General features: G+C 59.1%; 41 protein-coding genes, 2 tRNA genes and 1 riboswitch. Of the genes, 32 read left to right on the top strand and 11 right to left on the bottom strand.

Features of this window, described 5'->3' with window-relative positions; translation table 11 throughout:
- Positions 1 to 92: 92 nt before the first annotated feature.
- The 4 genes from VSX42_RS06370 to VSX42_RS06355 all read right to left on the bottom strand — a co-directional run bounded on the left by VSX42_RS06370 (position 93) and on the right by VSX42_RS06355 (position 4,342).
- The gene (locus VSX42_RS06370) at positions 93 to 1,796 is read right to left on the bottom strand and encodes a DUF885 domain-containing protein (protein ID WP_326503486.1); all 1,704 of its coding nucleotides are present in this window, start codon (positions 1,794 to 1,796) and stop codon (positions 93 to 95) included.
- Positions 1,797 to 1,850: 54 nt separating this feature from the next.
- Positions 1,851 to 2,165, bottom strand: coding sequence for an acyl-CoA carboxylase subunit epsilon (locus VSX42_RS06365; RefSeq protein ID WP_326503485.1), 315 nt, complete (start codon positions 2,163 to 2,165; stop codon positions 1,851 to 1,853).
- A 14-nt stretch (positions 2,166 to 2,179) separates the two neighbouring features.
- Complete coding sequence (locus VSX42_RS06360; RefSeq protein ID WP_237235957.1) at positions 2,180 to 3,784, bottom strand: acyl-CoA carboxylase subunit beta; 1,605 nt, start codon at positions 3,782 to 3,784, stop codon at positions 2,180 to 2,182.
- Positions 3,785 to 4,057: 273 nt separating this feature from the next.
- Entirely contained in the window at positions 4,058 to 4,342 is a 285-nt protein-coding gene (locus tag VSX42_RS06355; protein WP_326503484.1) for a YciI family protein, read from the bottom strand.
- Positions 4,343 to 4,460: 118 nt separating this feature from the next.
- Here VSX42_RS06355 and VSX42_RS06350 point away from each other — a divergent pair, with 118 nt between their 5' ends.
- The 9 genes from VSX42_RS06350 (at position 4,461) to gatB (ending at position 15,308) form a co-directional block, all read left to right on the top strand.
- Positions 4,461 to 5,309, top strand: a complete 849-nt coding sequence (locus VSX42_RS06350) for a biotin--[acetyl-CoA-carboxylase] ligase (protein ID WP_326503483.1) — start codon at positions 4,461 to 4,463, stop codon at positions 5,307 to 5,309.
- Between the two features lie 58 nt (positions 5,310 to 5,367).
- Positions 5,368 to 5,862, top strand: coding sequence for a PH domain-containing protein (locus tag VSX42_RS06345; protein WP_326503665.1), 495 nt, complete (start codon positions 5,368 to 5,370; stop codon positions 5,860 to 5,862).
- 221 nt (positions 5,863 to 6,083) lie between these two features.
- Positions 6,084 to 7,211, top strand: coding sequence for an adenylate/guanylate cyclase domain-containing protein (locus VSX42_RS06340; protein ID WP_418950781.1), 1,128 nt, complete (start codon positions 6,084 to 6,086; stop codon positions 7,209 to 7,211).
- Positions 7,208 to 8,284: a PP2C family protein-serine/threonine phosphatase gene (locus VSX42_RS06335; protein ID WP_326503482.1), complete on the top strand. Its 1,077-nt coding sequence runs from the start codon at positions 7,208 to 7,210 to the stop codon at positions 8,282 to 8,284. Before VSX42_RS06340 ends, VSX42_RS06335 begins: the two co-directional genes overlap by 4 nt.
- A 100-nt stretch (positions 8,285 to 8,384) precedes the next feature.
- Complete coding sequence (gene ligA, locus VSX42_RS06330; protein WP_326503663.1) at positions 8,385 to 10,541, top strand: NAD-dependent DNA ligase LigA; 2,157 nt, start codon at positions 8,385 to 8,387, stop codon at positions 10,539 to 10,541.
- Positions 10,542 to 11,080: 539 nt separating this feature from the next.
- The gene (locus tag VSX42_RS06325; RefSeq protein ID WP_326503481.1) at positions 11,081 to 11,749 is read left to right on the top strand and encodes a transglycosylase family protein; all 669 of its coding nucleotides are present in this window, start codon (positions 11,081 to 11,083) and stop codon (positions 11,747 to 11,749) included.
- 157 nt (positions 11,750 to 11,906) lie between these two features.
- Positions 11,907 to 12,203, top strand: a complete 297-nt coding sequence (gene gatC / locus VSX42_RS06320) for an Asp-tRNA(Asn)/Glu-tRNA(Gln) amidotransferase subunit GatC (protein ID WP_326503480.1) — start codon at positions 11,907 to 11,909, stop codon at positions 12,201 to 12,203.
- 9 nt (positions 12,204 to 12,212) lie between these two features.
- A complete protein-coding gene (gene gatA, locus VSX42_RS06315; RefSeq protein WP_326503479.1) occupies positions 12,213 to 13,802 on the top strand; it encodes an Asp-tRNA(Asn)/Glu-tRNA(Gln) amidotransferase subunit GatA in 1,590 nt (529 codons plus the stop codon).
- The gene (gatB, locus tag VSX42_RS06310) at positions 13,803 to 15,308 is read left to right on the top strand and encodes an Asp-tRNA(Asn)/Glu-tRNA(Gln) amidotransferase subunit GatB (RefSeq protein WP_237187310.1); all 1,506 of its coding nucleotides are present in this window, start codon (positions 13,803 to 13,805) and stop codon (positions 15,306 to 15,308) included.
- 497 nt (positions 15,309 to 15,805) lie between these two features.
- Here gatB and VSX42_RS06305 read toward each other — a convergent pair whose 3' ends face one another.
- The 3 genes from VSX42_RS06305 to VSX42_RS06295 are packed head-to-tail and all read right to left on the bottom strand — an operon-like array spanning position 15,806 to position 19,936.
- Positions 15,806 to 16,702, bottom strand: coding sequence for a hypothetical protein (locus VSX42_RS06305; protein ID WP_326503478.1), 897 nt, complete (start codon positions 16,700 to 16,702; stop codon positions 15,806 to 15,808).
- A gap of 1 nt (position 16,703) precedes the next feature.
- The gene (locus VSX42_RS06300) at positions 16,704 to 17,744 is read right to left on the bottom strand and encodes a hypothetical protein (protein ID WP_326503477.1); all 1,041 of its coding nucleotides are present in this window, start codon (positions 17,742 to 17,744) and stop codon (positions 16,704 to 16,706) included.
- An 8-nt stretch (positions 17,745 to 17,752) separates the two neighbouring features.
- On the bottom strand, positions 17,753 to 19,936 hold the full coding sequence (locus VSX42_RS06295; RefSeq protein WP_326503476.1) for a S9 family peptidase: 2,184 nt from the start codon (positions 19,934 to 19,936) through the stop codon (positions 17,753 to 17,755).
- A gap of 138 nt (positions 19,937 to 20,074) precedes the next feature.
- A riboswitch (SAM riboswitch) is annotated at positions 20,075 to 20,192 on the top strand.
- Between the two features lie 121 nt (positions 20,193 to 20,313).
- Between VSX42_RS06295 and VSX42_RS06290 the strand changes: the two genes are divergently transcribed.
- Genes VSX42_RS06290 through VSX42_RS06280 form a run of 3 tightly spaced genes read left to right on the top strand, consistent with a single transcriptional unit; the run spans position 20,314 to position 23,619 of the window.
- Complete coding sequence (locus tag VSX42_RS06290; protein WP_326503475.1) at positions 20,314 to 21,660, top strand: O-acetylhomoserine aminocarboxypropyltransferase/cysteine synthase family protein; 1,347 nt, start codon at positions 20,314 to 20,316, stop codon at positions 21,658 to 21,660.
- 14 nt (positions 21,661 to 21,674) lie between these two features.
- Positions 21,675 to 22,901 carry a homoserine O-acetyltransferase MetX gene (gene metX, locus VSX42_RS06285; protein WP_326503474.1) on the top strand — a complete coding sequence of 409 codons (1,227 nt, stop codon included), beginning with the start codon at positions 21,675 to 21,677 and terminating at the stop codon, positions 22,899 to 22,901.
- Positions 22,902 to 22,932: 31 nt separating this feature from the next.
- Entirely contained in the window at positions 22,933 to 23,619 is a 687-nt protein-coding gene (locus tag VSX42_RS06280) for a phospholipase (protein ID WP_326503473.1), read from the top strand.
- A 20-nt stretch (positions 23,620 to 23,639) separates the two neighbouring features.
- Here the strand turns inward: VSX42_RS06280 and VSX42_RS06275 are convergent, their stop codons facing one another.
- On the bottom strand, positions 23,640 to 23,858 hold the full coding sequence (locus tag VSX42_RS06275; RefSeq protein WP_326503472.1) for an RNA-binding S4 domain-containing protein: 219 nt from the start codon (positions 23,856 to 23,858) through the stop codon (positions 23,640 to 23,642).
- Between the two features lie 140 nt (positions 23,859 to 23,998).
- Here VSX42_RS06275 and VSX42_RS06270 point away from each other — a divergent pair, with 140 nt between their 5' ends.
- Complete coding sequence (locus VSX42_RS06270; RefSeq protein WP_237236387.1) at positions 23,999 to 25,381, top strand: glycine--tRNA ligase; 1,383 nt, start codon at positions 23,999 to 24,001, stop codon at positions 25,379 to 25,381.
- A 140-nt stretch (positions 25,382 to 25,521) separates the two neighbouring features.
- Here VSX42_RS06270 and VSX42_RS06265 read toward each other — a convergent pair whose 3' ends face one another.
- Entirely contained in the window at positions 25,522 to 26,142 is a 621-nt protein-coding gene (locus VSX42_RS06265) for a GNAT family protein (protein WP_326503471.1), read from the bottom strand.
- Positions 26,143 to 26,338: 196 nt separating this feature from the next.
- On the opposite strand from VSX42_RS06265, the gene VSX42_RS06260 reads away from it, so the two are divergent.
- Together VSX42_RS06260 and VSX42_RS06255 are read left to right on the top strand one after the other, a co-directional pair.
- Entirely contained in the window at positions 26,339 to 27,313 is a 975-nt protein-coding gene (locus tag VSX42_RS06260; RefSeq protein WP_326503470.1) for a GNAT family N-acetyltransferase, read from the top strand.
- 6 nt (positions 27,314 to 27,319) lie between these two features.
- Positions 27,320 to 27,655, top strand: a complete 336-nt coding sequence (locus VSX42_RS06255; RefSeq protein ID WP_326503469.1) for an MGMT family protein — start codon at positions 27,320 to 27,322, stop codon at positions 27,653 to 27,655.
- Between the two features lie 369 nt (positions 27,656 to 28,024).
- On the opposite strand, the gene VSX42_RS06250 is transcribed toward VSX42_RS06255, so the two are convergent.
- Positions 28,025 to 28,564: a hypothetical protein gene (locus VSX42_RS06250; RefSeq protein ID WP_326503468.1), complete on the bottom strand. Its 540-nt coding sequence runs from the start codon at positions 28,562 to 28,564 to the stop codon at positions 28,025 to 28,027.
- Positions 28,565 to 28,983: 419 nt separating this feature from the next.
- Here VSX42_RS06250 and VSX42_RS06245 point away from each other — a divergent pair, with 419 nt between their 5' ends.
- On the top strand, positions 28,984 to 29,766 hold the full coding sequence (locus tag VSX42_RS06245; RefSeq protein ID WP_326503467.1) for a PRC and DUF2382 domain-containing protein: 783 nt from the start codon (positions 28,984 to 28,986) through the stop codon (positions 29,764 to 29,766).
- A 179-nt stretch (positions 29,767 to 29,945) separates the two neighbouring features.
- Entirely contained in the window at positions 29,946 to 31,142 is a 1,197-nt protein-coding gene (gene dusB, locus VSX42_RS06240) for a tRNA dihydrouridine synthase DusB (protein ID WP_326503466.1), read from the top strand.
- Between the two features lie 22 nt (positions 31,143 to 31,164).
- Here the strand turns inward: dusB and VSX42_RS06235 are convergent, their stop codons facing one another.
- Positions 31,165 to 31,584: a hypothetical protein gene (locus tag VSX42_RS06235; protein ID WP_326503465.1), complete on the bottom strand. Its 420-nt coding sequence runs from the start codon at positions 31,582 to 31,584 to the stop codon at positions 31,165 to 31,167.
- A gap of 177 nt (positions 31,585 to 31,761) precedes the next feature.
- On the opposite strand from VSX42_RS06235, the gene solA reads away from it, so the two are divergent.
- The 15 genes from solA to VSX42_RS06160 all read left to right on the top strand — a co-directional run.
- Positions 31,762 to 32,892 (top strand): N-methyl-L-tryptophan oxidase, encoded by a 1,131-nt coding sequence (solA, locus tag VSX42_RS06230; RefSeq protein ID WP_326503464.1) that lies wholly within the window; start codon positions 31,762 to 31,764, stop codon positions 32,890 to 32,892.
- Positions 32,893 to 32,964: 72 nt separating this feature from the next.
- A complete protein-coding gene (locus VSX42_RS06225) occupies positions 32,965 to 34,311 on the top strand; it encodes a sodium:glutamate symporter (protein ID WP_326503463.1) in 1,347 nt (448 codons plus the stop codon).
- A 36-nt stretch (positions 34,312 to 34,347) separates the two neighbouring features.
- On the top strand, positions 34,348 to 34,710 hold the full coding sequence (locus VSX42_RS06220) for a DUF6176 family protein (RefSeq protein ID WP_326503462.1): 363 nt from the start codon (positions 34,348 to 34,350) through the stop codon (positions 34,708 to 34,710).
- Between the two features lie 210 nt (positions 34,711 to 34,920).
- Positions 34,921 to 35,961 (top strand): YeeE/YedE family protein, encoded by a 1,041-nt coding sequence (locus tag VSX42_RS06215; protein ID WP_326503461.1) that lies wholly within the window; start codon positions 34,921 to 34,923, stop codon positions 35,959 to 35,961.
- Between the two features lie 9 nt (positions 35,962 to 35,970).
- The gene (locus VSX42_RS06210; protein WP_237197321.1) at positions 35,971 to 36,198 is read left to right on the top strand and encodes a sulfurtransferase TusA family protein; all 228 of its coding nucleotides are present in this window, start codon (positions 35,971 to 35,973) and stop codon (positions 36,196 to 36,198) included.
- Positions 36,199 to 36,370: 172 nt separating this feature from the next.
- Complete coding sequence (locus VSX42_RS06205) at positions 36,371 to 36,931, top strand: N-acetyltransferase (RefSeq protein ID WP_326503460.1); 561 nt, start codon at positions 36,371 to 36,373, stop codon at positions 36,929 to 36,931.
- 48 nt (positions 36,932 to 36,979) lie between these two features.
- Positions 36,980 to 38,317 (top strand): deoxyguanosinetriphosphate triphosphohydrolase, encoded by a 1,338-nt coding sequence (locus VSX42_RS06200; RefSeq protein WP_326503459.1) that lies wholly within the window; start codon positions 36,980 to 36,982, stop codon positions 38,315 to 38,317.
- Between the two features lie 43 nt (positions 38,318 to 38,360).
- Positions 38,361 to 40,256: a DNA primase gene (gene dnaG, locus VSX42_RS06195; protein WP_326503458.1), complete on the top strand. Its 1,896-nt coding sequence runs from the start codon at positions 38,361 to 38,363 to the stop codon at positions 40,254 to 40,256.
- Between the two features lie 96 nt (positions 40,257 to 40,352).
- A tRNA-Asn gene (locus VSX42_RS06190) sits at positions 40,353 to 40,425 on the top strand.
- 181 nt (positions 40,426 to 40,606) lie between these two features.
- On the top strand, positions 40,607 to 41,476 hold the full coding sequence (locus tag VSX42_RS06185) for a phage holin family protein (RefSeq protein WP_326503457.1): 870 nt from the start codon (positions 40,607 to 40,609) through the stop codon (positions 41,474 to 41,476).
- A 208-nt stretch (positions 41,477 to 41,684) separates the two neighbouring features.
- Positions 41,685 to 42,893, top strand: coding sequence for a glycosyltransferase (locus tag VSX42_RS06180; RefSeq protein WP_326503456.1), 1,209 nt, complete (start codon positions 41,685 to 41,687; stop codon positions 42,891 to 42,893).
- Positions 42,894 to 43,153: 260 nt separating this feature from the next.
- Complete coding sequence (locus VSX42_RS06175; protein ID WP_326503455.1) at positions 43,154 to 44,641, top strand: hypothetical protein; 1,488 nt, start codon at positions 43,154 to 43,156, stop codon at positions 44,639 to 44,641.
- Between the two features lie 92 nt (positions 44,642 to 44,733).
- Positions 44,734 to 44,807 (top strand) — tRNA-Ile (locus VSX42_RS06170).
- Between the two features lie 258 nt (positions 44,808 to 45,065).
- Complete coding sequence (locus VSX42_RS06165; RefSeq protein WP_326503454.1) at positions 45,066 to 46,076, top strand: hypothetical protein; 1,011 nt, start codon at positions 45,066 to 45,068, stop codon at positions 46,074 to 46,076.
- A 67-nt stretch (positions 46,077 to 46,143) separates the two neighbouring features.
- Positions 46,144 to 48,449: S8 family serine peptidase (locus VSX42_RS06160; RefSeq protein WP_326503453.1), on the top strand; the 2,306-nt coding region annotated here is incomplete at its 3' end.

The following is a 48,449-nucleotide window of genomic DNA, read 5'->3' as shown; positions in this document are numbered from 1 at the left end:
CGCGGATGCGCCCTACCCCCTACCCCTCCCCCTTTTAGACGGGGGCCCTGCGCACCTATCGGTGTGCAGGGCCCGCTTCATGTTTACGCGACTTAGGCAGCTAGTGCCCGGCGTAGGGTATCAAGCCCGACTGAGCCCAGCTTGAGGGCCCGAGTGTGGAAGTCGCGGTCAGAGATTCCGGCGGCGCGGGCGTCCTCACGCAGCTGTAACCAGACTCGCTCGCCCACCTTGTAGGAGGGGGCCTGGCCCGGCCAGCCCAGGTAGCGCAGGAACTCGAAGCGGCGCTGGCCCTCAGAGATATCGAGGTTGGCTTCCAGGAACTTATAGCCCTTATCTGCGTCCCAGATGCCAGGCTCTACACCCAGTTCGGTCACCCAGCGTTCGGGGATTTCAAAACCACAGTGCAGGCCGATGTCGAAGACCACGCGGGCTGCGCGTAGGCGCTGGGCATCGAGCATGCCCATGCGGTCGCCGGGGTCAGAGAGATAACCCAGCTCGTCCATGAGGCGCTCAGCGTACAGGGCCCAGCCCTCGCCATGGCCCGAAACCCACACGGCGTTAGCACGCCACTGGTTTAGGGCCTCGGCCATAGCGGTTGCGTAGGCAACCTGCAGGTGGTGGCCGGGTACGCCCTCGTGGTAGACGGTTGAGGTTTCGCGCCAGGTGCCAAAGGTATCTTCACCTTCGGGCACTGACCACCACATGCGACCGGCGCGCTCAAAATCAGCGGACGGGCCGGTGTAGTAGATACCGCCCTCCTGGGTGGGGGCAATCATGCACTCGAGCTTGCGCAGCGGGCCCTCGATGGTGAAGTGCTCTTTGGCCAGGTAGTCAACGGCGGCGTCGGACAGCTTCTGCATCCAGGCCTGAAGCTCGTCGGTGCCGTTGAGGGTGCGTTCAGGGTCGGCATCGAGCAGGGCCTTTGCCTCGTCAATAGTGGCACCGGGCTTGATGGCTTCGGCGACCTCCTGCTGGGCCGCGATGATGCGGTCGAGCTCCTCGATACCCCAGGCATAGGTCTCTTCCAGGTCAAGGGTGGTTCCCACGAACTGACGGGAGTAAAGGGAGTAGCGCTCGCGGCCCACAGCATCGGCCTCGGGCGCGTCGGGGCGCAGGGTCTCTTTGAGGTAGGTAAGAAGTTCGCGGTAGCCTTCCTTGGCGGATGCCGCCCCCTGGGTAGCTCGGTCGGCATGCTCGGGGGCTGCTTCGGCTACCTCGCTTGCCAGAGCGTCGAAGAAGCCACCGTCAGCCACGTAGGCGGCTACCTGCTCGATAACGATATCGACCTGGCGCACCGCTGCCACTTTACCTGCGGCGCGGGCGGCTTCTAGGGTCTCGATATAACCGCGAACCGCTTCCGCAACGTTACCCAGGCGGCCAGCAATGTGCCCCCAGTCCTCGGCTGTTTCACGGTTCATCAGGTCAAAGATGGCGCGAATGCCCTGAACGGGGGAGGCAATATTGTTGAGTTCCCAGTCGCCCAGGCCCGCCTCATGCAGTTCTAGCTTGAGTCCTAGACGCTCGCGCATGGCATCGACAGTAACCCTGTCGATGTCGTCGGCCGGTTCAACGGCTTCAAGGGCTGCCAGAGTAGCGCGGGCTAGGTCAATCTCTGCCTGGGTGCCGGCGGGGGAGTAGTCGGGGTACTCGGTTTCCCGCCCCTTGCGGCCCTCGATGGTGGCCGCTGCCGGGTCTAGTTCCAGGGTCTTCTCGTAGTAGTCGTTGGCAATGCGGTCGACCTCGGTCTGGGTGCGGTCGGCCTTAAAAATTTCGGGTAAATCTGGGTGTAGTGTCATACACCCCATTCTAGGTTACTGTGACCCAGAAAACAGGAATGTGGGTAGGGGGAACTACTGGGGGCGGGCCCGCTTCCAGGAACCCGGCCCGGGGCGCAGCCGCATACCCAGGCGCTGGGTGTGGTTAAGGCGGCGCTGCCACATTTCCAGTGCGGTCTCCTGCTGGGAATCAGCCTGAGCCTGCAGAGCCACCACGACGCTGGTCAGCGCAGCCAGTTCTTCTTCCGTGGGGTTGCCCCGCACCACCGAAAGCACAGGGGCGGGCACCTGCTGTTCACCGGCGTCCTGCCCCTGGTTTTCAAGGGACGCGGACGCAGGTGCCGGCTTCTTGCCGAAGCCCAGCAGGGATAGCGGGTTGGGTGTCGCCATGTTCTACCTACCCCTTACAGCGGAATGTTGCCGTGCTTTTTGGCGGGGGAGGCTGCGCGCTTATCGCGCAGAGCCCGCAGGGAAGAAATGATGCGCACGCGAGTCTCGGAGGGGGCAATAACCTCGTCAATGTAGCCCAACTCAGCAGCCTGGTAGGGGTTGAGCAGCTCCTCTTCGTACTTAGCAATGAGTTCAGCGCGCTTAGCCTCAACATCGCCGCCTTCTTCAGCCACAGCGGCCAGTTCGCGGCGGTAGAGAATATTGACCGCGCCCTGCGCCCCCATCACACCAATCTGGGCGGTGGGCCAGGCCAGGTTAATATCGGCACCCAGCTTCTTCGAACCCATCACAATGTAGGCCCCGCCGTAGGCCTTACGGGTAATTACGGTAACCAGCGGAACGGTCGCCTCGGCGTAGGCATACAGCAGCTTGGCGCCGCGGCGAATAATGCCGTTGAACTCCTGGTCAGTGCCAGGTAGGAAGCCGGGCACATCAACAAAGGTCAGAATCGGAATGTTGAATGCATCGCAGTTGCGCACGAAGCGGGCGGCCTTTTCAGAGGCATTGATGTCGAGGGTGCCAGCGAACTGCATGGGCTGGTTGGCCACAATACCCACGGTCTTACCCTCAACCCGGGCATAACCAATCATCACATTCGGGGCGTAGAGGGCCTGCATCTCAAAGAAATGGCCATCATCAACCACCGACTCAATCACAGCCCGCATATCGTAGGGCTGGTTAGCCGAATCAGGAATCAGCAGGTCAAGGTCAAGATCATCGACGGTGACCTCGGGATCCTGATCATGATCCAGGGGGAAAGTCTCGGTGAGGTTGTTGGAGGGCAGGAACTCGACGAGCTCGCGGACGAAATCAAAGGCGTCCTCTTCGTCCTCAGCCAGGTAGGTCGACGTACCCGTCACCGCGTTGTGCTGGCGGGCACCGCCCAGGGTCTCCATATCGACCTCTTCACCGGTCACAGTCTTAATGACATCGGGGCCGGTAATAAACATGTGGCTGGTCTTATCAACCATCACAATGTAGTCGGTCAGGGCGGGGGAGTAGGCGGCACCACCGGCGCAGGGGCCCATAATCACCGAAATCTGCGGAATCACACCCGAGGCCCGCACATTCATGCGGAAAATATCGGCAAACATAGCCAGGGAAGCCACGCCCTCCTGAATACGGGCGCCACCACCGTCATTAATACCGATAATGGGGCAGCCGTTCTTCAACGCGAACTTCTGCACTTTCACAATCTTTTCGCCATTGACCTGCGAAAGAGAACCACCGTAGACAGTGAAATCCTGGGAATAAACCGCAACCAAGCGGCCATCGATAGTACCGTAGCCCGACACCAGGCCATCACCCAGAGGCTTTTTCTTCTCCATACCAAAAGCCGTAGTGCGGTGCTTGGCCAGGGCGTCAAACTCCACAAAAGACCCCTCGTCCAGCAGCATCTCGATACGCTCGCGGGCAGTCTGCTTGCCGCGCTCATGCTGGCGGTCGATGGGACCCTGACCGGTGGGGGCAAGGGTCTGCTCGCGGCGGGCATAGAAGTCAGCGATTTTACCGGCGGTAGTGGTCAAATCGGGGGCATCGGTGGTGGGGTTCTCGCTCATGCTGTGCCTGCCTCGTGCGCTGTGGGTCATTGGTGTGGGGTGACCTGGGATAAGGGTCATTCTTTTCAACTATAGACCTGCCACCCCGCCCCACCCAATTATTCTTGGGATTTTTGAGCGATTTTTCTAAATAAGAGTGTTTCGGGGGAGCTGGAGCAGGCTCACGCTTGCTGTCGACCCTCTCGCTGGTTCGCTAGCGCTCACAAGCGATTCATGCCAGCCCCAAGCCAACAGCTTCGCTGTGAGCCTGCTCCAGCTTTGTACAGCCCTTGCTTACTTGCCGACCCTGCCGATCACAGCGTTCCATTCGCGCGCGGTGTAGCCGGTAAGTACACCGCCGGTGCTCATGGGGTCAGCTGCAATAATGCGGTCGAGGGCGTCGCGGTCTTCGGCAACGAAGATGAGCAGGGCACCTGCGGGCTCGCCGTCGAGGAAGGCCCCGGCTGCGTGCAGCTTGCCTTCTTCGTGGAGCTGGGCCAGATATTCGCGGTGGGCGGGGCGGTGCTCAGCCTGCAGGTCGGCGGGGCCGTAGGAGTACTGCACAGCGTAGACGGTCATGGTAGAACCTTTCGTAGGGGTTAGACAGTTCCAGTATTGCACCGCTAGGCCACTCAGGCTGGGTGTGACCCCGTAGAATAGCGGTCGAAACTTAGTATGTGAGATAAGGAGTGCGCGCATGGGGCATCTTCAGGCTGACCTGGTTGATGCGAGCGGCTTTGAGCGGGTGGAGCTTCTGCCCTCGGTGGGATCAACTAACGAGTATGCCCGGCAGATTCTGGTGGGTGATGCCCTGGTGCGCCGCAGCTATGGGGAGCTCTCGCTGGTTTCGACCGCCGACCAGAATGCTGGGAAAGGACGCCTGGACCGGGTCTGGGTGGCCCCGGCCGGTACCGCTTTGGCAACCAGCTTTATCGTGCGTCCTTACGTCAACCCGGCTAATAGGGTTGCGCCTGACCAGTATCACTGGTTTACCTCTTTAGCTGCCTTGGCTGCCTGCGATGTTTTTGAGCAGCTCTCAGGGCTGCACCCCTCTATTAAATGGCCTAACGATGTGCTGCTGGGCAACCGTAAGGCCTGCGGTATTCTGGCCCAGCTCGTGATTGAACCCGAAGGGCAGATTTCGGTTGTGGTGGGTATTGGGCTCAATCTGAACCTGGTGCAGGAAGACCTGCCCGTCCCTACCGCCACCAGTGCCCTGCTGGAATCTGGGCAGCCGGTTGACTTGAATCGGGCGCTGGCGGTCTTAGCTACCGGCTTCGCCCGCTACTACCGGGAGTTTGCAGCCACCGGCTTCGATGCGGGCGCGGCTACCGACGGGGACTCCCTCTTAGGCCGCCTGCGGGGGCGCATGAGCACCCTGGGAGCTACCCTTACCATTCACCTGCCCGGGGATGAGACCTTTAGGGGCACCGGGGTTGAATTGACCGCAGAAGGGGAGCTGGTCGTCCGCTCCGATAGCGGTGAGGAGCGAAGCTTCACTGTGGGAGACGTGGTGCACGTACGCCCCCAGGGGTACGGGCGCTAGCCGCCCAACCCGGAAGATATCGGGGAATCTTCAGGAAGTATCGATAGACTCACCAGTGATGAAACTACGAGGCGACCTCTACCCCGCAGAACACACCCTTGCCGCAACGCGCGCCCACGAGGTGCTGTTGGTGCGCCCTCTGACCTACTTTTTTCTTGCTATGACGGCCTGGAGCTTCGCCTCTGCCCTGGGGGTTGGTGCCCCTGTCTGGCGCTACCTTGCTCTGACTCTTGCGCTGTGGCTGGTCTGGTTGGGCATGCAAGGGGTAGTGCGCTGGGCGAATACCAGCTACCTGCTCACTAACGGCCGGCTGGTGATTAGGCGGGGCTGGGGCCCCGGTCAGGACGTCAGTGTTCCGCTCACTGAAATTGAAGGGGTGAGCGTGGGGCACCGGCACCTCATGGGGCTGGCCAATGCCGCCGCTCTGACCATCCATGCCCGCGGGATGCAGCACGTGCTGCGGGCCGTGCCCGACCCTGAACGTTTTAGTCGGGAGATTCAAGAGGCCCAGCGAGCTCTGCTAGGCGGGTCTACCTCCCGCTATCGAGTGTAAACCCGCAATATCTGTCTGATAAGCTTAAACAGGTTGCTTGGGCTCGAAAAAAGGTGACGGCGGGCATAGAATAGGCGGTGGCACTTAGCGGGTGGTGAACATTTCGTAGCCTGGCTCACAGCAACTGGGTATTCTTGAAGTAGGTAACTACTCGCCGTGCCAGCCCTAGACCTTACTACCTCTAGAGCCACGCAGCACTAACCAAGAGAAGGAAGACTCCAGTGGAGAAGTCAGCACCCGGTAGCGACCCCGCCGAACAGGCCGGAACCGCACCCAGCCGGAGCAGGCACCACCATAACCGCGTGCAAAGCCAGCTCTATCGTAGCGACGAAGCTCGGCAGGGCGTGCTGGAACTTGAACGCGCTCTTCTGGGGGAAAACCGCAACATGAAACGCGGTGAGGTGGCCGACGATGCCGGAGTGCCTCTGCTCACCGCTCGTAAAATCTGGCGCTCCCTGGGGCTACCCAACCTCACCGACGACGATGCCTACTTCACCCACGCCGACAGCAAGGCCCTGACCACGGTTACCTCCCTTATTAAAGAGGGCAAACTGACCGAAGAAGCTGCCCTGTCCCTCACCCGCTCGGTGGGGCAAATGATGGACCGTATGGTGGTCTGGCAAGTCGAGGCCCTGGTAGAAGATATGGTCATCAACGGCGGGCTGACCGATACCGAAGCCCGCGGTGAGCTTCTGAGCCTCCTCCCGCGCCTTATTGAAGATCTAGAAGACATCACCGTTTACGGCTACCGCCGCATGCTCAACTCAGCCATCTTGCGTCTGGCCCTGCGCGACGAAGAGGACGGCACCGACCTGGCAGACAGCGATCTGCCACTGGCCCGTGGCGTAGGTTTCGTTGACCTGGTTTCCTACACCTCACTCTCACGCGAAATGAATGAGCAGAATCTAGCTCGCCTGGTCAAGAACTTTGAGCAGCGCTGCGCTGAAGTCATTGCGGTAGGCGGCGGGCGTATCATCAAAACGGTAGGGGACGAGGTCATGTACCTGGTCGAATCTCCCGAAGACGGTGCCCGTATTGCCCTGACCCTCTCAAAACTTATCAGCGAAGACCCCCAGCTCCCCGAAGCCCGCGTATCCTTCGTCTGGGGCAGGGTGCTACCGCGTCTAGGTGACATCTACGGCCCCACCGTCAACCTGGCCTCCCGCCTGGTCGCGCTGACCGAACCCGGGGTCGTCCTCACCGACGCCTCTACTGCTGAAGCCCTAGAAGACGACAAGCGTTTTGTGCTCATCCCCCAAGGCGTGCGCAATGTGCGCGGCTTTGGCAACGTTAGGCCCGTGGCAATTACCCCGGGCATCGGTAATGAACTGGAGATCGATTTCGAATGACCACCGCCCCCAACCTCACTATCTACGCGGGTAAGTCAACCGACGTAGGCCAGTACCGCGACAACAACGAAGATTCCATGGTCGTTGCAGGCACCCTCTGCGTGGTTGCCGATGGCATGGGTGGGCACGAAAAGGGTGAAGTTGCCTCGCGCCTGTGCACCCGCACTCTGGCCTACGCCCAGATGTTCACTCGCCCCGGTGGCATGACCGAAGAAGAAGAGGCAGCTTTCCGACAGGAGGTCACCATCGAAGCGCTCGGCGACGAACCGGGCGGACGCCGCCTGCGCAAGCGCCGCAAAGAAACCTCCGCCCTCAACCGCCAGATCCTCAAAACCCTCGATAAGATCAAGGAAATCATTGGTGAAGCCGATGAGGCCATCAAAAACGCCCTTGACCTACGAGCAGGAACAACCGTTACCGGTGCCTGGCTCACCCATATCGGGGAGCAGCAGATGTGGTTTATCTTCAATGTGGGCGATTCCCGCACCTACCGCCTGGTGCGAGCCGAAGAGGCCCAGGCCGAAGAGGCCCTCTCTATCTCTAATGGGCCGGTTGAGGGCCTAGAACTGGAACAGATTACCGTAGACCACTCTGAGGTGCAGTATCTGGTCGACACCGGCCAGATTACCGCTATGGAGGCCCTGACCCACCCCCGTCGCAACGTCATTACCCGAGCCCTGGGTACCGGTAACTATTGGGAACCCGATTTCTGGGTTATCCCCGCCCGCGAGGGCGACCGCCTGATGATGTGCTCCGACGGTCTTTCTGGCGAACTCTCCCACAACTACATGGCCCGGGTACTTGCTACCGTAGAGCACCCCCAGGATGCGGCAGACGTGCTCCAGATGGCTGCCCTGCGGGCAGGTGGACGGGACAACATCACCGTAATCGTGGCAGACGCTATTACCGTAGAGGACGCCGAAGCCCGTGCAGCCGAGCTCAAAGCCCTGACCGAGACCGATGCCCACGAGATTGTAGCCAACATTGACGGCTACGACTACCCCCACACCGCCACTACCGAAGAAGAACAGTTCCACTCTGAAAAAGAACTGCACCGGGGTATCAACGGCTAGAGTTCAGACAATAAAGATATAGGGCAAAATAGATAGGGTGAGTGAAAACAAAGACCTTCCCGGTGTAGAAGAAGAAACCGTCCACGGTGTTGACCGCGACCTGGTCGAAGGCCAGGGCGTAGCCGCTGCTATCAAGGAGCGCTACGCCCAGCTCGTTGATCAAGTTCGGGCCGCCCGCCAGAGCTACTATGTCAAGGACGCCCCCACCATCTCGGACGCCGAGTACGACGCCCTCTACCGTGAGCTCGAAAAGCTAGAAGCCCAGCACCCCGAACTGGTCGCTAACGACTCACCCACCCAGGAAGTCGGCGGTGAAGCCTCCGCGGCTTTTGCCCCGGTTACCCACCTGGCCCGCATGTACTCGCTGGAAGACGTCTTCTCCCTCGAAGAGCTTGGCGCCTGGCTAGACCGCGCCGAAACCAATGCCCAGGAGATGACGGGCGCTCGCCCCGCCTGGCTCACCGAACTCAAGATTGACGGCCTAGCGGTCAACCTGCTCTACCGCAAGGGCAAGCTGGTACGCGCCGCCACCCGCGGCGACGGAACCACCGGCGAAGACGTGACCCACAACGTCCTGACCATCGCCTCAATCCCTACCCAGCTCGCCGGTAGCAACCACCCCGAAGAAATCGAAATTCGCGGTGAAGTCTTTATATCATCGGCTGACTTCAAGGCCCTCAACGAGCAAATGGTTGAGCAGGGCAAGGCCCCCTTCGCCAACCCGCGAAATGCGGCAGCAGGCTCCCTGCGGCAGAAGGACGCCGCCCTGACCGCCGAGCGCCCCCTGAGCATGTTTGTGCACGGCATCGGCTCCCGAACCGGCCTAGACATCACCACCCAGTTCGAAACCTACACCCAGCTCCAGGAGTGGGGCCTGCCCGTCAGCCCCTACTCCCAGCTGCTCACCAGCCGCTCAGAAATTCTTGAATTCATTGCAGCCTACGGCGAAAAACGCCACTCCCTGGTGCACGAAATCGACGGCATCGTTATTAAGGTCAACGATTTTTCGACCCAGGAGCGTCTGGGCTATACTTCCCGCGTGCCCCGCTGGGCTGTGGCCTACAAGTACCCGCCTGAAGAGGTCAATACCAAGCTACTCGATATCCGGGTGGGGGTTGGCCGCACCGGCCGCGTAACCCCCTTCGGTGTGATGGAACCGGTCAAGGTTGCTGGTTCAAGGGTTGAAATGGCGACCTTACACAACCAAGACGTAGTTAAGGCCAAGGGCGTGCTCATCGGCGATACCGTGGTGCTGCGCAAGGCAGGGGATGTCATCCCCGAAATTGTGGGGCCCGTGGTGGCCCTGCGCGATGGCAGCGAACGGGAATTCGTAATGCCCACCGACTGCCCTTCCTGCGGCCAGCCCCTGGCACCCGCTAAGGACGGCGACGTTGATATCCGCTGTCTCAACGCCCGCTCCTGCCCCGCCCAGCTCACCGAGCGCGTTAACCACCTGGCCGGGCGCGGTGCTTTCGATATCGAGGCTCTAGGCTATGAGGCTGCTAAGGCCCTGACTAACCCGGATGCCCCTGAACAGGCCCCGCTTATCTCTGAAGCCTTTCTCTTTGATCTCACCGCTGAGGACCTGGCAGATGTGCGCATTGAGCGCGAGAAAAAGGTCAAGGGGGAGCCCACTGGCAAAACTGAGCTGGTTCCCTACTTCTATACCCGGGGTACTGCGAAGAAGCCCAGTGCTCCTACCCGCAATACTGAAAAGCTCTTTGAGCAGCTAGAGAAGGCAAAGAGCCAGCCCCTGTGGCGAGTGCTGGTTGCCCTCTCTATTCGGCACGTGGGGCCCACCGCGGCTAGGGCCCTGGCGACCGAGTTCGGGTCGATGGATGCAATTCGTGAAGCAAGCGAGGAGCGCCTGGCAGGTGTTGACGGAGTAGGCTCCATCATTGCTAGCTCCCTCAAGGAATGGTTTGCTGAAGACTGGCACCGCGAAATCGTGGATCGCTGGGCAGAAGCTGGCGTGCGGATGGAGGACGAACGTGATGCCTCAATCGAACGCATTCTTGAAGGTCTCACTATCGTGGTGACTGGAACCCTGGCTCGTTTCACCCGCGATAGCGCGAAAGAGGCCATTATTGTGCGCGGTGGCAAGGCCTCAGGCTCGGTGTCGAAGAAGACTAGTTATCTGGTTGCCGGTGAATCCGCTGGCTCTAAGCTCGATAAAGCTGAACAGCTGGGTGTGACGGTGCTGGATGAAGAAGGGTTTGAGGCGCTTTTGGCGCAGGGGCCGGACGCCCTTACCTAGTGGCTAGGTCACAGGCAGGTCACAGGATTTTTTGATTCTGTGACCTAAATGTGACCTATGCCCCTGTTTGCTACGGGGAGGGTTGCAGAAAATTTAAGAAATTTTTAAGGGCCTAGCAGCCTGACTTAAAAACAGGCAGGTTTCTGGCGGGTTAAAAATTTGTCCCTCTTTTAACCCGCAGAAATTCACGCTTTTCCCCGGTGTTAAGGGTGATACAAGCCTGTCTTTAAAGTCTGCCACCCTGGAGGGGGACGGGGGTCTCTCTGGGTGGGGTGGGGATTGTTCTGTCTCAAAAATGGGTTGGCAAAGCCGAAATCGTTACGTTATCGTTATCAACGAATCAAAAACGACCGCCAAACCAAAGGTGCGACGGTCTATAGCTCACAGTGGAAGCTGTGGGCGCATGCTGGGCTCTACCGCACACCTGATGCCGTCTACAGGGTAAAGCCTCAAACAATCCACTCAACGATTACGGGTAGACGGCAATGTGATGAAGCCCAGGGATGGGAAGAGCATAAGGTGGCCTTACGGAGCATTTCATGACTTCCAACATTCGTCGTTCAGCAGCAGTACTTGCAATCGGTGGCGCAGCAGCAGCAAGCCTGGCCGCTACCCCCGCAGCCAACGCCGCTCCCCTCGAAGCTTGGGAAGCTCTCGCACAGTGCGAGTCAGGTGGCAACTGGTCCATCAATACCGGCAACGGCTACTACGGTGGCCTGCAGTTCTCACTGTCCTCATGGGCAGCCGCAGGCGGCACTGGCAACCCCGCAGCTGCTTCAAAGGCAGAGCAGATTCGCGTTGCTGAAAACCTCCTTCAGATGCAGGGCTGGGGCGCCTGGCCCTCATGCGCTGCCAAGCTGAACCTCTACGCTTACGGCACCTCAGGTGCAGCAGCAACCGTCGCTGAGACCCCCGCTGCAACCACCACCACTACCGTTGCTCCTCAGGCAACCGAGGTAACCGAAGTTGCTGCAGCTCCCGCAGTTGCTGAAGCTCCCGCCGCTGAAACCGCACCCGCAGCAGAGGTGGTTGCCGAAGCAGCACCCGCAGCTAACACCTACACCGTCAAGGCTGGCGACACCCTGTCAGAAATCGCTTACGCTCACGGCTTCAACGGCTGGGACGAAGTACTGGCAGCAAATGCTGACCTGATCCAGAACGCCGACATCATCGAAATTGGTTGGGTTCTGACCATCCCCGCTAAGTAAGACCTCACCGGGTTCTTAGACCTCTAGCGGATTCTGATCTCACACCGTCGCCCTCTAGCTGCACAGGCTAGGGGCGATTCTTTTTTTAAATCGTGTTATGACCGTATGCGGGCTAAGATAGAGACTGAAAACCTATGTCTAACTCGTGGAAGTGATTATGTCTGCTATTACGAGTGAGCAGGTGGCACACCTTGCCATGCTGGCTCATATCGAGATGACTGATGAAGAGCTGGCCGCAATGGCCGCTGAGCTCGACGTCATCGTAGAATCCGTCAAATCAGTCTCAGAGGCCGTCTCAGACGATATTCCGGCAACCAGCCACCCCATCCCGCTCAAGAACGTCTTCCGTGACGACGTGGTGGGTGAAACCCTGACCGCTGAAGAAGCTCTCTCGGGTGCCCCCGATGCCGAAGACGGTAAGTTCAAGGTTCCGGCAATTCTGGACGAAGACTAAGGAGCGGGCATGAAGGACATCATCAAACTTTCCGCAGCAGAACTTGCTGAGAAACTGGCTGCCGGTGAACTGACCTCTGTTGAGGCAACCCAGGCCTACATCGACCACATTATCGCCACCGATGGCGAACCTCTGGACACAGAAAACCGCGCAGCCGGCAAGAGCGGACTCAACGCCTTCCTACACCTGAACGCTGAAGAGGCTCTGGAAGTTGCTGCCGCCGTAGACGCAGACCGCGCAGCTGGTAAGGAACTCCCCGCCCTGGCAGGCGTCCCCATCGCCGTTAAAGACCTCATCGTCACCAAGGGTCAGCCCACCACCGCTGCCTCCCGTATGCTTGAGGGCTGGATGAGCCCCTACGACGGCACCGTCACCCAAAAGATCCGCGAGGCCCGTATGCCCATTCTGGGTAAGACCAACCTCGATGAGTTCGCTATGGGCTCCACCACCGAGCACTCAGCGTTCGGCGTCACCCGCAACCCCTGGGCCCTGGACCGTATTCCCGGTGGCTCCGGAGGTGGCTCCGCTGTAGCAGTAGCTGCCTTCCAGGCTCCCCTGGCCCTGGGTACCGATACCGGTGGCTCCATCCGCCAGCCTGCAGCCGTCACCGGTTCCGTTGGCGTCAAGCCCACCTACGGCTCGGTCTCCCGCTACGGCGTCATTGCCATGGCCTCATCCCTGGACCAGGTCGGCCCCTGCGCCCGCACCGTCCTCGACACCGCCCTGCTGCACGAGGTCATTGGTGGTCACGATCCCAAGGACTCCACCTCCCTGAACGAGCCCGTCCCCGCCTATGCGGACGCCGCCCGCGCCGGTGCCGCTGAAGGTGGCCTCAAGGGCCTTCGCGTCGGCGTCATCAAGGAACTGACCGGCGAGGGCTTCCAGCCCGGCGTCATGGCCCGCTTCAACGAGTCCCTGGAGCTGCTCAAGGAAGCCGGCGCAGAAATCGTCGAGGTCTCCCTGCCCTCCGTCAAGGAAGCAATCGGGGCCTACTACCTGATTATGTCCTCCGAGGTCTCATCTAACCTGGCCAAGTACGACGGCGTCCGCTTCGGTCTGCGTAAGCTGCCCGAAGAAGGCAACGTCACCATCGAGCGCGTCATGGCAGCTTCCCGTGCCGCAGGCTTCGGCTCAGAAGCCAAGCGCCGCATCATCCTGGGTACCTACGCCCTGTCCGCTGGTTACTACGACGCCTACTACGGCTCAGCCCAGAAGGTGCGCACCCTGATTCAGCGCGACTACGCCAAGGCATTTGAGGTTGCAGACGTGCTGATTAGCCCCACCGCGCCCACCACCGCCTACAAGCTGGGGGAGAAGACCAAGGGCGACCCCATGGCCATGTATAAGGGCGATATCGCCACCGTACCCACCAACCTGGCCGGTGTGCCCTCCCTGTCCCTGCCCGGTGGCCTAGCAGATGAGGACGGCCTGCCCGTCGGTATCCAGTTCACCGCACCCGCCCACGAGGATGCCCGCCTCTACCGCGCCGGTGCTGGCCTGGAAGCCCTGCTGACCGCTAAGTGGGGTGGCTACCTGCACGAGCAGCTGCCCGATACCGCCGCCCTGATCCGTGACTTTGACTTCGAGGGAGCTAAGTAAATGTCTGACGAAATCCTGTCGTTTGAAGAAGCCATGGAGAAGTACGACCCCGTACTCGGCTTCGAGGTTCACGTAGAACTCAACACCAAGACCAAGATGTTCGACGCCGCCCCCAACGAATTCGGCGATACCCCGAACACCAACGTCACCCCCGTCTCGCTGGGCCTGCCCGGCGTGCTGCCGGTGGTCAACGGTAAGGCTGTAGAGTCTGCTATCAAGTTGGGCCTGGCACTGGGCTGCGAGATCGCACCCGTTAGCCACTTTGCCCGCAAGAACTACTTCTACCCCGACACCCCCAAGAACTTCCAGACCTCCCAGTACGACGAGCCCATCGCCGCTAACGGATCCCTGGACGTTGAGCTGGAGGACGGCACTGTCTTCACCATCGACATCGAGCGTGCCCACATGGAAGAAGACGCTGGCAAGCTGACCCACAAGGGCGGCACCGCTGGCCGTATTCAGGGCGCAGATTTCTCCCTGGTCGACTACAACCGCGCCGGTGTTCCCCTGATTGAAATCGTGACCCGCCCCATCGTGGGTGCAGGCGACAAGGCCCCCGAGCTGGCCCGCGCCTACGTGGCTGCCATTCGCGAAATCGTCAAGAACCTGGGTATTTCGGACGCCCGCATGGAGCGCGGTAACGTACGCTGCGACGCCAACGTCTCGCTCATGCCCAAGGGCTCCACCGAGTTCGGTACCCGCTCAGAAACCAAGAACGTGAACTCCCTGCGTTCGGTCGAGCGTGCGGTGCGCTACGAGATTCAGCGTCACGCGGCCGTCCTCGAAGCAGGCGAAAAGGTCGTTCAGGAAACCCGCCACTGGCACGAAGACACCCGCGAGACCACCAGCGGCCGCCCCAAGTCAGATGCGGACGACTACCGCTACTTCCCCGAGCCCGACCTGGTTCCGGTCGTCACCGACGAAGAGTGGATTGAGCGCCTGCGCGCCGAGCTGCCTGAGCCTCCTGCTGAGCGCCGCCGCCGTCTGAAGGCTGACTGGGGCTTCTCGGACGAGGAGTTCCGCGACGTGGTCAATGCCGGTGCTATGGACGCTATCGAAGAGACCGTTGCTGCCGGTGCTCCCGCCTCAGTTGCTCGTAAGTGGTGGATGGGCGAGATTGCCCGTATCGCCAAGGAACGCGAGGTTGAGCTGACCGAAACCGGTGCAACCGCCGCTACTATCGTTGAGCTCAACCAGCTGATTGAGGGTAAGAAGATCAACGATAAGATTGCCCGCCAGGTGCTGGGCTTCGTCATTGAGGGTGAGGGCACCCCGGCTGAGATTGTTGAGAAGCGCGGCCTGGCCGTTGTCTCTGACGATTCGGCCCTGACCGCCGCTATCGACGAGGCTCTGGCCGCTATGCCCGATGTTGCCGACAAGATTCGTGCCGGTAAGGTTCAGGCCGCTGGTGCCGTGGTTGGCCAGGTTATGAAGGCTACCCGCGGTCAGGCAGATGCCGGACGCGTGCGCGAGCTGATTCTCGAAAAGCTGGGCGTCGAGGGCTAAAGCCCTTCTCTGGTCAATCTACTGACCGGGCGTTCTCCCCTGTGGGGAGGGCGCCCGGTTTTTCTTGCCCTGGAGAGGAAAGGGCACAAAGAAGGCGCCCGCTCTGGGAAAGAGGGGCGCCTTATTACTTTGCACCGTGGGTAGGGCTCTGGGGTAAAGAGCTCTACCCGGTGAACGGTCGGCGCACTAGGGAAAACTAACCGACCGCTAGATTAGGTAGCAAAAATCGCACTGAAGCTACCTAGGGTCTCGATTTAACACGGTGAGAGACCCTCACACTAGTACAGAGGGGGGAAACTAGGAGCGAAAAACACGCACCAGGGGCGGGATGTTCTTTTCAGAAGCTCTGAGTCTCGAACACCGGTTAGATTATCGAGTGTAAGGAAAGATGGTTACCACATCCACCAAACCTTACACGTTTAGGTTATGTTCTCCCCCGTCTCGCTTATATCGCAGTTTTACTGTGGGGCGAAAATTTTTTGGTTGAAACTATCGGTCTAGGGAGTGGGCGCCCAGTTAAGGGCCAGTGTGGTGTCTTTGAGGCTGGGGTAGAAGTGGGAGAAGTAGTCGGTGACGGTGTCAGCACATGTGGTGGTGATGGGGGAAGCACCAGCTGACGTCTGCTCGGTGAAGCTCACAGCTAGGGGGCTGCCTGCTGCGGTAAGCTTGATGGCTGCGGAGTAGCTGCGGTGGGTGAAGGGTAAAAGGAGCCGGTAGCTGCCGTCCGCCTGGGGACGGACTGCACCGCAGACGCTGAACCGCAGCATGAAGGTTTGGAGGGGTGGAATGAAGCTGGTGGGGGTGAAGACCCAGTCCTGGTCTTCACTCACGCGTGATACCGAAAAATGGCGGTTGGTGCAGGTGAGTTCCTGGCCCTGGGGCAGGGCAAAGACGAAGGCGGAACAGCCTGATTCGAGGCTGAGCAGGGTGTAGGTGGCATTGAGGGTAAAGGCACCGGGATCAGCCGGGTCAAGCTGAATGTCCAGGTAGCAGCTTGACGTGAGCACCTGGGGGTTGGTACGGAGGAATTGGACGGTTTCTGAGTCATCGAAACCTTGAGTGGCTGCCTTGCGGAGGGCTTTTTGGGTGCGTTCGTCGAAGCCGAAGGTTTCGCTGAATAGGTCGATGGTTTCGCTGCTGATGTGCTCGCCGGTAATAGCGCGGCGTACCCGGTCTTTGTACTTGTGGGGCGGGATTTCTAGGCCGTAGACGGTGTGCTGGTGGGCGCTCATCGCTCGGGCGATGGCCCTAATCGAGAAGGGGTTGGCTTCGCCCAGTTGTTCGTGGTGGATGTAGCGCTCCCAAGTGTCGCGCACGTAGGGTTCCAAGAGCTCTGAGCGGAGCAGGGCGCTGACCAGGTGGGTAGTTGATGCTGAGCTGGGTGTAGTAGGCATGCTATGAGTTGGGGTCGGCGGGGGTGAGGCGGGAGAGCCAGGCGGGGTCATCCCCGTGGTAGTAGCGGATGGCACCCTCGTAGTCGGAGTCCCAGAAGTAGGCGAAAACGGTGTCTTCGGCGATGGGGAAGCTCATGGAGTAGCGCTGCTGGGAGGGTAGCTCAACGACTTCTAGTAGGCTTTCGTCCTTCATGGTGTGGGACCAAATTTTTTGAACCATATTCGCGGGCTCAGCATCGAAAGTGAGCGCTAGGGAGACGTTGAACCGTGCCGGGGTGAAGGGGCCCAGCGAGGCGTAGTTGTATTTTTCTCGTTCACGCAGCATGGGGTCGATATCGAGGTCGATACGGTAGCGAATCTGGTGGACCTGGCCGTAGCGGACGGGGGCAGGCGGTTTGATGGCCAGCTGCCACATGGTGTTATCTGGGTGGTGGATATGGGCACGTTCATGCTCGCTCATGGAGACCAGCTCGCCACCCTCAAGCAGGGTGACGGTGGAATCCGTGGACTCGAAGCGGGGGGAGATGAGGGTGAGTTCGTCGATTTCAGAGCGAATTACCTCGGTGACGATGAAGTGCCGCATGAAGCCGAACCGGTCGATGTAGCCGTCCATCAGAGTGGAGAGGGAGGTGTAGTTGCGGGTGTCGATGGTGCGTTCGGCGCTGGTGAGGGTCTCTGCCCGCTGGGCGAGCTTGCGGCTGAGGCTGTGGGCTGAGAGGGCCCGCTGCAGTTCTCTGGCTTCGGCTGCGGTGAACTCGAAGGCCGTGATGAACATGTGGGCGGTGGCGTCCGAAATTGCTTCGCCGTTCAGGGCGCGCGAGATCCTGTCTTTGATGGTGGCAGGATCGATGTCTTGGTCCAGGTAGTCAGAAATCTCGTAGGCGATGAAGGTGGCTACGGCTCGTTGGTTGATGGAGTTAACCCGGCGCCTTTGCACGTGCCGCATCCACTTTTCCCGGTAGGGCGGCTTGTTCAGCAGGGAGAGCAGGATTTCGTGGGGGACGCGCGGGGTCAGGTCAACTAGATCAGCGGACGTTGGCATTGGCGGGTTTACTCCGTGACGCTAGTGGCACCCAGGTGGGTGAGCAGGAAGGAGTAGTCCCAGGCGATTTCGCGCCAGGCGGTGTAGCGGCCTGAGCCGCCGCCATGGCCGCCGTCCATCTCAATTTTGAGCAGAGGAGTGGGGGAAGCCGGGTCGATGGTCTCGCGCAGGGCTGCTACCCACTTGGCCGGTTCGACGTAGAAGACTCGGGTGTCGTTAAGGGAAGTAACAGCTGCAATGGCCGGGTACTTAACGGGGCGGATGTTCTCGTAGGGGGTGTAGGACTTCATGTAGTCGTAGACCTCCTTGTCGGTGATGGGGTTGCCCCATTCCTCCCATTCCAGAGCTGAGAGCGGCAGGTTGGGATCAAGAATGGTGGTCAGGGCATCCACGAAGGGTACCTGGGCCAGGCAGGCTGCGTACTTTTCGGGGGCCATGTTGACAACAGCGCCCATGAGCAGGCCGCCGGCTGATCCACCCATGATACCGATACGAGCAGCGTCCACCCAGGCCTGGGAGGCTAGGAAGTCGGTGGCGTCGATGAAGTCGGTGAAGGTATTTTTCTTGGCCAGCTTCTTACCCTTGGTGTACCAGGCGCGGCCCATTTCGCCGCCACCGCGGATATGGGCGACAACAAAGATGACGCCGCGGTCCAGCACGCTGAGGCGGGCGGTAGAGAAGTAGGGGTCCATGGAGGACTCATAGGACCCGTAGCCGTACTGAATCACGGGGTTTTCCTGGGTCTTATCGAGGTCGGCGCGGTGCATGACGGAGAGCGGAATCATGGCTCCGTCTGCTGCCGGTGCCCACATGCGGTAGGCGGTGTAGTTCTCGGGCTTGTAGCCGATGACGGGGGTGCGGCGGCGCAGCACGAGGTCGTCAGTATCGGGGAAGTAGTCGTAGACGCTGCTGGGGGTGAGATAGGAGGTGTAGTTCAGGCGGATGACCGGGGACATGATGTTCACACCGGAGAAGGCTGACGTGTAGAGCTCTTCGGTGAAGCCGCCGGGCTCATAGAGGTCAATGCCCTGGGGGTGGGCAGAAGCTACCTGCTCAGCAAGAGCGGTACGCGGGGCAACGAATACCTTAACGGTAGTGTTCTCACGGGCCATGAGCACCAGATGGTTGCGGGAGAACTTGAAACCTTCTAGGCGGACGTCCGCGCGGTGGGGTACAAGGGGAATCCAGCTGGCTTTGAAATCGGCAAAGGGCACGTACTCTTCGCGCAGGGGTGCCAGAACGATTTCACCGTTGGGAGCCTCGTGGTTATGGCCTATGACCAGGTAGCCGGTGCCCTCCACGTCGATGATGTCGGTGGAGTACTCGATGCCGGCGTCCCGCTTCATAATGAGGGTGGGCTCTAACTGACCCAGCTCGTGGATGTTAATAATGCGGGTCTCTGAATACTCGGAGTTTGAAGAGGTAATGACCACGTGGGTACGAGAAGACGACATACCGGCACCCAGCCAGAGCCCGTTATCGTCCTCGCGGTAGAGGGCAAAATCTTCAGACGCACTGGTGCCGATAGCGTGGGCCCGCACCTCGTAGGGGCGCCAGGACTCATCTGCCACCGAGTAAATCAGGTGCTTAGCGCCTGAGGCAAAGAAGGCACCTGCGAAGACGTCCTCAATCTTTTCCTCCAGAATCTCACCGGTGTCGAGGTTCTTGAAGTACTGGGTATAGCGCTCGTCGCCCGAGTCATCAACACCGAAGGTCAGCAGAGAGCCGTCGCGGGTGACCTGGAAGGAACCCAGGGAGAAAAAGGCCATGTCGCGGGCAAACTCGTTGCAGTCCAGCACGACCTGCTCGCCGTCAAGCGGCTCACCGGGGCGGACGACCGGCGGCTGGTAGCGCTCTTCAACGCTGCCCTCAGTGAGGGCAGGGACACGGCACATGACCGGGTACTGCTCACCGGCAACCGTGCGGTTAAAGTACCACCAGGCCCCGCGGCGCGAGGGGACCGACATATCGGTCAGCTGGGTGCGCCCCTTAATCTCTTCAAAAATAGCGTCGCGCAGGGGCTGCTGGTCTTCTGTGACCGCCTCGGTAAAGGCGTTCTCAGCGCGTAGCTGCTCTAGTACCTCGGTGCTTTCCTTATCGCGCAACCACTCATAGTGATCAACAAAAGTATCACCGTGATGGGTGCGCTCAAGGGGCACGCGCTTGGCAAGAGGAGGAGTCAGAGACATCATCAGCCCTTTCGTAAAAACTCGCTTCCCACCATTCTAAATGACGCTCACAGAACGTAACGTACGCAATACAAGGACACATGCTGAAACTTTAGGGCCCTTTCTTGACGGTTCCCGGGTGAGCCAGCCAGACTAGAGACAGGTCAAGAGAACCAGTGTTAAGCCCCAGCTAGCTGGTCGGCAACCCTCCACTCGCGGTGGGGTGCCCTGGGTGATGACCGGGCGTACCCACCGAGAACCAGGTACGCAAGCGCGGGACCGATGAGCCTCTATCTTCTGCGAGGGCATCAGATTCTTTTCCTCCTTACCCGGGCGGAAGATACGGCATGCGGCCCGTTTCAACTGAACACTGAAACAACGACGTCCCTAGGAATAACCGCATGACCACCGAGAACACCGTTCCCACCCCCTCCAACCCCACCGGCTGGAAGTTCGAAACCCAGCAGATTCACGCCGGCCAGGAACCCGACGCGGCAACCGGCGCCCGCGCCCTACCCATCTACCAGACCACGTCCTTTGTCTTCAAGGACTCCGCCCAGGCAGCAGGTCGCTTCGCCCTCTCAGAGATGGGCCCCATCTACTCCCGTATCAACAACCCCACCCAGGAAGCCGTTGAAAACCGTATCGCTGCTCTCGAAGGTGGCGTCGGGGCCCTGTTGCTCGCCAGCGGCCAGGCAGCCTCAACCTTCGCAATCCTGAACATCGCCGGGGCCGGGGACCACGTCGTTGCCTCCCCTTCCCTCTACGGCGGCAGCTTCAACCTGCTCAAGTACACCCTCAAGAACCTCGGCATCGAAACCACCTTCGTCGATGATCCCGCCGACCCCGAGTCCTGGCGAGCAGCAGCCCGCGAGAACACCAAGGCCTTCTACGCAGAAACCCTGCCCAACCCCCGCGGCGACGTACTCGACACCGAAGCTATCTCGGGCGTAGCCCACGAGGTCGGTGTGCCCCTCATCGTCGACAACACCGTCGCCACCCCCTACCTGCTCAACCCCATCAAGCACGGCGCTGACGTGGTCATCCACTCAGCCACCAAGTACCTGGGCGGCCACGGTACCTCGGTCGGCGGTGTCATCGTAGACTCCGGTAACTTCGACTACGGCGCCTACCCCGATAAGTACCCCCTCTTCAACCAGCCCGACGAAAGCTACCACGGGCTGGTCTACGCCCGCGACCTCGGCGCGGACGGTGTCTTCGGAGTTAACCTCTCCTACATCCTCAAAGCCCGTGTCTCCCTACTGCGCGACCTGGGCTCCTCCATCTCACCGACCAACGCCTTCAACATCGCCATCGGCTTAGAAACCCTCTCCCTGCGGGTAGAACGCCACGTAGAGAACGCCCTCAAAGTCGCCCAGTTCCTCAAAGACCACCCCCAGGTCGAATCGGTCACCTACTCCGGTCTGCCCGATTCCCCCTACTACGAACTGGCCCAAAAGTACCTGCCCAAGGGGGCTGGCGCCGTCCTCGGCTTCACCCTCAAGGACGCCGACGCCGAAACCGCCCAGAAATTCGTGGACTCCCTCTCCCTCCACTCCCTGCTGGTCAACATCGGTGACGTACGCTCCCTGGCCGTGCACCCGGCGTCCACCACCCACAGCCAGTCCACCACCGAAGAGCTTGAAGCCATCGGCATCAACCCAGCCTTCATCCGCCTCTCGGTAGGTATCGAACACATCGACGACATCCTCGCCGACCTCGAACTCGGCTTCACCGCCATCCGCTAAGGAAAGGTAAATCAATGACGACCGCCCGCCCCGCTGAGACCACCCCCACCCGTACCGACGGCGTCCTCGCCTACGCCAAAGTCGGCGATCTGACCCTTGAATCGGGGGCAGTGCTGCCCGACGTCACCATCGGCTACGAAACCTGGGGAACCCTCAACGAGGCGGGCGACAACGCCATTTTGATCCTGCACGCCCTGACCGGCGACACCCACGTCTCGGCAGGCCGGGCAGGAGCGGACGCCAGCGAGCAAGACCGCGAGGCCGCCGAAGCTGCAGGTTGGTGGCCCACCGCTGTCGGCCCCGGCCGCGTCATCGACACCGACAAATACTTCGTTATCTCACCCAACATGCTTGGCGGCTGCTACGGATCGACCGGGCCAGCTTCCCCCGCCCCGGCCAGTATCGACCCCGAACAAAAGCCCTGGGGCTCCCGCTTCCCCCTGGTCACTATCCGCGACGGCGTCCGCGCCGAAAAACGCCTGCTTGACCAGCTCGGCGTCACCTCCCTGCACCACGTCATCGGCGGTTCCCTGGGAGGTGCCCGCGCCGCCGAATGGGCCGTCACCTACCCTGAGCTTGTCCGCTCCTGCGCCGTCATCGCCTCCGGTCCCGCCGCCACCGCCGAACAAATCGCCTGGGGTCACATGCAAAACCTGGCAATCCGCCAAGACCCCTCCTTCGCCGGCGGCGACTACTACCCCGGCCCCGGTCCTGAAAACGGCCTCGCCCTGGCCCGACGCATCGCCCACACCACCTACCGCTCCGCCGCCGAACTCCACTTCCGCTTCGGCCGCGACGCCCAAGACGGCCACGACGTTCTGCACCCCGTCCCCGCAGACCGCGGCCGCTACCAGGTCGAAAACTACCTGGACCACCACGGGGCAAAACTCACCGCCCGCTTCGACGCCAATTCCTACCTGGCCATCAATGAAGCCCTGCTCTCCCACGACCTGGGCCGCGACCGCGGCGGCCTCGACAAAGCCCTCGCCCGCACCACCTGCCACTGGACCATCGCCTACGTCGACTCCGACCGCCTCTTCTTCCCCTCCGACTCCCAAATCCTCGCAGCAGCCCTACCCCGCCCCATAGAACCCGCCGTGATTCACTCACCCTGCGGCCACGACGGCTTCCTCATCGAACACGAACAGCTCGAACGTATACTTGCCACCAGCATCGAAACCCAGGACGCCGCCGACGAAGCAAAACCGCAGGGGCGAAAGCATCTGTGGGCGGTGGCCTAAGGCTGGCTCTGCCGGTGGTAAGTTGGGGGTTATGAACCAGTACCTTGTTGAATATTCCAAGGCAGAACCCTTCCGCCGGGGCACCCACCTGGTTGTTCTCCTGCATGGCTACGGCTCCCACGAGCGGGACTTACTGGGGCTCACCCCCTACCTGCCCAGCGAAAAGGTGACCTACGCGTCCGTCCGCGCGCCCCAGCCCGTCGGCTACCCACTGCCGGCCGATGCCGACTCCGCCTACGTCGAAGGCCCCGCCAAGGGCTACCAGTGGTGGCCCCTCAACCAACAACTAGAAACCGTGGGCTTTACCGCAATCGAACTGGCCGTTGACTATCTGCTGGGCTGGCTCGAACCCATCGCCGCCGACTACGATAGCGTCACTCTGCTGGGCTTCTCCCAGGGCATGGCCCTTGCCACCTCGGTAGCCCGTGCCCGCCCCGACCTCATCAAGACCGTGGTAGGGCTCTCCGGCTACGCCGTGGCCGGGGGAGAGCACTACTTCAAGGACGCCCAGCTAGAGGACAAGCCCCTGCCCCTCTTCTGGGGCCGTGACGAAGCCGACCCCATCATCACCGCCGACAAAATCGCCTTCACCCGCGAATGGGTAGCCGGGCACACCGACCTCACTGCCCACACCTACACCGGTATCGGGCACGGAGTTGCTGCCGCAGAACTCACCCATATCGCAGCCTTCCTCAATGAGAAGGTCCTGTCTGCCTAATCCAGGAGGAATCAGGTAGCCTACTCGGTCTCCACCTGAACAGTCACGCCGTTCAGCTCAACGGTATCGCCAGCGTATAGCTGACGCCCGCGCTGCTCACAAATATCGCCGTTCACCTTCACCAGGCCGTCCTGAATCACCTCACGGGCATGCACCCCGTTCTCCACCAGATTCGCCAGCTTCAAAAACTGACCCAGGCGAATCATCTCATCACGAATAAAAACAGACTCAATACTCATAACCACCACTCTACCCGCGCCAACACTCGCACCCCTACGTACGGTAGGCTTAAAGGCGAGTGCGCCACCCGGCCCACTTTCTTTTTACATCCAAGCACGCCACAACCGGTGGCGCAGGCTCATAGGAGAAACCAAAAAACATGGCACCGAAGTCCAAACTCGACAACGTTATTTCACTGGCCAAGCGCCGCGGATTCGTCTTCCAGGCAGGTGAAATCTACGGAGGCTCCCGCTCAGCATGGGACTACGGCCCGCTCGGTGCCGAACTCAAAGAAAATATCCGCCAGCAGTGGTGGCAGACCTTCGTGCGCGGCCGCGAAGACATGGTCGGCCTCGACTCCTCCATCATCCTGCCTAAGGCAGTCTGGGAAGCCTCAGGCCATGTCGCAACCTTCACCGACCCCCTCGTTGAATGCCTCTCCTGCCACTCCCGCCACCGCCAGGACCACCTCATCGAAGCCTTCGAAGCAAAGAAGGGTCGTGCCCCCGAAAACGGCATGGACGACATCGTCTGCCCCAAGTGCGGCACCAAGGGCCAGTGGACCGAACCCCAAAACTTCTCCGGCCTCATGAAGACCTACCTCGGCCCCGTCGACAACGAAGAGGGCCTGCACTACATGCGCCCCGAAACCGCCCAGGGCATCTTCGTCAATTTCAACAACGTCGTCACCGCCGCCCGCAAGCGTCCGCCCTTCGGCATCGGCCAGATCGGCAAGGCCTTCCGCAACGAAATCACCCCCGGCAACTTCATCTTCCGAACCCGCGAGTTCGAACAGATGGAAATCGAATACTTCGTACACCCCGACGACGCACCTAAGTACTATGACCAGTGGATCGAAGACTGCTGGAACTGGTTCGTTGACCTCGGCATCAACCCCGACAACATGCGCAAATTCGACGTTCCCGAAGACGACCGTGCCCACTACTCCGCAGGCACCATGGACCTCGAATACCGCTTCGGCTTCCAGGGCTCCGAATGGGGCGAACTCATGGGCGTTGCCAACCGCACCAACTACGACCTCGGCGTGCACAACGAACACTCCAACGCCAAGCTCGAATACTTCGACCAGGGCACCGGCGAACGCTACGTCCCCTACGTCATCGAACCCTCCTTCGGCCTGACCCGCTCCATGATGGCCTTCCTCGTCGACTCCTACGTCGAAGACGAAGCGCCCAACACCAAGGGCGGCGTCGACAAGCGCACCGTGCTCAAGCTCGACCCGCGCCTAGCCCCCGTCAAGGCAGCCGTCCTGCCCCTGTCCAAGAAGGAAGACCTCGTCCCCACCGCCAAGAACCTGGCCGACGAACTCCGCCGCAACTGGAACATCGACTACGACGACGCCGGCGCCATCGGCCGCCGCTACCGCCGCCAGGACGAAATCGGCACCCCCTTCTGCATCACCGTTGACTTCGACACCCTCGAAGACCAGGCCGTCACCATCCGCGAACGCGACACCATGACCCAGGAACGCGTCTCACTCGACCAGGTCACCGCCTACCTGGCAGCCAAGCTGACCAAGTAAGTAACGTAGGTTAGATATACAAAAGGACGGACGTGCGGAGAGTCTGCTGGCTCGGGGCTGGCGTGAATTGGGGTGAGCGCTCCAGCGCGAGCCCCAAGAGGGTCAGCAGACGAACGCACGTCCGTTCTTTTGTCATTGTCTTATATCTCGACACGCTTCAAATCCAGCGTCAGGTGGCCCGATACCGAGCGGGCGGCCTCCCAGTCACTACGCAGGACCGACTTGATGACCGCGTCGTGGTACTCGCCGTCAATCAGGAAAGCCTCGCGGCGGCGTCCTTCGGGCACAAAGCCGCATGAGGTATAGACGTGCTTGGCACGCTCGTTAAAGTCCAGCACCTCCAGCTCAATACGGTGCAGATCGAGCTTCTCAAAGCCGTAATCGACCATGAGCTTAGTAGCCTCGGTACCGTAGCCCTTATTCTGACCTGCCTGGCCAATGGCGATACGGTAGTTGACCGAGCCGTTATCGGGGTCGTATTCGTTGAAGGCGACCTCGCCCACGTACTTCTGCTGGTCCAGCGCATAAATCGCCAAATCGAGGCGGTTCTTCTTCTCATTGCGGCGGGAGTACCACTCGCGGGTCTTAGCCTCGTCGAAGGGGTGGGTCTCTGTTGAGCGGGAGTGAACGGTGCCGGTCTTAACCAGAACCTCGGGCTCCTGCAGAATACCGATCATGGCGTCAATGGCATCGGCGTCGAAGGGGCGCAGCTCAATACGGGAACCTACGAGGGTGGGCTTGTGGGCAAGGGGAGAAGTCATAACACCACGCTAAACAATAGAGTCAAATAAACTTTAAGCCCTTAAAGTCTAGCCGGTAACGAGCCGGTGAAATCAAGGTGCCGCTCGGACGATTCACGCTCAGCGTGCACGCCTTTCACCCCGCGGACGCCCGCAACGTAGGCAGGGGCGCTAAAGTAGATGGGTACACCCCACCGGCTACCCGAAAGGCACCACCGTGAGTACCGCCGAGAACACCTACACCCTGCGCCCCTGGCGAGAGGGCGACACCCTAGCCCTGCTCGAATACTGGCACGATGCCGAAAACCGGCAGGTAGCCGCCTTCCGCTCGTCCTTCGGGCCCGACTCCGACACCCGCTTCTCCCGCACCCTCGTCGCCGAGCACCAGGGAGTACCAGTAGCCGCAGGCACCGTCTACGAGACTGACCTGCACCCCAACCGCCTCTGGTCCTACATCGAAGTAGCCCCCGAACACCGCCGCGCAGGCCTCGGCAGCCTGCTCCTGCAGGCCCTGAAGGACGCCGCTGCCTCAGTCCCCGGCTGCACCGTAGCTCTGCGTGCCAAGGTGGAACCGGCGTCCTCCGGCCTCGACTTCGCCTCTGCCTGCGGTTTCGCGGTCGCCCAGCGCTCGCGCATGGTACGCATCGAAGCCGGAGCGGTGCCGTCTGTACCCCTGCGTCAGGACGACTCCGAACGCGTCACCCAGGCCATCGAAGACCTGGCTACCGGGTCTGTCGAACTTACCCAGCGGTTCTGGGAGTTCTACCGGGCCGTACACACCTGGGACGAGCCCGCCGACCTGCCCATCGGCCGCGTCAACCGCCTCTTCCTCTCCGATGAGGCCGAGGCCCTGGGCGCTGTGGTGCTGCGCGATGACGTCCTTCGGGCTCAGGCGAACGGGAAGAAGGGCGACATTATCGCCTTTGCCGTGAGCTACCGCCCCATCGAGGTAGACGCCGGCCAGATGCCCGTCTCTGAAGATGACGCCACCGAAATCACCATCGGCTACCGGGTGGGCCACCCCGGCGCCCGCGAAGCTATTATGCAGCTGCTCTCGGTGCTGACCGGCTCCTACGCTGTGCAGATTGAGGTCGATGATTCTATGGAGGATCTGGCTGTATTGATTGACCAGCTGGTGAAGATGAGGGCTGCCACCGTGACCAGCGAGTCCCTGGTACTGGTTGACGGTTAAAGACCAGTGGACGATACACGGGTAGAGAGAATCCTGCGCGTGGTTGAATGCGTGCCTGCCGGGCGGGTCGCTACCTACGGTGACATCGGTGCGGTCGCCGGTGAATCGCCCCGGCTGGTGGGGCGCACCCTCGCACTTTGGGGGTCGAGCGTGCCCTGGTGGCGTATTTGCAATGCCCGCGGTGAGATACCGGGGCACCTTGAGCAGGTACGACCCCGCTGGCAGGACGAGGGCACCCCGCTACGGGCGGACGGGCGAGTCGCTCTGAATACCGCCCGTATAGGCGCGGACGCCCTCGCCCACCTCTCTGCCCCACGCCTGGCTGAGCTGGGGGAGGGGTAGACCTAGAGGAGCTAGACGCCGATGTCGCGGGCTCTGCGTGACTTACGAGAGTCTTTGGGGAAGAAATATATGCGGGATAATAAAAGACTCCATAGCGCAAAGCATGAGGCAGCCGTTGGATTTTCATCAAAAATCAGGAAAGCAATGATCAACCCGACGCTGGCAGCCCACAGAGTAAGTAGAGGGTGCCAACGGATGAGAGAACTTCCCTGATTGGGGTCAAGGAATATCAGCATGTTTCCAACCGCAAATATAAGGGTTGATAGCAAAGCGGTGATGAAGCTGCTGGCGGTGAAGCCTAGAACTATTCCGAAAGCACACCAAATCAGAGCTGTGAAGAGAATTGATACACCCTTATTAGAGCTGCGGCTACCAGGGGAGTTCTGCTGAATCGTCATTGAAGATCACCAATCCTGTTACTTTGCGGGCTGAGTTGAAAGAGAGTTGGCCGACCGGCTCACCATTGTCGTGACGCAGCCGGTAGGTGAGTACAAAGCCGGAGCCTGCCTGTTCTACCACCGTTTTCTTGACCTCAATAAAAGGGCCGGCAGCCTCTAGGACCTGCTGCCAAGTTTTCAGAATCTTGCGTTTAGAGAGTAACCGGGCAGTCGTGTAGGTCATGTGGCTGTGTACATGCTCGATATCACTGTGAGCCAGGGCGGTAAAGAGGGCTTCGGTGATTTGCTCAAGTTCTACCTGAATCTGTGAGAGCGAGCGGGCGTTATAGACGGTCTCGGAAAAGCGCTGGGCGGCAGCCTGTTTGGTCACGCCGATAGCTGCCCCAATGAGCTGCCAAGTCGCACCGCCTGCGCGGGCTGCCTGCACGGCGTCCTCAAGCGCGCGGGTGGCCTGGGTGACCTGCTCATTGGCGGTGCGGACGGCTGTAATGCGCGGGTCATCGGACTGCATAGGGCCTCCTCAACTAGGTTTCGTCAATGAGTGTTGACTTATCACAAGTATCGGGAAAGACTGTGGTACTGTCAAGAGATTTTGACGATTCACGAGTACGATTCGGGGTGGTGCGCTCTTTGGGGAACGTAAATTTAGGAAATATTTACTTTAAAACTAACCCCCTGTTATCTTCTTGTGTTTATCTGTCAAAAATGACATGACTAGGCATGTTATGGTTTGACATGCCTAGTCAGGGTATTTTTTCGCCTCAGAGCGAAATGTTGTCTTTTTTCTTAAAAAGCTCGCTTATCGCTTGCTCAGCCTGCTGAAAGTATGTAGGGTTATTACCAGTTGCTCAGCCTACTGATAGCACTCATAGGGGGTGCAGGGCTGACGTAACACCTCGTACCGAGAGTCGTAAAGAAAGGCAACAGCTCATGGCTACCAACGAAACCATCGAAACCCTGCGTAACAGCACTGTATTCGGCACCGACGGCGAAAAGATTGGCAAGGTAGGTGAGCTCTACCTCGACGCCCAGACCGGCGAACCCACCTTCGTCACGGTCAACACCGGTTTCTTCGGCACCAACGAATCTTTCATCCCCGTAGACAAGGCTCGCTTCGCAGGTGAAGAAATCCACGTTCCCTACACCAAGGAATTCGTCAAGGATGCCCCCAACATCGCAGAAGACGGCGAACTTTCACCCGCTGAAGAGCAGCGCCTCTACGAGTACTACTCACTCACCGCAGGCACCGCAACCACCGGCACCGCAACTGCGGGGGTAGCTAACACCGAGCGTCCTGCTGCCGAGACTCATGCAGCTCAGGCCACCGCAACCGCCGAGAACGGCGACGTTGTTGCTCACGAAGAGCGCCTGAATGTCGGTACCGCAACCAGCGCAACCCAGACCGGCCAGGTTCGCCTGCGCAAGGTCGTCCGCACCGAAACCGAAACCGTTGAGGTTCCCGTCCGCAAGGAAGAAATCGTTGTAGAGCGCACCAACCTCAAGGACGGCGAAGTAGTAGAAAATTACGACTTCGACTCCGCTGAAGCCCAGGCAGACGTCACCGTCACCGCCCACGAAGAGCGCCCCGTTGTCTCCACCGAGACCGTAGCCACCGAGCGCGTCTCCGTCGGCAAGGAAGTGCGCACCGACACCGAGCGCGTCTCAGCCGACGTCCGCAAGGAAGAAATCGTTGTAGAAGGCGACAACAAGTAAGTCTAGATAAAAGCCCCTAGCACTGAACCACAGCCTCACGCAGAGCCCCGGGAAGAACCGCCCGGGGCTTTTGCGTGCTCTACTACCCCAAGGAAGAACAATGACTTACCTCGTGGACCCCCGCAGTTTTGCTCTAGCTAACAGCGCACCGGGGCCGTTTGTGCCAGAATTGGAAGGTTATGACAGAAGAGACTTTAGAGACCGGCCAGACCCCGGCCCGCGCTAAGCAGCTGAAACTGCCGCCCCTACAGCTGGGCAAGCACACCATCGACACCCCGGTGGTGCTGGCCCCCATGGCGGGCGTCACCAACAAGGCCTTCCGCCGACTCTGCCGCGACTACGGTGGCGGCCTGTATGTAACCGAGATGGTCACCGCGCGCTCCCTGGTGGAGCGCAACCCCGAGTCTCTGCGCATTATCGACCATGACGGCGACGAAAAGATTCGCTCCATTCAGATTTACGGGGTGGACGCCGTCAACGTCGGCAAAGCAATCCGTATGGTGGTCGAAGAAGATCGTGCCGATCACATCGATCTGAACTTTGGTTGCCCCGTCCCCAAGGTCACCAAGCTGGGCGGTGGCTCCGCCCTGCCCTGGAAGACCGACCTCTTTACCGCTATCGTCCAGACCGCCGTGTGTGAGGCCTCCCGAGGGGATGTGCCCCTGACTATCAAGATGCGTAAGGGCATCGACGAGGACCACCTGACCTACCTGGAATCAGCCAAAATCGCTCGTGACGCGGGTGTTGCGGCGATTGCCCTGCACGGCCGCACCGCCGCCCAGCATTACTCCGGCAAGGCTGACTGGGACTCGATTGCCCGCCTGCGCGAGGCAATCCCCGACGTGCCGATTCTCGGCAACGGCGACATTTTCTCCGCCGAGGACGCCATTGCCATGGTCGAGCAGACTGGCGTGGACGGCATCGTGGTCGGCCGCGGTTGCCAGGGCCGCCCCTGGCTCTTTGGCGACCTGCAAAATGCCTTTGAAGGGTGTGAAGAGCGCTACCGCCCCAGCGTGTCTGAAGTAGCCGATATGATCTACCGCCACGCTGAGCTGCTGGTAGAGACCTTTGGTGATGAGACCCGCGGCCTGCGTGAGATCCGTAAGCACGTTGCCTGGTACTTCCACGGCTACCCGGTGGGCGGCAAGCTGCGCGCCAAGATGTCTACCGTGCCCACCCTCGAAGCTTTTCGCGAGTACCTGGCTGAGCTGGACCACTCCATCGGCTACCCCGGTGCCGCTGTTGAGGGCCCTCGCGGGCGTGCTGGTAACCCCAAGAAGCCCCACCTGCCCGATGGCTGGCTGAACTCCCGCGTCCTAGGGGATGCCGAGCGCCTGGGCTTGGTGGACGCTGAGCTGGATATCAGCGGCGGCTAGGGGAGCGGACGCCCGTGCCCGGCTAGTCCATGTCGGGTGGCGGAGGGTCGGTGGGAGTTTTGCCCTTCCAAAGGTTCATGTCCCACACGATGGAGAAGGAACTCAGCATGTGGAGGCTATGAAAGACGGCTCCGCACTCTTCACCGTAGATGTCGCTGGCTGGATCTGACGCGGCGATAGCCCGTACCGCCGTGATATTGAGGCAGATGACGACGATGAGCAGGAGAAGCCCAAGTATCCACTCGTAGACGAGTAGGCCAGCGGCCGCCATCGTGAGAAGGAGCGTCGCCCAGCCTTTGAAGGCGTTGCCCAGAAAGAACTCGTGGGTGCCCAGGTAACCCTGCCAGCAAGCCATCTGGTAGGCCCTGGACTTGGTGCGGATAAGTCTCTCGTATCGAAAGCGCTCCAGGTCGCCGTAGTTGGGTACATACTTCTCGCTCATAGAACATGACTGTACCGCCCGGTAGGTTCTAACACCACAGGTTACTTGAGTGCTTATCAGAATCGCGTAGGGCCCACGGCGCTTGTGGGCCCTGCGCGATTCTTGTGGGCGCTGGATTTGTGAAATATAAGCGCGGGGAAATTTATTAACAAAAGCCAAACGTGTAACCTGTGACACATGAAGTATTCAGTGATTATTGTGGGTCTTGGAGCGATTGGTTCGTATCTTGCAGGGGAGCTAGCTACTCGTGGGCATTCAGTGCTTGGAATTGAACAGTACGCCCCGGTGCATGACCGCGGAGGATACTCTGGTGAATCTCGACTTTTTCGTATGGCCTACCACGAGGGAGCTGAGTATGTGCCGCTTCTCAAATATTCACGTAACTACTTCATCGACCTGGATACGCGTCATCCCGCAAAACTTTTTCACCAAACAGGGGCTCTTACAATCGGCCATCCCGATGGTGCAGGGCTGATTGGTGTTCAAGACTCTATCAACAACTTTCATATTGATTTCGAAGCATACGATGCAGAAGAACTGAGGCGTCGCTACCCCCAACACGCTGATATCACAGATGAGATTGGCATTCTCGATAAGCAAGGTGGGGTGCTGTATTCAGACGCTATTGTGCACCAAATGCAACAAGAAGCGAAAGCGGTAGGCGCAGAGCTGCATACACACGAAGAAGTTGTAGGCTTCGAAGAAACTGCCCGCGGAGTTAAGGTACGCACTGTCCGAGAGACCTATAAGGCTGACCATCTTATCGTCTGTACAGGAGTATGGTCTAAGACCCTTATGCCAGAACTGGACCCGTACGTGTCGATTGTTCCCATTAGCTTGGGGTGGTACATCACTAATGGTGTTACGGACTATGCTCCCAGCTCCTTTCCTGGCTTTATTAGAGAATCAAATGGGTCCCATCTCTATGGTTTCCCTTGTCTCGATGGGATGACCGTAAAGGTAGGTAACGTTGGTAACCGTTCTGAGGTGCCTACCCCGCGGGAGCTTCCACCTCGAGCATCTGGCCCAGCTTTACGAGAACCTGCGCAATTAGTTACTCGGTATCTGAAAGGGGTCACAGACGGGCCCGCCCGCCACTCTATGCACATGGATTTATTTTCTCAAGATCACAGGCCGATTATCAATCGTCTTTCGGGGCGAATCATAGTAGCTACGGCTTTTTCTGGGCATGGCTTCAAATTAACCCCGGCTCTCGGCCGTGCCATCGCAGATTTAGTTGAGGACCAAGAACCAGCTTTTTCATTACAGAACTTCAACCTAAGTCGTTTCTTTGAACCCTCGGTATAGGTTTCCTCGGCAATACAACTTGAACCATATCTACAGTAAACCGCACACCCCACACGCAAAGGAGCGATTCCCATGGACTTTACTCCCTGGGCTCTGGTCATTGACCTGGGTATTATCGGGCTGCTGCTCACGGTCAGCACCGTACTGCGAGCTCGCATTAAATTTATTCAAGAACTGATGATCCCGGCTCCCGTTATTGCGGGATTTTTAGGGCTAGCTTTGGGGCCAGCCGGGGCTAACTGGTTACCGTTTTCAAGTACGATTGGTTCGTACGGCTCGGTACTTATTGCTGCAGTCTTCGCCTGTATCGCATTAGGAACAGACCTGACCCTCAATAAGCTAGGACGCCCTTTGGGGCAGTTCTTGAGTTACACAGTCTTGCTCTACTCCTCCCAAGTTGTTGTAGGTATTCTGTTGACCCTTTTACTGCTGGGGCCTCTGTTTGATACCCCAGAAGCATTTGGAGTGGTTCTATTCTCCGGATGGGCTGGTGGATTTGGCACGGCAGCTGCAGTAGGAGATGTATTTACTCAGGCCGGACAAGAAGAGATACAGTCATTAGCTTATACCTCAGCAACGGTCGGTCTACTCATTGGGATTTTAGGCGGCGTAATTATCGCTAAGTACGGCGCTAAAAAAGGTTATGTCGAAGAGTTCGCAGGCCTTAAAGAGTTACCTGAGGAAATTCGAACAGGAATTCTTCCTCAGAAAGCTAAGCGGCCCTCTATCGGTACACACGTATTTTCTAGTTCTTCAATCGATACCCTAGGTTTTCATTTGGGTGTTATTGCTGCTATTACCGCGATTGGCTATATGGCTCAGCAGTATCTTAAAGGATTTTTTCCATCAGTTTCGATTCCTGTTTTTAGCTTGGCTTTTATCTTGGGACTCATCGTTCGCCTGAGCATAGATAAGCTCAAGCTGGGCCATTTCGTTGATCGAACCACGATGCAGTCTATTTCTGGCACTGCTACCGATGTATTGATCGTTTTTGGTATTGCTTCTATTAAGCCTGGCTTAGTAGCAGATTACTGGGTGCAGCTAACTATTCTATTTGCCGTGGGTCTTGTTCTTTTGCTGGTCCTTGGGTTGGTGCTGGCTCCTCGTGTTCTTGATCAGGGCTGGTTTGAGAAGCAAGTTTTCACGTGGGGCTGGGCTACAGGGGCCTTAGCACAGGGTATTGCTCTACTGCGCATTGTTGACCCGAAACTTAAGTCCCGCACGCTTGAAGACTACGCCTTGCTCTCGATTTTTAATCAGAATGAGATTCTGGCAGTTACTTTTATTCCGGCTTTAGTCGTTGCTGGTGCTTCATGGACTGTTGCTGGAATCTGGGGGCTGGTCACAGTGATTGCTATTGTTGCGCTCTTTATATTGGCGAGGGGCGGGTATAACGCACATTCGCGGATGAAGAGGTGACCCTGGAGCTAAGAACAGCCTGGATAGAATCATGGTATGCAGATTGAACTGACCCGATTTCGGGTAAAACCGGGCAAGCGACATAAGGTCGATGAGTGGATGCTTTTCCTCAATGAAAACATGGATTCGGTCAAAGAAACACTAGAGCCTGAGCACATGTATGTTGAGACAATCTTTGCTGAAACTATTGAAGGCGTCGATTACCTCTACTGGTACTCGGTGCGTGGGGAGGCAGGCTTAGAACAGAAGGTTACTGAGTCTGAGCACTGGTTGGACGAAAAACACATCGAGTACTGGCGTGAATGTATCGATTCTACGTACCCGCCCCAAGATCTGTCGCCGCGCGTGCACATGCTACCTGACCGCGTCCTGGCATCCATGCGGCCGCTGTCGCAGTAAACAGTGCTTATCAGAATCGCTCAGGGCCCACGACGCTTGTGGGCCCTACGCGATTCTTGTGGGCAGTAATGTGTTGGGCGTTGAAGAACATGGTCACTCTTACTGCCGATGGACGAGAGAATCAAACCGGTATTGCGAACTGTTTCCTTAGGTTTCCCCAGATGAACGTTATATTTACCGGCCCTAATGTCTGCACCTAGCATGGAGCACATGCTTATTTCAGGTCTCTTTGTGGGTGCCGCCCTAGGTTTTGTGCTTCAGCGCGGTCGGTTCTGCGTCACCGGTGCTTTTCGTGATGTTTGGGTTGCTAAAAATACCTGGTGGCTTGGAGCCCTTTTCGTAGCTATTAGCGTCCAAGCTATAGGACTAGCTCTTTTTAACAGCACGGGCTACCTGCCTACCGAAACCGTAGCTAGTGCCTTTGCCCCTTTCGCCACTGTGGTGGGTGGGTTCATCTTTGGAATCGGTATGCTCCTTGCCGGGGGATGCGCGACGGGTACCTACTACCGCGCGGGTGAAGGCCTGGTAGGGTCTTGGTTTGCCCTCATCTTCTACGCTCTCTTTGCCGCTATTTTCAAATTCGGGCCGCTAGGACAAAGCACCAAAACCGTACAGTCCTGGGGCGTGACTGAGAATGCGACGATTTACCAGAGTCTTGGCGTTTCTCCCTGGGTTCTTGTTGGCCTCTTGGTTCTTATCACCGGAATCTGGGTCTACCGTAACCTCACCCGGCCTAAACTGCCCGTCGCTACCCTGCCTGCCGAGAAGACCGGTTTAGCTCATATCCTCTTTGAAAAAGCCTGGAACCCTTACATCACAGGCGCTATCATCGGCCTCATCGCTCTTATTGCCTGGCCCTTGAGCTGGGCAACCGGACGTCAATGGGGTCTTGGCATCACCGGTCCTAGCGCTAACCTCACAGCTTTTCTGACGACGGGTGACACTGACTATGTTGACTGGGGCCTTTTCCTAGTTCTAGGGATTCTCCTAGGTTCCTTCATTGCAGCTAAGGCAAGCGGAGAGTTCAAAATTCGTGTACCTAGCGCTGACATTCTCGTGAAATCAATTCTCGGCGGTGCCTTGATGGGATGGGGTGCTGCATGGGCTGGAGGTTGTACCATCGGTAACGGCCTGGTCGAAACATCTATGTTCTCATGGCAGGGTTGGGTAGCCTTCGTCGCTATGCTGCTGGGCGCTGGCCTTGCTGCAAGAATCTTTATCGTCAATCGTTTTCAACTTGTTAAATCCTAAGGAGTCACTATGGCACAGCGAATCCTCGAAACAGATGGTCTGATTTGCCCTTTCCCCGTCCAAGAAGCCAAAGCAGCCATGGCTGAGCTTAGCTCCGGCGACGAACTGGTTATTAACTTTGACTGCACCCAGGGCACGGAAGCAATTCCGAGGTGGGCAGCTGAGAACGGTTACGGAACGAAAGACTTTGTGAAGCGCGGCCCTGCTGAGTGGAGTATCACGGTTATCAAGGCTTAATTAGACAGCGCTTATAAGAATCGCGCGGGGCTCACAATGCTCGTGGGCCCTGCGCGATTTTTGTGGACACTGACATAAAGCATAGGGGCGGACGCGCCCCTCCCCTTACGCGTTAGGCAGGTGGAGGCGGGGCGCACGTCCCGGCCTGGGCGTACCCTCTAGACTTAAAGGCATGACGACCCATGCCCTGAGCCCTGAAACCCCGGCCGATGCCGCAGAAATTCGTGACCTGCTCCTGGCTGCCTTTGAGACCAGCTACGAGGCCGACCTGGTCGATGCCCTGCGCGGCAACTCCAACGCCTGGGAACCGGGAATTTCCCTGACCGCCCGCGACACCGTCACCGGTGCTCTCATCGGCTACATTCTCATTAGCCGCTGCTGGGTAGGGTCCTGGCCTGCCTGCGCGCTCGCGCCCCTGGCTGTCCACCCTGATTATCAGGGGAGGGGAGTGGGCACCGCCCTGGTCGGTGAAGCTCTAGCCCGCGCGGCGGCGTCCGCCCAGGCCAGCAATGCACCCACCAGCCTGCTGGTGCTCGGTGAGCCTGCCTACTACAGCCGTTTCGGGTTCGAGGCGGCAGCCCGCCACGGGGTGCGCGCCGTCATCGATGGCCTTGAGCCGGCTGCCCTGGCAGAGGCCTTGCAACTCATCAACCTCACCCCCGACTACCCGCCTATCTCAGGCGAGGTCACCTGGCCCGCTGAGTACGGCCTCGACCAGGGCGATGACCTCTAAACTGGAACCCCAGGCCTAGATTGAACCGGTAGAGAAAAGACGAGATCCATGAGCAGCACCTTCACCCCCGAGCAGGCCCCCACCCCCGGCTATAGCGCAGCGGACGCCGAACGCTGGGTTCCCGAGCATCACAAGTTTGTCTACCGCTCACCCTTTGAACGCGATCGGGCCCGCGTGCTGCATTCGTCCGCCCTGCGCCGTCTGGGTGCTAAAACCCAGGTGGTTGACCCCGACACCGACGACTTTGTGCGCACCCGCCTGACCCACTCCCTCGAAGTCGCCCAGATCGGCCGCGAGCTGGGGCGCATGCTGGGCTGCGACCCCGATGTAGTCGATACCGCCTGCCTCTCCCACGACCTGGGCCACCCGCCCTTTGGGCACAACGGCGAAACCGCCCTCGACCGGCTAGCGGCGGACGCCGGTGGTTTTGAGGGCAACGCCCAGACACTGCGACTGCTCACCCGCCTTGAACCCAAGGTGATTAGGCACGATGGCGGTTCTGCCGGGCTAAACCTGACCCGGGCGTCCTTGGACGCAACCTGCAAGTACCCCTGGACCCGCGCCAACGCCCCCGCCCGAACCGACGGTAAACCCAACCGCAAATTTGGCGTCTACACCGACGATCTACCCGTCTTTGACTGGCTCCGCGCCGGGGCTACTGAAGCCGGGGCTGCTCCCACCCAAAAATGCCTGGAAGCCCAGGTCATGGACCTCGCCGACGATATCTCCTACTCCGTGCACGATGTTGAGGACGCCGTTTTCGGTGGGCACGTGCAGCTCGATGACCTGAAAAAGGCGGACGCCCGCCAGCAGGTTTTCGACAAAACCCGGCTCTGGTACCTGCCCGGGGCTGAGGATGCCACCCTTGATAAAGCCCTGACCCGCTTAGAGAACCTCAACCGTTGGGTGCCGAATATGACGGGGACCCGCTCGTCTATGGCGGCTTTTAAGGCCCTTACTTCTAAACTCATTGGGCGTTTTGCTGCCAGCGCCATGCTGGCAACCCGCGACGTCTACGGGGACGAACCACTCACCCGCTACCAGGCCCAGCTGGTGGTGCCCGAAGAAACCGAGCACGAAATCGCCGTGCTCAAGGGCATAGCCACAGCTTTTGTGATGGCTCCCCGCGATGCGGCAGCCGCGCAGACAACTGAGGGGAACCAGCAGGAGATCCTTGAATTCCTGGTGCACGCCCTCTTTGATAACCCCAACTACCTCGACCCGGTCTTTGCCGCCGACCTGCAGGAACTGGGACGCAACGACGATACCGCCCGCCTGCGACTGGTGATTGACCAGGTCGCCTGCCTGACCGACCGCTCCGCGGTCGCCCTCTTCAAACGAATCACAGGAACCCACTGGGCGGTTGGCGACAAACCGCTGTGGTAAGCCAAAACCCGCCGGCTTGACGGCCCAGACTAAAATTGAACCCGTGGCAGGCTTAATCAAACGAGAAGACATTGACGAGGTGCGCTCGCGCACCGACATCCGCGAAATCATCGAAGGGTATGTAACCCTCAAATCCGCCGGTATCGGCTCTTTCAAGGGCCTGTGCCCCTTCCACGATGAACGCACCCCGAGCTTCCACGTGCGCCCCCAGATGGGCACCTACCACTGCTTCGGCTGCGGCGAATCGGGCGATGTGATCAGTTTCCTCATGGAAATGGACCACACCTCCTTCACCGAAACCGTCGAAAAACTCGCCGCCCGCATCGGCTACGAACTGCACTATGAGCAGGGTAACGGGATGAGCCGCGAAGAGGTAGGACGCCGCCAGCGCCTGCTCGATGCCCACAAGATTGCAACGGAGTTCTTCCAAAAAAATCTCTACACCCCTGCCGCCGTTGAAGCCCAAAAGTTTCTCGGCGCCCGCGGCTTCGACCCCGCAGCCACCCAAAAATTCGGAGTGGGCTTTGCCCCGCGTGGCTGGGACAACCTGCTCAAATACCTGATGAACAAGGGCTTTACCACCGAGGAACTCCGCGAAACCGGCATGTTCTCAGAAGGGCAGCGGGGCCTCTACGACCGTTTCCGCGGGCGCATCATCTGGCCTATCCGTAACATCACCGGAGAAACCATCGGCTTCGGCGCTCGCCGCCTCTTCGACGACGACCAGGGGCCTAAATACCTCAACACCCCCGAGACCGCCCTCTATAAAAAATCGCAGGTGCTCTACGGGCTTGACCTGGCCAAACGCCCTATCGCCAAGAAGAAGCAGATTGTGGTGGTTGAGGGCTACACCGACGTCATGGCAGCCCAGCTGGCCGGTATCGATACCGCCGTGGCCACCTGCGGCACCGCCTTTGGCACCGACCACATCAAAATCGTGCGCCGCCTCATCTCCGACGACGGCACCGGCGGCGAAGTCATCTTCACCTTCGACGGCGACGCCGCCGGCCAAAAAGCCGCCCTCGCTGCCTTCTCAGAAGACCAGCGTTTTGTCGCTCAAACCTTCGTCGCCGTCGCCAAAGACGGCATGGACCCCTGCGACCTGCGCCTAGCCCGCGGGGACGCCGCCGTGCGCTCCCTCATCGCCTCCCGGCGTCCGCTCTTCGAATTCGCCATCGACGCCACCCTCGCCAACTACGACCTTGGTACTCTCGAGGGGCGCGTGCGCGGCATGCGCGCCATCGCGCCCATTATCGCCGGAATCAAGGACGCTGCCCTGCGCCCAGCCTATGTACGGCAGGTTTCAGGGCAGTTAGGGTTAGACGCCGCCGAAGTGCAGCGAGCCGTTAGCGCAGCGGCAGCTAACCCGCAGGCGTCCGCCAGCCAGCGAGCCGAAGCTGCAGGCGCCGCCCGAATCGCAGCAGAAGAAGCACCGGCCCCCGTAGAAGACCCCTACGAGCTGCCCGATTTGCGTGATCCCGCAGCCCGCACCGAACGTGAAGCGCTTGAAATCGTGCTGCAGTACCCCCAGTACCTCTCCCTCGAACAGTGGCAGGAACTAGCCACCGTGCACTACCGCTACCGGGCTCACAGTGGCATCGCCCAGGGCATCATTGGGGCAGCCTCCACCATCGCCCCTGAGCCCGGAGCTACCTGGGTCAATACCGTTCGCGCCTACGCCCCCGAACCCGTCCACGCGCTCATCGCAGAACTCACCGTCGCCCCCATCCCCGCCCGCACCGACGACCAACTCAATCGCTACTCCCGCGACATACTCAACCGCCTCTTCGAACAAGAAATCACCCGGCAGAAATCGGATCTCCTGATGCAGCTTCAGCGCCTCTCGCCCCAGAACGACGCCGAGGCCTACCGGGAGATTCAACAGCAACTCCTTACCCTCGAACTCCGCCGTCGCAGCAAAATGCAAGGCCAAGACTAAGGTGTGATGTAGTTAACTCAATCTCGATTTGCGCAGGGTAAAAAGCCCGTGTAAAGTTATTACTCGTTGCAGCGATGGAAAAACCGCAAACGACATTCCCCCGTAGCTCAATTGGCAGAGCATTCGACTGTTAATCGAAGGGTTACTGGTTCGAGTCCAGTCGGGGGAGCATCAATAAAGGCCCAGCTTCGGCTGGGCTTTTTTGTTCCTCAGAATTATTGCCTGACCTTCTCCCGATAAACGCGCCACATTCCAGGGCGCAGTCGTCACAAACTCCTAAAAGCCGGTAAACTTACTATTTGGCACACGTAATACGCAAGCACGCTTATCGACACAGAGAGAGGTGGCACATGACCACTCCTAACGACCTGAACGGCTCACGCCGAGCCCAGGGTCTGCGCGCTGGCTTCAACAACATCAAAGCTAGCGTTACGAACGTGGCTGACGCAGGCAAGGTGCTCACCAACCTAGCCCCTAAGCAGCTCAAAGACGAAATCCAGATCGCCAAGATTGAGGTCAAAGAAAAGGGCATCGCCCTGGGTAAGGGCGCCGCGGTTGCCGCAGTAGCCCTGGTCTTCGCCCTCTTCATGGCTATCGCTCTGGTTATCCTGGCCTACGTTGGCCTGGCCTCCATCATGCCTAACTGGGCGGCAGCTCTGGTTCTGTTTGTCCTCTTCCTGCTCCTTGCCGGTATCGCCGGTTTTGTCGGCTTCAAGATGATCAAGGCCCAGCTGCCCTTCAAGCCTGAATCAGCTATCTTTGGCCTGCTCTACGACATGGGCGTGCTGAAGGAAGGCTCCGCCATGACCTCCAAGCGCCTCAAACGCGAGCAGGCTGAGAAGGCGGAAGCCAAGAAGGCCGAACAGAAGGCAGAGGAGAAGAAGGACGGCGGCGAGCAGCAGGCACCCGCTACCCCCGCCCCCAGCAAGGAACAGCTCCTGCAGCGCACCAAGCAGCGCCGCGAGCACCTCAAGACCCTGCGCGACGATATCGAGACCTACTCACGCGACGTGCAGGCCGGTGCCCAGGGCCTGGTGCAGAACGCCAAGACCTCTGCAAAGAACGCTCCTGCTACCGCCGTTGACGGTGGTAAGAAGCTGGCCGCAAACGCCTCGAACCCCGAGACTCTGCAGGCCCACTGGAAGTCCTTTGCAACCCTGGCAGCTTCCCTGGGAGCCTTCTTTGTCTTCCTCGGCAAGCTCATTAGCCGCCGCAAGTAAGACCCTGCCCTGCCTCAGACGAGGCGGCACAAGCGTCCTTGCGCTCACACCCGCCCCGGCACCTGCTGCCGGGGCGGGCTTTTTGATGCCCAGCGAAAGGGCGGACGCCCGGCGCAGGTGAGCTCCGCCAAGCGGCTGATGCGCGGGCACCAAAAACCCGGTAAGGTCAGTTTGACACTGAACGAAGAGACCTCGAAAGGGCCCCTGCATGGCTGATAAGCCCCTGACCGTCCTTATTGGCGCCGATACCTACCCGCCCGACATCAACGGGGCTGCCCAGTTCTCATCCCGCCTTGCTCACGCCCTGGCTAACCGCGGCCATACCGTGCACGTGATGGCGGCAAAGCAGGAGAAGGGCGTTACCAGCCGTCATACGGTGGACGGCATCGTGGAGCACCGTATGCGCTCCCACAAGGTGGTTACCCACCCCTACATGCGCCTGAACTTCCCCTGGGAGATTTACGCCGAGGCTGACCGTCTGGTGCAGGAGATTCAGCCCGATGTGATTCACATTCAGTGTCACTACATCATTGGGCGGGTGCTGGCCCGTATCGGCGCTAAACGCGGTGTACGAGTTGTGGCTACGAACCACGTGATGCCCGAAAATATCACGCCCTTTTTACCGTTTGGTAAGGCCGGTAATGCGCTGGTGGTCAAGGCCTCGTGGGTTGATATGCGCCGGGTGCTCAGCCGGGCAGCGGTGGTTACCACCCCCACCCAAATTGGTGCGGATGCTATGGAAAGCGCCGGTAAGTTTAGCCGTCCGGTGATGCCGGTGTCTAACGGTATTCAGAGTTCTGACTATGAGCTTGCGCCGGGGGAGACCGTTGAGAAGCCTACCGGTGAGCTGACGATTTTCTTTGCCGGGCGTCTTGCGGTTGAAAAGAATATTGATGTGCTGATTGAGGGGTTCTCGCAGCTACCTGCCGAGCTATTGCAACAGACCGTGCTTGAGGTCGCTGGTACCGGTGAGATTCTTGGTGAGCTACAGGCTAAAGCTGCCGCTTGCGGGGTAGCTGATCGGGTTCGCTTCTTGGGGTACGTCTCTGACGAGGAACTACGCGCTGGCTACCTGCGGGCCGATGTCTTTTGCCAGCCGGGTACCGCCGAGTTGCAGTCGCTGGTGACCCTGGAGGCTATGAGCGCTTCAAAGCCGGTGGTTCTTGCTAACGCCCTGGCCCTGCCGCACCTGGTTGATCCTGGGAAGAACGGTTACCTTTTTACCCCGGGTGATACGGCGGAGCTGGCTGCCCGCCTGGCCGACGTGCTGTGCCTGCCCGAGGACGAGCGGAAGGCTATGGGGGAGTGCTCCCGCCAGATGGTAGCCCGCCATGCCGCCGAAAAGACCTGGGAGACCTTTGAATCGCTGTACGTGTCGGACGACCTATATCGAGAGTTTCTTAACGGTAGGTGTTAGGTTTATCAAAGAAGCCTAGAAACGCCATCTACACACATCACTAGAGGTAACCATTTTGTTCTCTCTCTCTCTCTCGTCTTAAGAAAGTAACCACTGCCTTTGTAACGACTGGTCTGGCTGTTAGCGCTTTAAGCCTTGCACCAATATCAGAAGCACAAGCCGTAACTACGAATCGGACCTTCGCTACCTTTTCTGCATACGGTACAAGTTCTCAATACCACGTCTATGCCAACAATATTGACTGGTCACGGCCGGTAGGAGTGGTTTTCTACCTTGATGGTGACTACTGGACTTCAGATCAGTCCAAAGTCTATTTCCCTAACAATGCAGATTTAACTGCGATGGCTCGGGTAGCTAACCAGCGGAACATGGTCTTTGTCCCGGTTATCTCGCCTGATAAGGACGCCTCAGGCGACGGCATAACTTGGTGGCAGTCGATGGACTACAACGGTGACTGGTTCCGTGCTTTCGCCCAAAATTTTATTCAGTCAGCCGGTATTGACCGTTCTAATGTCTGGACTATCGGTTATTCGGGCGGCGCAGAAATCACCGGTTTTGAACTATTAGCGGACCGACAAGATTCGTGGCGTAGTGGTGGCGGATCCATCATGGTTGGTGGTGGCAATAGCAACGGCATGCAAACTTGGCCTTCATCCGCTGCAAAGAACTTTTCACTTCGCTGGTACGTGGGCGAGCTAGATGGCAAAGGCGTTACCTGGCCAGCAACCTGGTCAGCTTTAGGCGCTGCTCAGGACGGGTATCGCGTGTATAAATCAGCTGGCTTCAACAATGCACAGCTCACAATTTTGCCAGGTACTACCCACTACAACTATAACTTCGCATCCATTCTTGATAACGCTCTTCCGCAGCGTCCTGCAAGTTCCCCGTACGCTCTCACCGGCGCTATCGGTAGCTACTATTTAGCCAACGGTGCTAGTGGTAGGTTCGGCGAGCCAACGACCAACGAATTTAGTCTGCGTGATGGTGGTGTAGGCCAGACTTTTGCAAAGAACTACACTATCTACTGGACCCCGCGCACCGGGGCCTACCCTGTTTATTTCTCAGGTGGTATTGGTGCAAGGTACCGTGCTGGTGGTTATGAGAACGGGTATGGGTACCCGGTTTTTGCTGAGACTGCTATTTCTGGTGGTGTGATGCAGAAGTTTGCTCTTGCTGATGGGCGTCGGTTTGCTTTTTATTGGACTCCTGAGCATCATCGTACTCATGTGGTGTGGGAGGCCGGTGGTATCGGTGGACGCTTTACTCGCGAGGGTGGCACTGGCACCTACGGTTTCCCTGGTGAGGATGAGGGTGCTTACGCTTACGGGGTACGTCAGACCTTCCGCCTCAATGGGAAAGAAACTCGTTTCTACTGGTCACCTGCTACCGGAACACGGACGATGAACGGCAAGGGTGCTATTTTTAGTCGTTGGGTAGGTTTGGGGCATGCTACTACTCTGGGTTTCCCGCTTACTGATGAAGAGGCTATTCCTGGGGGTGCGCAGCAGGTGTTTAGGGCGCAGAATGGTTGGGAGACTAGGTTGGTTTGGTCACCGGCTACGGGTACTCGTAAGGTTGCTGCTCATGGTGCGCTTTATTGGTATTGGGTTAATAATGGCTATACCAGCACCCTGGGTTTCCCCACGACTGATGAGACTGTGCAGGCTGATGGTAGCGTAACCCTGAAATTTTCTAGTGGTGTTGAGTTGCGGTGGACTGAGGCTGGTGGGGTAGAACGAGTTCGCTAGGGCTCTTGCGAACCGTGACTGCTGTTTTGGTCTCTGCCTGACTTTTCGGTATTCTTAGAGGCAGCGTCAAGCTCGATAGAGCCTAATGCTGTGGGGCCTTAGCTCAGCTGGTCAGAGCAGGGGACTCATAATCCCTTGGTCGCGGGTTCAAGCCCCGCAGGCCCTACAAAATAAGCCCTTCCTTTCTTTGGATAGAGAGGAAGGGCTTTTTGTTACCCGGCTCGGAGCCGTCAGCTCCTTCTAGAGCTGAGCTGGGGCGTCCTTACTTCCCTCTCCCTCACACCACCTTTTCAGAGCGTGGACGACACGCCCCGTTCACCGGCTATTCTCACGCAGTTCCCACACTCTTACCTGGTGGGTGCTACATTTGCTGAGGAAAGTTTCGCTTTCAATCACTCGCATTCCACCTATCCCAGAGGAAACTATGTCTTTTTCCCTCAAGCGCATCACCACGCCCGTACTCGCAACCAGTTTGCTAGCAGGTTCACTGGTCGTCGCAGGCTCCACCGACGCCCAGGCAGCCACCAGCACCACCCAGTTCGCACCCTACACTTCAGAAGCTGGTGTGAGCTCCAACTACCACGTCTACGCAGAGAACATCGACTGGTCCCAGCCTGTGGGCGTTGTCTTCTACCTCGACGGGGACTACTGGCAGACTAACCAGTCCAAGGTGCACTTACCCAACAACTCTCAGCTGCTGGGCATGGCAGAGGTCGCTAACGAACGCAACATGGTTTTCGTTCCCGTAATCTCACCCGATAAGGACGCTACCGGTAACGGCATCACCTGGTGGCAGTCCATGGACGCCAACGGAGACTGGTTCCGCTCTTTTGCAAGCTCCTTCATTGCTGAAGCAGGCCTGGATTCCTCCAATGTCTGGACCATTGGCCACTCCGGCGGTGCAGAAATCACCGGTTTTGAACTGCTGGCCGATAGCCAGGACTCCTGGCGCACCGGCGGCGGCTCGGTCATGGTTGGTGGCGGCAACAGCAACGGCATGCAGACCCTACCTTCAGAGGCCGCTAAGGACTTCTCCCTGCAGTGGTACATCGGTTCTGAGGACGGCGTGGGCGCCACCTGGCCTGTTGCCTGGTCAGCCTATGGCGCGGCAGAAAACGGCTACAACGTCTACTCGGCTGCCGGTTTCACCAACGTAGACTTCACCGTGCTGCCTGGCATTCAGCACCATAACTACGACTTCCCCGTGATTCTGGAAGAGGCCCTCGATAAGGTTGAGGCCAAGCTGATCGGTGGCATTGGCGCCTACTACTACGCCCACGGCGGCGCTGAGACTTTTGGCGAGCCCGTAGCTAATGAGTACAACGTTGAAGGCGGCGCCCAGCAGCTCTTCCGTGCCGCTGACGGCACTGAGACCCTGCTGGTCTGGTCAGCTGAGACCGGCATTGTTACTCCGGTAGCATACGCGCGTTCATAGTGGAGCCCCTTAACTACTTCCTCATACCGTATGCTGTGTAGAAACACACACATTTGAGGGAGTAGTTATGGCCCGTTCGCCATTTTTGCAGTCCGTTGCAGGCACATGTTCCTTGGTGCTTGCAGCGGGTTTTTTATTCGCGTCCCAACCTACTGTGGCCCAGGCAGCCCCGCCTCAGGGTGTAGGTGGCGATACCGCATTCCAGGGGCAGGTCAGCGGTGGCCCGTCCGCTGGCCCCGCAGGTGAGATGACCACCCACTACCAGCCGACAGCTGAGCCAGATACCGACCGTCTGGTGGTGAAATTTAAGGACGGGGTAGACGGTCACGAACAGGCCCAGATTCTGGAAGAGGTCGCTGACGCCACTGCGGCCGTAGACACTGCAGAGGTCTCCCACGAGACAGTTGAGCAGGCTCAGGTTGTAGATCTTCAGGAGATGATTGACCCAGTTAAGCAGGCTCAGGTTGTTGACTTACTCGAAGCTCAACCAGATGTTGAATATGCTGAACCTGATCTCATCATCACAACCGGCCAGGCGGCCACTCCCCGTAACCCACCTAACGACCCCTACTTTGCTAGCCGCCAGTGGAATATGCGAGCTATCGACGCGCCCGGCGCCTGGCGATACGCTACCGGTGAGGGTATCGTCATCGGTATCGCTGATACCGGCCAGACCTGGCACCCTGAGCTAGCTGCAAAGACTTTGCCCGGCTACGACTTCGTCTCAGCTGATCAGAGCCGGGACGGCAACGGCTGGGACCCTAACCCCAATGACGAAGGGGATTGGGGCCCGCAGGTCCCCCGTTCTATGTGGCACGGAACCCATGTGGCCGGTATTGCCGCAGCCGCAACCGATAACGGGTCGGGGGTCGCCGGCGTCGCCCCCAACGCCCGCATCCAACATTCCCGCATTATGGGTGTCAATGGCCGGGCCTACACCTCTGACCAGGCCGCCGGTATTGCATGGAGTGCAGGCGTGCCCGTCCCCGGTGCTCCTGCCAACCCCACACCTGCTCACGTCGTTAACTACTCCGAAGGCTTTTACTCGGCAACCTGCCCCAGGGTCCTGCAGGACGCCATCAATGCAGCTCATGCACGGAATGTTCCGGTAGTTGCGGCGGCAGGTAACTTTGGTGCAAACGCAGTTGGCACCTCACCGGCTAACTGTCTGGGAGCTATCGTGGTGGGCGCAACCGCCAACGGCAATGTTATGACCGCTTATTCCAACTGGGGGCCCATGCTTGATGTGCTGGCTCCCGGTGGTGCGATCGGATCTGATGTTTGGTCAACCGTCAACACCGGTGCCTATACGCAGGTCGGGCCTGGCTACGGTCCGCTCAACGGCACCTCTATGGCTGCCCCTCATGTGAGCGGTATTATCGCCATGATGAAGGAGCGTAACCCCAATATTACGGTGGAGCAGATTCGCACCATTCTTAAGAACACCGGCTCTAACGTCAACGGCTACCGGTTTGTTAACGCTCCTCGCGCAGTTGCAGCTGTCGCTGACACCCGAGGTTTCCCGCTAGTTGGTGCTATTGGAGCCTACTACTACGCCCATGGAGCAGCCGGTACTTTTGGGGCACCCACAAGCGCTGAATTCCGTTTGCGTGATGGTGGTGTAGGCCAGACTTTTGCAAAGAACTACACTATCTACTGGACCCCGCGCACCGGGGCCTACCCTGTTTATTTCTCAGGTGGTATTGGTGCAAGGTACCGTGCTGGTGGTTATGAGAACGGGTATGGGTACCCGGTTTTTGCTGAGACTGCTATTTCTGGTGGTGTGATGCAGAAGTTTGCTCTTGCTGATGGGCGTCGGTTTGCTTTTTATTGGACTCCTGAGCATCATCGTACTCATGTGGTGTGGGAGGCCGGTGGTATCGGTGGACGCTTTACTCGCGAGGGTGGCACTGGCACCTACGGTTTCCCTGGTGAGGATGAGGGTGCTTACGCTTACGGGGTACGTCAGACCTTCCGCCTCAATGGGAAAGAAACTCGTTTCTACTGGTCACCTGCTACCGGAACACGGACGATGAACGGCAAGGGTGCTATTTTTAGTCGTTGGGTAGGTTTGGGGCATGCTACTACTCTGGGTTTCCCGCTTACTGATGAAGAGGCTATTCCTGGGGGTGCGCAGCAGGTGTTTAGGGCGCAGAATGGTTGGGAGACTAGGTTGGTTTGGTCACCGGCTACGGGTACTCGTAAGGTTGCTGCTCATGGTGCGCTTTATTGGTATTGGGTTAATAATGGCTATACCAGCACCCTGGGTTTCCCCACGACTGATGAGACTGTGCAGGCTGATGGTAGCGTAACCCTGAAATTTTCTAGTGGTGTTGAGTTGCGGTGGACTGAGGCTGGTGGGGTAGAACGAGT

The sequence above is a fragment of the Rothia nasimurium genome, assembly GCF_035916755.1.
Classification (GTDB): Bacteria; Actinomycetota; Actinomycetes; order Actinomycetales; family Micrococcaceae; genus Rothia.
This window is presented reverse-complemented; position numbering and strand designations above follow the sequence as displayed.

Excerpts from the sequence above, each read along its gene's own strand:
- VSX42_RS06215 (WP_326503461.1), top strand. The coding sequence starts at position 34,921 with ATGCTTATTTCAGGTCTCTTTGTGGGTGCCGCCCTAGGTTTTGTGCTT.
- VSX42_RS06365 (WP_326503485.1), bottom strand. The coding sequence starts at position 2,165 with ATGGCGACACCCAACCCGCTATCCCTGCTGGGCTTCGGCAAGAAGCCG.
- VSX42_RS06360 (WP_237235957.1), bottom strand. The coding sequence starts at position 3,784 with ATGAGCGAGAACCCCACCACCGATGCCCCCGATTTGACCACTACCGCC.
- gatC (WP_326503480.1), top strand. The coding sequence starts at position 11,907 with ATGTCTGCTATTACGAGTGAGCAGGTGGCACACCTTGCCATGCTGGCT.
- VSX42_RS06370 (WP_326503486.1), bottom strand. The coding sequence starts at position 1,796 with ATGACACTACACCCAGATTTACCCGAAATTTTTAAGGCCGACCGCACC.
- VSX42_RS06235 (WP_326503465.1), bottom strand. The coding sequence starts at position 31,584 with ATGAGCGAGAAGTATGTACCCAACTACGGCGACCTGGAGCGCTTTCGA.
- VSX42_RS06275 (WP_326503472.1), bottom strand. The coding sequence starts at position 23,858 with ATGAGTATTGAGTCTGTTTTTATTCGTGATGAGATGATTCGCCTGGGT.
- gatA (WP_326503479.1), top strand. The coding sequence starts at position 12,213 with ATGAAGGACATCATCAAACTTTCCGCAGCAGAACTTGCTGAGAAACTG.
- VSX42_RS06270 (WP_237236387.1), top strand. The coding sequence starts at position 23,999 with ATGGCACCGAAGTCCAAACTCGACAACGTTATTTCACTGGCCAAGCGC.
- VSX42_RS06180 (WP_326503456.1), top strand. The coding sequence starts at position 41,685 with ATGGCTGATAAGCCCCTGACCGTCCTTATTGGCGCCGATACCTACCCG.
- VSX42_RS06220 (WP_326503462.1), top strand. The coding sequence starts at position 34,348 with ATGCAGATTGAACTGACCCGATTTCGGGTAAAACCGGGCAAGCGACAT.
- VSX42_RS06350 (WP_326503483.1), top strand. The coding sequence starts at position 4,461 with ATGGGGCATCTTCAGGCTGACCTGGTTGATGCGAGCGGCTTTGAGCGG.
- VSX42_RS06345 (WP_326503665.1), top strand. The coding sequence starts at position 5,368 with ATGAAACTACGAGGCGACCTCTACCCCGCAGAACACACCCTTGCCGCA.
- VSX42_RS06200 (WP_326503459.1), top strand. The coding sequence starts at position 36,980 with ATGAGCAGCACCTTCACCCCCGAGCAGGCCCCCACCCCCGGCTATAGC.
- VSX42_RS06265 (WP_326503471.1), bottom strand. The coding sequence starts at position 26,142 with ATGACTTCTCCCCTTGCCCACAAGCCCACCCTCGTAGGTTCCCGTATT.
- metX (WP_326503474.1), top strand. The coding sequence starts at position 21,675 with ATGACGACCGCCCGCCCCGCTGAGACCACCCCCACCCGTACCGACGGC.
- VSX42_RS06300 (WP_326503477.1), bottom strand. The coding sequence starts at position 17,744 with ATGCCAACGTCCGCTGATCTAGTTGACCTGACCCCGCGCGTCCCCCAC.
- VSX42_RS06325 (WP_326503481.1), top strand. The coding sequence starts at position 11,081 with ATGACTTCCAACATTCGTCGTTCAGCAGCAGTACTTGCAATCGGTGGC.
- VSX42_RS06245 (WP_326503467.1), top strand. The coding sequence starts at position 28,984 with ATGGCTACCAACGAAACCATCGAAACCCTGCGTAACAGCACTGTATTC.
- dusB (WP_326503466.1), top strand. The coding sequence starts at position 29,946 with ATGACAGAAGAGACTTTAGAGACCGGCCAGACCCCGGCCCGCGCTAAG.
- VSX42_RS06205 (WP_326503460.1), top strand. The coding sequence starts at position 36,371 with ATGACGACCCATGCCCTGAGCCCTGAAACCCCGGCCGATGCCGCAGAA.
- VSX42_RS06165 (WP_326503454.1), top strand. The coding sequence starts at position 45,066 with ATGTCTTTTTCCCTCAAGCGCATCACCACGCCCGTACTCGCAACCAGT.
- VSX42_RS06185 (WP_326503457.1), top strand. The coding sequence starts at position 40,607 with ATGACCACTCCTAACGACCTGAACGGCTCACGCCGAGCCCAGGGTCTG.
- VSX42_RS06335 (WP_326503482.1), top strand. The coding sequence starts at position 7,208 with ATGACCACCGCCCCCAACCTCACTATCTACGCGGGTAAGTCAACCGAC.
- VSX42_RS06305 (WP_326503478.1), bottom strand. The coding sequence starts at position 16,702 with ATGCCTACTACACCCAGCTCAGCATCAACTACCCACCTGGTCAGCGCC.
- VSX42_RS06290 (WP_326503475.1), top strand. The coding sequence starts at position 20,314 with ATGACCACCGAGAACACCGTTCCCACCCCCTCCAACCCCACCGGCTGG.
- gatB (WP_237187310.1), top strand. The coding sequence starts at position 13,803 with ATGTCTGACGAAATCCTGTCGTTTGAAGAAGCCATGGAGAAGTACGAC.
- VSX42_RS06295 (WP_326503476.1), bottom strand. The coding sequence starts at position 19,936 with ATGATGTCTCTGACTCCTCCTCTTGCCAAGCGCGTGCCCCTTGAGCGC.
- VSX42_RS06250 (WP_326503468.1), bottom strand. The coding sequence starts at position 28,564 with ATGCAGTCCGATGACCCGCGCATTACAGCCGTCCGCACCGCCAATGAG.
- VSX42_RS06280 (WP_326503473.1), top strand. The coding sequence starts at position 22,933 with ATGAACCAGTACCTTGTTGAATATTCCAAGGCAGAACCCTTCCGCCGG.
- VSX42_RS06225 (WP_326503463.1), top strand. The coding sequence starts at position 32,965 with ATGGACTTTACTCCCTGGGCTCTGGTCATTGACCTGGGTATTATCGGG.
- VSX42_RS06210 (WP_237197321.1), top strand. The coding sequence starts at position 35,971 with ATGGCACAGCGAATCCTCGAAACAGATGGTCTGATTTGCCCTTTCCCC.
- solA (WP_326503464.1), top strand. The coding sequence starts at position 31,762 with ATGAAGTATTCAGTGATTATTGTGGGTCTTGGAGCGATTGGTTCGTAT.
- VSX42_RS06355 (WP_326503484.1), bottom strand. The coding sequence starts at position 4,342 with ATGACCGTCTACGCTGTGCAGTACTCCTACGGCCCCGCCGACCTGCAG.